The 56656-nt window shown below is 73.6% G+C and carries 51 protein-coding genes and 1 pseudogene (2 of these 52 cut by a window edge); 16 read left to right on the forward strand and 36 right to left on the reverse strand.

The features are described from left to right. Positions 1 to 351, forward strand: partial view of a tryptophan--tRNA ligase gene (gene trpS, locus HA039_RS14420; RefSeq protein WP_167029104.1) — the 3' portion only. Its footprint begins 648 nt before the window's first position; 351 of the gene's 999 nt are visible here — the last part of the coding sequence; the start codon falls outside the window, past its left edge; its stop codon occupies positions 349 to 351. Positions 352 to 572: 221 nt separating this feature from the next. After that, on the forward strand, positions 573 to 1157 hold the full coding sequence (locus tag HA039_RS14425) for an isochorismatase family protein (RefSeq protein ID WP_167029107.1): 585 nt from the start codon (positions 573 to 575) through the stop codon (positions 1155 to 1157). Positions 1158 to 1539: 382 nt separating this feature from the next. Here the strand turns inward: HA039_RS14425 and proC are convergent, their stop codons facing one another. From proC to HA039_RS14445, 4 genes and pseudogenes are all read right to left on the reverse strand, one after another. Further along, positions 1540 to 2349 (reverse strand): pyrroline-5-carboxylate reductase, encoded by an 810-nt coding sequence (gene proC, locus HA039_RS14430; RefSeq protein WP_167029110.1) that lies wholly within the window; start codon positions 2347 to 2349, stop codon positions 1540 to 1542. A gap of 674 nt (positions 2350 to 3023) precedes the next feature. Beyond that, positions 3024 to 3245 (reverse strand): annotated as a pseudogene (locus HA039_RS14435) (pyrroline-5-carboxylate reductase family protein); the annotation flags it as partial. Between the two features lie 683 nt (positions 3246 to 3928). Next, positions 3929 to 4819: an ABC transporter permease gene (locus tag HA039_RS14440; protein WP_243869429.1), complete on the reverse strand. Its 891-nt coding sequence runs from the start codon at positions 4817 to 4819 to the stop codon at positions 3929 to 3931. Beyond that, positions 4816 to 5583, reverse strand: coding sequence for an ABC transporter ATP-binding protein (locus HA039_RS14445; protein WP_167029113.1), 768 nt, complete (start codon positions 5581 to 5583; stop codon positions 4816 to 4818). Before HA039_RS14445 ends, HA039_RS14440 begins: the two co-directional genes overlap by 4 nt. Positions 5584 to 6313: 730 nt before the next feature. Between HA039_RS14445 and HA039_RS14450 the strand changes: the two genes are divergently transcribed. Continuing rightward, the gene (locus HA039_RS14450; protein WP_167029115.1) at positions 6314 to 6577 is read left to right on the forward strand and encodes a hypothetical protein; all 264 of its coding nucleotides are present in this window, start codon (positions 6314 to 6316) and stop codon (positions 6575 to 6577) included. Between the two features lie 580 nt (positions 6578 to 7157). Here the strand turns inward: HA039_RS14450 and HA039_RS14455 are convergent. From HA039_RS14455 to HA039_RS14470, 4 genes are all read right to left on the reverse strand, one after another. Further along, positions 7158 to 8303, reverse strand: coding sequence for an NAD(P)/FAD-dependent oxidoreductase (locus HA039_RS14455; RefSeq protein ID WP_167029118.1), 1146 nt, complete (start codon positions 8301 to 8303; stop codon positions 7158 to 7160). A gap of 232 nt (positions 8304 to 8535) precedes the next feature. Beyond that, positions 8536 to 9300: a class I SAM-dependent methyltransferase gene (locus HA039_RS14460; RefSeq protein ID WP_167029121.1), complete on the reverse strand. Its 765-nt coding sequence runs from the start codon at positions 9298 to 9300 to the stop codon at positions 8536 to 8538. A gap of 72 nt (positions 9301 to 9372) precedes the next feature. Next, the gene (locus HA039_RS14465) at positions 9373 to 10008 is read right to left on the reverse strand and encodes a hypothetical protein (RefSeq protein WP_425086339.1); all 636 of its coding nucleotides are present in this window, start codon (positions 10006 to 10008) and stop codon (positions 9373 to 9375) included. An 87-nt stretch (positions 10009 to 10095) separates the two neighbouring features. Then, the gene (locus tag HA039_RS14470; protein ID WP_167029124.1) at positions 10096 to 10446 is read right to left on the reverse strand and encodes an SH3 domain-containing protein; all 351 of its coding nucleotides are present in this window, start codon (positions 10444 to 10446) and stop codon (positions 10096 to 10098) included. A gap of 126 nt (positions 10447 to 10572) precedes the next feature. On the opposite strand from HA039_RS14470, the gene HA039_RS14475 reads away from it, so the two are divergent. Beyond that, positions 10573 to 12870, forward strand: coding sequence for a protein kinase domain-containing protein (locus HA039_RS14475; protein ID WP_167029127.1), 2298 nt, complete (start codon positions 10573 to 10575; stop codon positions 12868 to 12870). 115 nt (positions 12871 to 12985) lie between these two features. On the opposite strand, the gene ilvD is transcribed toward HA039_RS14475, so the two are convergent. From ilvD to HA039_RS14495, 4 genes are all read right to left on the reverse strand, one after another. Continuing rightward, entirely contained in the window at positions 12986 to 14836 is a 1851-nt protein-coding gene (gene ilvD / locus HA039_RS14480; RefSeq protein ID WP_167029130.1) for a dihydroxy-acid dehydratase, read from the reverse strand. Between the two features lie 135 nt (positions 14837 to 14971). Then, positions 14972 to 15589, reverse strand: a complete 618-nt coding sequence (locus HA039_RS14485; RefSeq protein ID WP_167029133.1) for a TetR/AcrR family transcriptional regulator — start codon at positions 15587 to 15589, stop codon at positions 14972 to 14974. Further along, the gene (locus HA039_RS14490) at positions 15586 to 16461 is read right to left on the reverse strand and encodes a sugar phosphate isomerase/epimerase family protein (protein ID WP_243869431.1); all 876 of its coding nucleotides are present in this window, start codon (positions 16459 to 16461) and stop codon (positions 15586 to 15588) included. Before HA039_RS14490 ends, HA039_RS14485 begins: the two co-directional genes overlap by 4 nt. 19 nt (positions 16462 to 16480) lie before the next feature. After that, the gene (locus tag HA039_RS14495; RefSeq protein ID WP_167029136.1) at positions 16481 to 17416 is read right to left on the reverse strand and encodes a Ppx/GppA family phosphatase; all 936 of its coding nucleotides are present in this window, start codon (positions 17414 to 17416) and stop codon (positions 16481 to 16483) included. Positions 17417 to 17455: 39 nt separating this feature from the next. Between HA039_RS14495 and HA039_RS14500 the strand changes: the two genes are divergently transcribed. Then, entirely contained in the window at positions 17456 to 18412 is a 957-nt protein-coding gene (locus HA039_RS14500; protein WP_167029138.1) for a DUF3109 family protein, read from the forward strand. Between the two features lie 270 nt (positions 18413 to 18682). On the opposite strand, the gene HA039_RS14505 is transcribed toward HA039_RS14500, so the two are convergent. The 8 genes from HA039_RS14505 to HA039_RS14540 form a co-directional block, all read right to left on the reverse strand. Continuing rightward, on the reverse strand, positions 18683 to 20518 hold the full coding sequence (locus HA039_RS14505; RefSeq protein WP_167029140.1) for a hypothetical protein: 1836 nt from the start codon (positions 20516 to 20518) through the stop codon (positions 18683 to 18685). Between the two features lie 77 nt (positions 20519 to 20595). Beyond that, positions 20596 to 21870, reverse strand: a complete 1275-nt coding sequence (locus tag HA039_RS14510; protein ID WP_167029142.1) for a beta-ketoacyl-[acyl-carrier-protein] synthase family protein — start codon at positions 21868 to 21870, stop codon at positions 20596 to 20598. After that, positions 21867 to 22145, reverse strand: a complete 279-nt coding sequence (locus tag HA039_RS14515) for an acyl carrier protein (protein ID WP_167029145.1) — start codon at positions 22143 to 22145, stop codon at positions 21867 to 21869. Before HA039_RS14515 ends, HA039_RS14510 begins: the two co-directional genes overlap by 4 nt. Then, the gene (locus HA039_RS14520) at positions 22118 to 23269 is read right to left on the reverse strand and encodes a beta-ketoacyl-ACP synthase III (protein WP_167029148.1); all 1152 of its coding nucleotides are present in this window, start codon (positions 23267 to 23269) and stop codon (positions 22118 to 22120) included. Before HA039_RS14520 ends, HA039_RS14515 begins: the two co-directional genes overlap by 28 nt. After that, positions 23266 to 24165 carry an SDR family NAD(P)-dependent oxidoreductase gene (locus HA039_RS14525; RefSeq protein WP_167036786.1) on the reverse strand — a complete coding sequence of 300 codons (900 nt, stop codon included), beginning with the start codon at positions 24163 to 24165 and terminating at the stop codon, positions 23266 to 23268. The genes HA039_RS14520 and HA039_RS14525 overlap by 4 nt, the downstream gene beginning before the upstream one ends. Positions 24166 to 24323: 158 nt before the next feature. Continuing rightward, positions 24324 to 25388, reverse strand: a complete 1065-nt coding sequence (locus tag HA039_RS14530; RefSeq protein WP_167029151.1) for a 3-oxoacyl-ACP synthase III family protein — start codon at positions 25386 to 25388, stop codon at positions 24324 to 24326. Next, positions 25385 to 27391, reverse strand: coding sequence for an acyl-CoA dehydrogenase family protein (locus tag HA039_RS14535; RefSeq protein WP_167029154.1), 2007 nt, complete (start codon positions 27389 to 27391; stop codon positions 25385 to 25387). The genes HA039_RS14530 and HA039_RS14535 overlap by 4 nt, the downstream gene beginning before the upstream one ends. After that, positions 27388 to 28404, reverse strand: a complete 1017-nt coding sequence (locus HA039_RS14540; protein WP_167029157.1) for an acyltransferase domain-containing protein — start codon at positions 28402 to 28404, stop codon at positions 27388 to 27390. The genes HA039_RS14535 and HA039_RS14540 overlap by 4 nt, the downstream gene beginning before the upstream one ends. A gap of 450 nt (positions 28405 to 28854) precedes the next feature. Between HA039_RS14540 and HA039_RS14545 the strand changes: the two genes are divergently transcribed. Further along, on the forward strand, positions 28855 to 30171 hold the full coding sequence (locus HA039_RS14545) for an NsdA family TPR-like regulatory protein (RefSeq protein WP_167029160.1): 1317 nt from the start codon (positions 28855 to 28857) through the stop codon (positions 30169 to 30171). On the opposite strand, the gene HA039_RS14550 is transcribed toward HA039_RS14545, so the two are convergent. Then, entirely contained in the window at positions 30154 to 31431 is a 1278-nt protein-coding gene (locus tag HA039_RS14550; RefSeq protein ID WP_167029163.1) for a hypothetical protein, read from the reverse strand. The genes HA039_RS14545 and HA039_RS14550 overlap by 18 nt on opposite strands. Positions 31432 to 31562: 131 nt before the next feature. Between HA039_RS14550 and radA the strand changes: the two genes are divergently transcribed. Together radA and disA are read left to right on the forward strand one after the other, a co-directional pair. Continuing rightward, positions 31563 to 32975 carry a DNA repair protein RadA gene (radA, locus tag HA039_RS14555; RefSeq protein ID WP_167029166.1) on the forward strand — a complete coding sequence of 471 codons (1413 nt, stop codon included), beginning with the start codon at positions 31563 to 31565 and terminating at the stop codon, positions 32973 to 32975. A gap of 44 nt (positions 32976 to 33019) precedes the next feature. Then, positions 33020 to 34144 carry a DNA integrity scanning diadenylate cyclase DisA gene (disA, locus tag HA039_RS14560; RefSeq protein ID WP_161307535.1) on the forward strand — a complete coding sequence of 375 codons (1125 nt, stop codon included), beginning with the start codon at positions 33020 to 33022 and terminating at the stop codon, positions 34142 to 34144. A gap of 75 nt (positions 34145 to 34219) precedes the next feature. Here the strand turns inward: disA and HA039_RS14565 are convergent, their stop codons facing one another. Next, positions 34220 to 35149 carry a hypothetical protein gene (locus HA039_RS14565; RefSeq protein ID WP_167029169.1) on the reverse strand — a complete coding sequence of 310 codons (930 nt, stop codon included), beginning with the start codon at positions 35147 to 35149 and terminating at the stop codon, positions 34220 to 34222. A 193-nt stretch (positions 35150 to 35342) separates the two neighbouring features. Between HA039_RS14565 and HA039_RS14570 the strand changes: the two genes are divergently transcribed. The 5 genes from HA039_RS14570 (at position 35343) to cseC (ending at position 40093) form a co-directional block, all read left to right on the forward strand. Next, a complete protein-coding gene (locus tag HA039_RS14570; RefSeq protein WP_167029172.1) occupies positions 35343 to 36278 on the forward strand; it encodes an HhH-GPD family protein in 936 nt (311 codons plus the stop codon). A gap of 299 nt (positions 36279 to 36577) precedes the next feature. Continuing rightward, a complete protein-coding gene (locus HA039_RS14575; protein WP_167029175.1) occupies positions 36578 to 37174 on the forward strand; it encodes a SigE family RNA polymerase sigma factor in 597 nt (198 codons plus the stop codon). Beyond that, complete coding sequence (locus tag HA039_RS14580) at positions 37162 to 37905, forward strand: hypothetical protein (RefSeq protein ID WP_425086340.1); 744 nt, start codon at positions 37162 to 37164, stop codon at positions 37903 to 37905. The genes HA039_RS14575 and HA039_RS14580 overlap by 13 nt, the downstream gene beginning before the upstream one ends. Positions 37906 to 37993: 88 nt before the next feature. Further along, positions 37994 to 38698 (forward strand): two-component system response regulator CseB, encoded by a 705-nt coding sequence (gene cseB / locus HA039_RS14585; RefSeq protein ID WP_167029181.1) that lies wholly within the window; start codon positions 37994 to 37996, stop codon positions 38696 to 38698. Between the two features lie 75 nt (positions 38699 to 38773). Then, positions 38774 to 40093, forward strand: a complete 1320-nt coding sequence (cseC, locus tag HA039_RS14590; RefSeq protein WP_167029184.1) for a two-component system sensor histidine kinase CseC — start codon at positions 38774 to 38776, stop codon at positions 40091 to 40093. A 10-nt stretch (positions 40094 to 40103) separates the two neighbouring features. On the opposite strand, the gene HA039_RS14595 is transcribed toward cseC, so the two are convergent. After that, on the reverse strand, positions 40104 to 40757 hold the full coding sequence (locus tag HA039_RS14595) for a hypothetical protein (RefSeq protein ID WP_243869433.1): 654 nt from the start codon (positions 40755 to 40757) through the stop codon (positions 40104 to 40106). An 84-nt stretch (positions 40758 to 40841) separates the two neighbouring features. Then, on the reverse strand, positions 40842 to 42458 hold the full coding sequence (locus HA039_RS14600) for an MDR family MFS transporter (RefSeq protein ID WP_167029187.1): 1617 nt from the start codon (positions 42456 to 42458) through the stop codon (positions 40842 to 40844). A 111-nt stretch (positions 42459 to 42569) separates the two neighbouring features. Between HA039_RS14600 and HA039_RS14605 the strand changes: the two genes are divergently transcribed. Then, entirely contained in the window at positions 42570 to 43148 is a 579-nt protein-coding gene (locus tag HA039_RS14605) for a TetR/AcrR family transcriptional regulator (RefSeq protein ID WP_243869435.1), read from the forward strand. Positions 43149 to 43169: 21 nt separating this feature from the next. On the opposite strand, the gene HA039_RS14610 is transcribed toward HA039_RS14605, so the two are convergent. Both HA039_RS14610 and HA039_RS14615 read right to left on the reverse strand, forming a co-directional pair. Then, positions 43170 to 43964, reverse strand: coding sequence for a M23 family metallopeptidase (locus tag HA039_RS14610; protein WP_167029190.1), 795 nt, complete (start codon positions 43962 to 43964; stop codon positions 43170 to 43172). Positions 43965 to 44362: 398 nt separating this feature from the next. Continuing rightward, positions 44363 to 46885, reverse strand: coding sequence for an ATP-dependent Clp protease ATP-binding subunit (locus HA039_RS14615; protein WP_167029193.1), 2523 nt, complete (start codon positions 46883 to 46885; stop codon positions 44363 to 44365). Positions 46886 to 47318: 433 nt separating this feature from the next. Between HA039_RS14615 and HA039_RS14620 the strand changes: the two genes are divergently transcribed. Continuing rightward, a complete protein-coding gene (locus HA039_RS14620; protein WP_167029196.1) occupies positions 47319 to 47993 on the forward strand; it encodes an SCO3374 family protein in 675 nt (224 codons plus the stop codon). Here HA039_RS14620 and HA039_RS14625 read toward each other — a convergent pair. The 10 genes from HA039_RS14625 to HA039_RS14670 all read right to left on the reverse strand — a co-directional run bounded on the left by HA039_RS14625 (position 47972) and on the right by HA039_RS14670 (position 56534). Next, positions 47972 to 48307 carry a histone-like nucleoid-structuring protein Lsr2 gene (locus HA039_RS14625; protein ID WP_167029200.1) on the reverse strand — a complete coding sequence of 112 codons (336 nt, stop codon included), beginning with the start codon at positions 48305 to 48307 and terminating at the stop codon, positions 47972 to 47974. The genes HA039_RS14620 and HA039_RS14625 overlap by 22 nt on opposite strands. Before the next feature lie 157 nt (positions 48308 to 48464). Continuing rightward, a complete protein-coding gene (locus tag HA039_RS14630) occupies positions 48465 to 49004 on the reverse strand; it encodes an amino-acid N-acetyltransferase (RefSeq protein ID WP_167029203.1) in 540 nt (179 codons plus the stop codon). Between the two features lie 9 nt (positions 49005 to 49013). Then, the gene (locus HA039_RS14635; RefSeq protein WP_425086341.1) at positions 49014 to 49517 is read right to left on the reverse strand and encodes a BlaI/MecI/CopY family transcriptional regulator; all 504 of its coding nucleotides are present in this window, start codon (positions 49515 to 49517) and stop codon (positions 49014 to 49016) included. 174 nt (positions 49518 to 49691) lie between these two features. After that, positions 49692 to 49877, reverse strand: coding sequence for a hypothetical protein (locus HA039_RS14640; RefSeq protein ID WP_167029209.1), 186 nt, complete (start codon positions 49875 to 49877; stop codon positions 49692 to 49694). Positions 49878 to 49891: 14 nt separating this feature from the next. Next, positions 49892 to 50545, reverse strand: coding sequence for a hypothetical protein (locus HA039_RS14645; RefSeq protein ID WP_208298799.1), 654 nt, complete (start codon positions 50543 to 50545; stop codon positions 49892 to 49894). Between the two features lie 140 nt (positions 50546 to 50685). Continuing rightward, positions 50686 to 51483 carry a type III pantothenate kinase gene (locus HA039_RS14650; protein ID WP_161308517.1) on the reverse strand — a complete coding sequence of 266 codons (798 nt, stop codon included), beginning with the start codon at positions 51481 to 51483 and terminating at the stop codon, positions 50686 to 50688. After that, positions 51483 to 52604, reverse strand: coding sequence for a carboxylating nicotinate-nucleotide diphosphorylase (gene nadC, locus HA039_RS14655; RefSeq protein WP_167029215.1), 1122 nt, complete (start codon positions 52602 to 52604; stop codon positions 51483 to 51485). The genes HA039_RS14650 and nadC overlap by 1 nt, the downstream gene beginning before the upstream one ends. A gap of 2 nt (positions 52605 to 52606) precedes the next feature. Continuing rightward, the gene (locus tag HA039_RS14660; protein WP_167036797.1) at positions 52607 to 54439 is read right to left on the reverse strand and encodes an L-aspartate oxidase; all 1833 of its coding nucleotides are present in this window, start codon (positions 54437 to 54439) and stop codon (positions 52607 to 52609) included. A 59-nt stretch (positions 54440 to 54498) separates the two neighbouring features. After that, the gene (gene panC, locus HA039_RS14665; RefSeq protein ID WP_167029217.1) at positions 54499 to 55530 is read right to left on the reverse strand and encodes a pantoate--beta-alanine ligase; all 1032 of its coding nucleotides are present in this window, start codon (positions 55528 to 55530) and stop codon (positions 54499 to 54501) included. After that, positions 55527 to 56534 (reverse strand): Rossmann-like and DUF2520 domain-containing protein, encoded by a 1008-nt coding sequence (locus tag HA039_RS14670; RefSeq protein ID WP_425086342.1) that lies wholly within the window; start codon positions 56532 to 56534, stop codon positions 55527 to 55529. Before HA039_RS14670 ends, panC begins: the two co-directional genes overlap by 4 nt. Before the next feature lie 102 nt (positions 56535 to 56636). Here HA039_RS14670 and HA039_RS14675 point away from each other — a divergent pair, with 102 nt between their 5' ends. Continuing rightward, positions 56637 to 56656 carry the beginning of a threonine aldolase family protein gene (locus HA039_RS14675; protein ID WP_167029223.1) on the forward strand. Its footprint extends 1162 nt past the window's final position, so the window shows 20 of its 1182 coding nt (coding positions 1-20); it begins with the start codon at positions 56637 to 56639; its stop codon lies beyond the right edge, outside the window.

Raw genomic sequence — 56656 nt, forward strand, 5'->3', positions numbered from 1 at the left:
GTGGTGCGGAAGAAGGTCATGCGGGCGGTGACCGACAGCGGCTCGGAGGTGGCGTACGACCGCGAGAACAGCCCGGGTGTGGCGAATCTGTTGGAGATTCTCGCGGCGTGCGGGAACGCGGATCCGGGCGAACTGGCCGGTGCGTACGCGTCGTACGGGGCGCTGAAGAAGGACACGGCGGACGCCGTGGTCGAGGTGCTGCGGCCGTTGCGCGAGCGGCACGCGGTGCTGGCGGCGGATCCGGGCCAGGTGGACGCGGTGCTGAAGGAGGGGGCCGAGCGGGCGCGGGAGAGGGCGCGGCCGGTGGTCGACGCGGCGTATCGGGCGATCGGTCTGCTGCCGGCGGGCTGAGGGGGTTGGGGGGATGGCGGGGGCCGGCCGGTCCGGGGTGGGGTGCGGCGGGGATGGCGGGGGCCGGCCGGTCCGGGAGGGGATGGTGTGGAGCCCGGCCGGTCCGGGGTGGGGTGGGGCCGGCCGGTCCGGGGTGGGGTGGGGTGGGGTGGCAGGAAGTTGTCGGTGAGCGGCATCGCTTCCACTGTCGGCGGGCGGGGGGACGTCGGAGGATCGGGGGCATGGAGATCCGGGAGAACGCAGCGCTGGTGGTCGTGGACGTGCAGAAGGGATTCGACGAGGAGGTCTGGGGGCGGCGGAACAATCCTGACGCGGAGGGGAACATCGCCGCGCTGATCGACGTGTGGCAGTCGAGCGGGCGGCCGGTGGTGTTCGTACGGCACGACTCGGCGCAGGGGGAGGCGTCGCCGTTGCGTCCGGGGTACGTGGGGAACGACTTCAAGGACTTCGTGGAGCAGCGGCGGGGGAAGGGGAGCGGGCCCGAGCTGTTGGTGACGAAGAACGTGAACTCTGCGTTCTACGGGGAGCCGGATCTGGACGCGTGGCTCAGGGGCGCGGGGGTGGGGCAGGTCGTGGTGGTGGGGATCCAGACGAACATGTGCAACGAGACGACCGCGCGGATGGGCGGGAATCTCGGGTACGAGGTGTTCTTCGCGCTGGACGCGATGCACACGTTCGATCTGGAGGGGCCGTTCGGCTGGACGCTGACGGCGGACGAGCTGTCGCGGGCCACGGCTGTATCGCTGCACGGGGGTGGGTTCGCGAGGGTGGTGACTACGGAGGAGTTGGTGGGGGTGGCGGGGTGAGGGGGAGGCCGGGCGGGGCCGGTTGGGGCCGGAGGGGGTACGCCCGGGGGTGGTTGGGCCCGGGGGCCGGTTGGGCCCGGGGGCGGTTGCGCCCGGGGCCGGTTGCGCTGGCCGGGGGGTGCGTCCGGGGGGTGGTTGGGCCCCGGGGGTGCGCCCGGGAGGGGGTGCCCCCGGGGGCGGTTGCGCAGGGCGGGGCAGGCCCCGGGGGCAGGGGCCGAGAGGTCCGCAGGGGCCGAGAGCCTGGGGCCCGGGCCCCGGAGGGCCCGGAGGCCCCGGAGCCCGGAGGGCCGGGGTCGGGGCCGGGGCCCGGGATCCGGGGCCGAGGGTCGGGCCCGAGGGCCCTGGAGCCCGAAGGGCCGGGGCCCGGGGTCGGGCCCCGGGGTTAGCCGTTGCCTGAGGCGAGTTCGCGGCTGCGGTCTCGGGCTGCTTCGAGGGCGGCGATGAGGGCCGCCCGTACCCCGTGGTTCTCCAGTTCGCGGATGGCGCTGATGGTGGTGCCGGCCGGGGAGGTCACGGCTTCGCGGAGCTTCACCGGGTGTTCGCCGCTGTCACGGAGCATCACGGCGGCGCCGATGGCGGCCTGGACGATGAGGTCATGAGCCTGGGCACGCGGCAGGCCGAGGAGGATGCCGGCGTCGGTCATCGCCTCGACGAGGAAGTAGAAGTAGGCGGGGCCGGAGCCGGAGAGGGCGGTGGCCGCGTCCTGCTGGGACTCGGGGACGCGGAGGGTCTTGCCGACTCCGCCGAAGATCTCCTCGGTGTGGGTGAGGTGTTCGGCGAGGGCGTGGCTGCCGGCGGAGATGACGGACATGCCTTCGTCCACGAGGACGGGGGTGTTGGGCATGACCCGTACGACGGGGGTGCCGGTCGCGAGGCGTTCCTCGATGAAGGCGGTGGTGATGCCCGCGGCGGCGCTGATGACGAGTCGTTCGGGGGTGAGGTGGGGGCCCAGCTCGTCGAGGAGCTTGCCCATGTCCTGGGGTTTGACGGCGAGGATGAGGGTGTCGGCGCGTTTGGCGGCGTCGGCGTTGGTGACGGCTTCGACGCCGTAGCGGTCGTGGAGTTCCTTGGCCCGTTCGGGGCGGCGGGTGGTGACCAGGAGGTGCGCGGGGCGCCAGCCGGCCCGGATCATGCCGCTGAGCAGGGCCTCGCCGATCTTGCCGGTGCCGAGCACTGCCACTGTCTTGCTCATTACGGGGGTCACCTCGCCGGTGGGTGCGTGGGTGGGGCGGTCGTACGTGACCATCCTCGCACCGGGGGTGGGGGGTAGGGGGGTGGTGTCCGAGGGGCGGGCGGGGGGCGGGGGTGGGCCTCGGGGGCGAGTCCGGGGGCGGGGGCTTGTCCGGGGCCTGGGAGCATCCGCCGGGGGCCGGGGGGCGGGGTCCCGGGGGTAGAGGCCCGCCCGGGCCGGGGCAGGGCTCAGGCCGGGGGCGGGGTCCCAGGGGCAGAGGCCCGCCCGGGCGGGGGCAGGGCTCCCGGAGGGACGGTTGGGCCCGGGGCCGGAGGGCCGGTTGGGCCCGGAATCTCCGGGGGCAAGGGCCCGAGAGGCCTGCGGGAGTCCGGGAAGCCCGGGGCCTGGGGCATGGGGCCAAGGGCCTGGGGCCGGGCTGGGTCGGTTGGGCCGGGAGGCCCGGAAGACCGGGAGCCCGAGGCCGGTTGGGCCCGGGGGCCCGTGGGGGCAGGGATCCTGAAGGCCCGGGCCCCCCCGGGGGGGCCCGGGGGGGGCCCGGGGGGGGCCCGGGGGGGGCCCGGGGGGGGGCCCGGGGGGGGCCCGGGGGGGGGCCGGGGGGGGGCCGGGGGGGGGCCCGGGGGGGCCCGGGGGGCCCGGGGGGGCCGGGGGGCCCGGGGGGCCGGGGGGCCGGGGGTTCAGCCGTTGCCGGAGGCTAGTTCGCGGCTGCGGTCTCGGGCCGTTTCGAGGGCGGCGCGTACGCCGTGGTTCTCCAGTTCGCGGATGGCGCTGATGGTGGTGCCGGCCGGGGACGTCACGGCTTCGCGGAGCTTCACCGGGTGTTCGCCCCTGTCGCGGAGCATCACGGCGGCGCCGATGGCGGCCTGGACGATGAGGCCGTGGGCCTGGGCGCGGGGCAGGCGGTGTCCGCGGGCGGGCGGCAGCCCCGGGAGGGGCGCTGGGGGTGTCCGGGGGCGGGTGGTGTCCGGAGACGGGTGGTGTCCCGGGGCGGTTGCGGACGGTGGACGGTCGACGGTCTGCGACGGCAGATGGACGGCGGTCCGTAGTCGGTGGGGGGGTGGTCTGCGACAGCGGACGGTCGGTGGTCCGTAGTCGGTGGGGAGGTCTGCGACAGCGGACGGTCGGTGGTTGGGCGCCAGGTCGTGGCGGATGGACGCCGTCAGGCGGACGGTGGCGGACGCCGGGTCGTGGTCGGTGGAAGGTGGAGGGTCGGCAGGCAGCGACGGCGGACGGACAGCGGTCCGTGGTCGGTGGGCGGTGGTCTGCCACAGCGGACGGTCGGTGGTCGGTGGTTGGGCGCCGGGGCGGTGGCGGACGCCAGGTCGGCGGACGGGTGGCGGGTCGATGGCGGGCGGTAGGTGGCGGCGGGTGGGGTCAGTGGACGACGGCGGGCCTTGGCTCGCAGGCGCGGTGGACGGTTGGCGTCGGCGGACGACGGGCGGTCGGTGGAGGGCGGTGGGTCGGTAGCGGGTGGTGGGTCGGTAGGCGCTGGCGGGTGGGAGGCGGGGGAAGGGGGACGGACGGCGGGGCGTGGCGGGTGGCCGGCGGGGGGCTGGGGGTTGTTGGTGGGAGTGGGGTGGGGTTAGGGGGTGCGGCGGGGGAGGGTTGCGGCGCCTAGGGCCAGGACTACTAGGGCGCAGCCTGCGACGATCAGGGTGTCGCGGACGAAGTCGCCGGTGATGTCGGTGTGGCGGAGGACCTGGTTCATGCCGTCGACGGCGTACGACATGGGCAGGACGTCGGAGATCGCCTCCAGGACGGGTTGCATGGCGGAGCGCGGGGTGAACAGTCCGCACAGCAGCAGCTGGGGGAAGATCACTGCGGGCATGAACTGGACGGCCTGGAACTCGGACGCGGCGAACGCGGAGACGAAGAGGCCGAGCGCGGTGCCGAGCAGGGCGTCGAGGAGCGCGACGAGCAGGAGGAGCCAGGGCGAGCCGACGACGTCGAGGCCCAGGGCCCAGACGGCGAGGCCGGTGGCGAGGGTGGACTGGATGACGGCGAGCAGGCCGAAGGCGAGGGCGTAGCCGGCGATCAGGTCGCCCTTGCCGAGGGGCAGGGCGAGCAGGCGTTCCAGGGTGCCCGAGGTGCGTTCGCGCAGGGTGGCGATCGAGGTCACCAGGAACATGGTGATGAGCGGGAAGATGCCCAGCAGTGAGGCGCCGATGGAGTCGAAGGTGCGCGGGCTGCCGTCGAAGACGTACCGGAGCAGGACGAGCATCACGCACGGGACGAGGACCATCAGCGCGATCGAGCGCGGGTCGTGGCGGAGTTGGCGCAGGACGCGGGCCGCGGTGGCGAGGGTCCTGGCGGTGGAGATCGTGCCGGTGAGGCGGGAGGGTCGGGTGGGGGTGCTTCCGGGGGTTGGGGGGCTTCCGGGGGTGGTGGTGCTGCCGGTGGCGGCGTTGCCCGAGGTGGTGTTGCCGGTGGGGCTGCTGTCGGAGGTGCCGGGCTGGGGGGTCGTGGTGCTCATCGGGCGCTCTCCTGGAGTGCGTTGGCCTCGTCGACCAGGTGGAGGAAGGCTTGTTCGACGTTCTCGGAGTCCGTACGGGTCCGGAGGGCGTCGGGGGTGTCGTCGGCGAGGATCTCGCCATCCCGCATGAGGAGCAGGCGGTGGCAGCGCTCGGCTTCGTCCATGACGTGCGAGGAGACGAGGATCGTGGCGGCGCGCTGGGTGGCGATCCAGTGGAAGAGCTCCCAGAGGTCGCGGCGCAGGACGGGGTCGAGGCCGACGGTCGGTTCGTCGAGGACGAGCAGTTCGGGTGCGCCGAGGAGGGCGACCGCGAGGGAGACGCGGTTCAGCTGGCCGCCGGAGAGCCGTCCCGCGAGGGAGTCGGCGTGGGAGACGAGGGCGACGTCGTTGAGGGCGCGGGCGACGGTCTCCTCGCGGGCGGCGCGTCGGGCGCGTCCGGGGTCGAGGACGGCGGCGAAGTAGTCGAGGTTCTGGCGGACCGTGAGGTCCTCGTAGACGGACGGGGATTGGGTCACGTAGCCGACGCGGGAGCGCAGGGTGGCGTGGCCGGCGGGGTGGCCGAGGACGTCGAGGGTGCCGGTGACCTGGGCCTGGGTGCCGACGACGGAGCGCATCAGGGTGGATTTGCCGCAGCCGGAGGGGCCGAGGAGGCCGGTGATCTGGCCTCGCGGGACGGCGAAGTCGAGTCCGCGCAGGACGGTGCGGTCGCCTCGGCGGACGGTGAGGTCGCGGGCCAGGATGGCGGCTCCCGAAGAATTCATCATGTGATGAATAATGGGAGGGTGGGGGTGGCGTCGTCAAGGGGGTTGGCCTGGAACGGCCGTGGGGGCGGCCTTCGCGGCGAGGGAGAACTCGGCTGCGGGGGGCCGTGGTTACGTCATGCGGGGGGGCGTGGGTCCCCGCCCCCTGACACCCGGTCGGCCGAGCAGGCGGCCGCGCCCGGGGCGCCGAGGGCGCGCCGGTACCGCCGGCCTGGGTGGGCGGGCCCGGGGCGCCGGTACCGCCGGGCGCGCACAGGACGCCGGGGTTGAGGCCGTCGCACACGGCGCCGCCGAGGTTGAGGCCGTGGCACCCGGCTCCGCCGACGTCTGCCGCGCCACCGGCGGCCCCGCCGGGCGGCCGATACCGCCACCATCCCGGGCGCACCCGGGTCGCCGGGGTCGAGGCCGTCACACCCGGCTCCGCTGTCACCGCCCGCAGGACCGGCGGCCCCCTCGCCTGCGCCGCAGTCACGACCACCACCGGGGCCGTTGTGACCAAGGCAGAACCGCCACGGTCGCCGCCGCTGCGGACGCGGCCGGCGCCGTCGCGGCTCTCAAGACCCTCACCGCGGCCCTGGCCGCCGTCACCGCCTCGGCTGTGATCGCCGCCTGCGAGGTCTAGGCGCGGGCGGGGCGGTTACGGCGAACGGCATCGCGCACCCGGCGGCTTCACCCGGGCCGGTCCGCGCCTAGGAGTCGTTCGGCCGATCTTGCTGCTCGTTAAGGTGCTTGTGTGGCGAAGACGAGCGTGAGTAACGAGACCGACAGCATGCTCTGTCTGTGGGTGGAGCCGTGGGGAACCGATCACTGGATGCGTCCGGGTGAGGAGTTCACCGTCGTGACGCGGACAGCGCCCGAGGAGTCCCCGTTCAATGTCGTCGTTCACAGCCAGGGCATCACGGTGTGGGTGAATTCGGCCAACGATTCCGAGGTCTTCGACAAGAACGGCAACCCGGCTCCATGTGGGCACCAGCGGCCTGCCGGCGAGGGCTTCTGAGGTCACTCGGGGTCACTACGGCTCAGGCGCGGAGCCAGATGACGAGAGCTGCCGCCGTGGCCGTACCGAGGTCGGCATGCCCGCGCTTGTCCAGTGGTCGCCGCACGGCCTGTTGCTGTCAGCCTTGTCGGCCGTCAGGCTGTGCGGCTCCCTGCGGGGCCTTGCCAGCCCGACGCGGGGGATGTGGCTCTTCTCCAGGACGGGCATGAACCGCCCGATGTCAGGTGGAGCTTGCTGGTGAACCCGCACCGTGAGCGGCCCAGGTCCACCCCCACCAGGCGGACAACCGGGCTCTGGTGTTCCACCCCCGAGGCTCCCTTTGATCCAGGGGCCGGGGGTGCGGCGGTGTGGGCGCCGATCGGGTGCTGATGCGCGGGCGATGGTCTTCCATGGCCCGAAACGTTCGGGTCGCTTGCGCCGCTGCACCCCGGTCCGCCGTCGGTCGCCTGACGGTGCTTCCGCTACCTGCCGCAACGGCCTGTTGCTGATGGGCGGGAACGGCCGCAGCCGTTCCCACTCGACATCACCCAAACGGGAACTATTCGGGCATGGGGCGGTCCCATGGTCGGCTGGACAAGTCCTAGCCGATGCCGGGGACGTAGCGGAGGGCGGAGGGGTGGCGGGAGGCCAGGTGGAGCATGCGGACGGTCGAGAGCACGATCTGTTCCTTGACGTATGCGGCGGGGCGGCCGGTGAGGATCCGCGCGCGGGGTGAGTCGTCGGCGCGGACCGGCTGGATTACCCCGTCCTGGCGGCCGAGGCTCACGCACTGGAGCAGATAGCCGAAGCGCAGCGGTGGCGGTTCCTCGCCGCGCAGGTCGGCGGTGATGGCGACGGCGGCGTGCGCGCCGGTGGGTAGCGCGGTGGCGCACGCCATCCGCAGCGGGCCCGCGGCCTCGGTGTGGGCGGCAGCCGAGTCGCCCACGGCGTAGACCTCCGGGTGCGACACCGAGCGCAGTGCCGTGTCGACCGTGATCCGGCCGGCTCGGTCGACCGCGATGCCGGCGGCCGTGGCCAACCCTGTGGCCGGGACCATCGAGGCGGCCCAGAGCACTACGTCGGCGTCGACCGCGTCCGGGCTGGCGACGCGGTGGCCCTCCTCGGTCCGTACGCCCCGGGCGGCCAGCGCCGTACGGACATGGGCCCGGCCGCGGTTCGACAGGCTCGCGCCGACGATGCCTTCGGTGTGCAGTCCGATCCGCCAGCCGGGGTGGGACTCGGCGAGCTCGGTGGCCAGTTCGACGCCGGTGAGGCCGCCGCCTACGACGGCGAGGGTGCCGGGGCCTTCGAGGAGGCGCTTGTGGAGTTCGGCGGCGGACTCGGTGGTGTAGGCGCGGCCGCCGTTGGAGGGGGTGCCCTCGACCGGGGTGGGGGCGGGGGCGGTGCGGCTGCCGAGGGCGTGGACGAGGCGGTCGTAATGGAGGACCTGACCGTTGTCGGTGTGGACCTCGCGGGCGGCGAGATCGAGCCGGGTCGCGCGGGCGGCGACGTGGATGATGCCCGTACCGTGGAGGAATCCGTCGAGCGGGTGTGTGACGTCGGGGCGTCCGGAGGCCCGTTCGTGGAGGCGGACGCGTTCGGTGAAGTGGCCGGCCGGGTCGACCAGCGTGACCCGAGTGTGCGGCGCGAGGCGGAGGGCGGTCATCAGGCCGCCGTATCCCGCGCCGAGGACAACGACGTGGTGGGTGGAGGGGAGGTTCTTGTCCGGGGTCCGTGGAGGTGTCATGCAGGGTGGACGAGGTAGCCCCTGCGTTTTGTGACACCCCGTGTCACGTGGGGGGAGGAGGGGGGACGGGTGTGGAGGTGGGCGCGGGAACGCGGGGCGGCGCGGGGTGGGCGGTCGGGCTGGCTCGAAGGCGGGCGCGGGGCAGGCGCGGGCGGGTGTGGGCGGGTGTGGGCGGGGGCGAGCGGGTGTGGGGGGATCGTTTTGTGGGGTGGGCTCTTGTTGGGGGGTGGGTCTATGGGGTGGACGGGCCGGTGGGGCGGTATGTGAGGGTCAGTTCGACGACGTATGACTCCTCTACCGTTCCGTCGGGGAAGAGTCGGAGTAGTTCGGCGCGCTCTCGGGTGAGGAAGGCGGTTGTGGCGCGGTCGCCCAGTACGCGGAAGACCGAGTGGCTGCCCAGGTTGTCCAGGTGGGTGTCGAGCGGAACGCGGCGCGACCAGGGGATGCGGCGTTCCACGGTCCGGGGGTCCGTCGGCAGGTGGCGGTCGCGTGTCCCCGTGCCGTGGGCGCCGTGGGCCGGGCCGCCCGCGTCCTCGCGCAGCCGGGCCTCCTGCTCGGCGATCCAGGGCACGGCGCGGTCCGAGACGTTCCACCAGAGGGCGAGCGCGCCGCCGGGGCGCAGGACCCGCATCGCCTCGGGGAGGGAGCGGGCCGGGTCGGTCCAGTGCCAGGCCTGGGCGTACGTGACGAGGTCGGCGGCGGCGTCGGCGAGGGGCAGGGCGTCGCCGAAGCCCCGTACGAGCGGTACGTCCGGGGCGGAGAGGCGCAGCCGGGCCGCCATGCCCGGACCCGGTTCCACGGCGACGACATCGGCCCCGCGCTCACGCAGCAGCCGGGTGGCGATCCCCGTACCGGCGCCGACGTCCACGACGCGGGAGCCGCGCAGCGGGCGGCCGGTCAGGGTCTCGATCGTGTCGAACAGGGCGGGCGGGTAGCCGGGGCGGGCGGTGTCGTACTGCTCGGCGACGGCGTCGAAGGAAAGTGCGCGCTCGGTCATCTGGCAGACACATCCTGTCCGGGGTGTGGGGGGTGTGGGGGTGTGGGGGTGGGGGGATGCGCGAGGAGGTGCTCAGCGGCGTTTGGGGCGGCGGGTCTTGGGGGTGGCGCGGGAAGCGGGGTTTCCGGTACGGGCTGCCCTGCGGCGTTCGTACTCGGTGACCGCCGTCTCGTACTCACGGCGCCGCAGGCCCTCCCCCGGCGCCTCGGTCAGCGAGCGGACGAAGTACGCGAGCAGCGAGCCGACGAAGCCGATCATCTTGAGGCTGCGCAGGGACGCGTCGCCCTCCGGGTCGGCCGGGCGGCGGGAGAAGCCCTCCCAGGTCCGGCGGAACGCGATCGCGCCGCACACCGCGAACATCACCACGACCACGGCGTCCAGGAAGCCGCCCACCCCGGCGATCTCCAGGCCCTGGTACGCGAAGCGCAGTACGAAGCACGCGGCGACGGCGGCGGACAGCGAGCCGACGGACGCCCCGGCGCGGCGCAGGCCGTAGCCGCCGTCGTGGCGGAGCCAGGTCGTGCCGAAGAGGGGCAGCGCCTCCGGCTCGGGGCCGGGGACGGACGCGGCGGGGGTGGGGGTGCCGGGGGCCGTCCCGTTCCCGGTGGCCGCCGCGCCGTTCGCCGCGGTGGTGTCGGGCGCCGTCGCGGAGTCGGTCGCCGTCGTCGCGTTCGTGGTGCGCTCGGGTCGTTCGGTGTGCTCGCTCACGGGATCGAGTATCCCTGGCCGGATCCCGCCGTGCGCACGGTGACCGCCGTGTCACCGTGCGCACGCGCCGGAATCACGCGGCCGGGATCAGGAGCAGTGCGGCGCCACGTACCCGTCGGAGCCCGTGTGGACGTACGCGTCGGACACGAACTGGCCGTTGGCGATGCAGTCCCAGAGGTTGCTGGTCCCGTACGGTCCCGAGATCCACTCCCCCGGCTTCTGGCAGTTGATCGGCACACTCGTCCCGTACGCCAGCACCCGGACGATCTGGTAGTTCGTCCCCGGCCCGCTGCGCACGTTCACCTGGTAACCGGGCGCGATCGGGTAGCGCTTGGCCGCCGCGAGTGTGGTGACAGCGAGATCCGCCGCCACTTCCGCGGACGCTTTCGCGGACGGTTCCGCCGCCACCGGAGTGTTCTCCGCCTCTTCGACCGACATGTGTCCTCCCCCATTGAAGGTGCGCACCCTGCGCGCCGCGCAGGCTAGCAACCCGTGGCTGGATCGCACGCATCATCGACTAGGCTCCGTGCGTCGCGCTTGCGCACGAACACACGGGGGTGGGCTGTGCCACCACTGCGCAACACCGGGCAGGCCCCGGAAGCGGAGCGTCCGGAATACGCCGGTCGCTACCTGCTCGAATCCGACCTGGGTTCGGGTGGCATGGGTGCGGTCCATCTGGCCACATCCGCTTCGGGGTTGCGCCTGGCCGTCAAGATCATTCACTCCAACCACGCCTCGGATCCCGAGTTCAGGGCCCGTTTCCGGCAGGAGATCGCGGCCGCCCGCCGGGTCAGCGGCGCGTTCACCGCGCCCGTCGTGGACGCCGACCCGGAGGCCGAACGGCCCTGGATGGCCACGCTGTTCATCGACGGCCCCACCCTGTCCGAGCGGGTGAAGCGGAGCGGGCCGCTGGGTACGGACGAGCTGATCCAGCTCGGGGCGGGCCTCGCGGAGGGGCTGCGGGACATCCACCGGGCCGGGGTGGTGCACCGCGACCTCAAGCCCAGCAACGTCCTGCTCGCGGCGGACGGCCCGAAGGTCATCGACTTCGGCATCTCGCGCCCCTCGGACAGCGATCTGCACACGGAGACCGGCCGGTTGATCGGCACGCCGCCGTTCATGGCGCCGGAACAGTTCCAGCGGCCGCGTGAAGTCGGCCCGGCGGCCGACGTGTTCGCGATGGGCGCGGTCCTCGTCCACGCGGCGACCGGCCGGGGGCCCTTCGACTCCGACAGCCCGTACATCGTCGCGTACCAGGTCGTGCACGACGAACCGGACCTGTCGGGCGTCCCCGAGGGCCTCCTGCCGCTGATCGCCCGCTGTCTGGCGAAGGAGCCCGCCGACCGGCCGACGCCCGACGAGCTGATGGCCGCGCTGCGTACGGACGCGAGGGGAGTGGACCGCCGGGGCGCGGACGCGACGAGGGGTACGGTGACCGCGCTCGTCCCGCCGAGCCGGGCGCACCGCACCGGCGGCGGTGACCCGACCCCCACCACCCATCCCAAGGCGGGCCGGTCCCGGGCCGGGCGGCCGTGGACCGTGCTGTCGCTCACCCGCCGTCGCCCGCGCGCCCGTTGGGCCGCGATCGGCGTCGTCCTGGCCGTGGTGACCGGTGCGGGTCTGGTGGGGATGCACGCCGCCGGTGACGGGACCGGGGCCGCGCCCGCGAAGGCGCGCGCCGACCGAGTGGGCGCCGCCGGACGGGAGTTCCGCCCCTGGGACCTCCAACTGCGCGGCGGTACGGGCGAGAACCGCATGTCGGTGTGTACGGCGGACGGTACGGGCGTCTACTGCGCGGCCCCCGGCATCAAGGCGGCCCGGCTCGACCCGGTGAACGGCCGCCTCGCCTGGTCGTCCGGGGACACCGCCACGGCGAAGACCGGCGTGGGCGGCGCGGCGCCCTTCCTGTCGGGCGGCCTGCTGCACGTCATCACCGCGAACGGCGGCCGCCTGGAGGCGCTCGACCCCGCCTCGGGGAAGAAGCGCTGGGGCGCCGACCTGTCCGCGTACCCGGTGGTGCGCCATGCCGGCGACTCGGTGCTGCTGGTGTCCCCCGGCGGTGTGGTCCGCTCGCTCGACAGCGCGACGGGCAGGGAACGCTGGAAGGCGTCGAGGGGCGGACCCGGCTCGCTCTGGGTGGCTACACCGGCTACACCGGCGACACCGGCGACAGCCGCGGCAGCCGCCAGGGCCACGACAGCCGCGACACCGGCAGACGGTGACAAGAACCGGGCCGGCGCGGGCGGCGAGCTGTTCGCCGTGAGCGGGTCCTCCGACGGTACGTCCACCCAGGTCACCTCGGTCGACCCCGCGACCGGCGCCACGCGCTGGGAGCAGCGGATCACCGGCACGCTGACCCCGGTGTCCGCGTCGGACGGCGCGCTCTACCTGCTCGCCGGCGATCTCGACAGCATGACCGTCGGAGTCGTACGGCTGGACACGGCGACCCGTGACGTACGCCGCGTCCCGCTGTCGTCCCCGCTCGACCAGGCCCAGGCCACCGTCGACGGGGGCACCGTCTACCTCATCGGCTACTCGGGGTCGCTCGTCGCCGTCGACACGGGCGGGAAGGGCGGGAGCGGGGCCGCCGAGCGCTGGCGGCTGGAGACCTCGGTCGCGTGGACGTCGGCCCCGGTGGTCCTGGACGGGCGGCTCTATCTCAGCGCGGGGGACGGCCGGCTGCTCGCGGTGGACGCGCGGCGCGGGGTGCTGGTGGGCGAGACGAAGCCCCGGATGGACGACGGGCGGCACACGTTCACCGCGACGCTGGCCGCGCCGGTCGCCGTACCGGGCCGGGTGTACGCGAGCGCGCCCGACGGTTCCGTCTTCGCCGTGGACAGCCGCGACCCGTCGCGCTGGTGACGTACGGCGGCTGATCTTCCCGGGACATCCGGCGCGACGACCGTGGGCCCCGTACCCCCGGATCCAGGGGTACGGGGCCCACGGCCGCCTGCTGCGAAAGTCAGCCCGGTCGAGGTCAGCCCAGTCGCGAGACGTCGCGCACCGCGCCCTTGTCCGCGCTTGTTGCCATCGCCGCGTACGCGCGCAAGGCCGCCGAGACCTTGCGTTCGCGGCCGACCGGCGCGTACACCCCGCCCAGGGTCTCCCGGCGCGTCTCCAACTCCTCGTCGGGGACGAGCAGTTCGATCGAGCGGTTCGGGATGTCGATGCGGATCCGGTCGCCGTCGTGGACCAGCGCGATCGTGCCGCCCGAGGCGGCCTCCGGCGACGCGTGGCCGATGGACAGGCCCGAAGTCCCGCCGGAGAAGCGGCCGTCGGTGACCAGCGCGCAGGCCTTGCCCAGGCCGCGGCCCTTCAAGTACGAGGTGGGGTAGAGCATTTCCTGCATACCGGGGCCGCCGCGGGGACCCTCGTACCGGATGACGATCACGTCACCCTCGGCGATCTCCTTGCGGAGGATCTTCTCGACGGCCTGGTCCTGCGACTCGCAGACGACGGCCGGGCCCTCGAAGGTCCAGATCGACTCGTCCACGCCGGCCGTCTTCACGACGCAGCCGTCGACCGCCAGGTTGCCCTTGAGGACCGCCAGGCCGCCGTCCGCGCTGTACGCGTGCGCCACGTCGCGGATGCAGCCGCCCGCCGCGTCCGTGTCCAGGGTGTCCCAGCGCTCGGACTGCGAGAAGGCCTCGGCGGAGCGGACGCAGCCGGGCGCCGCGTGCCACAGCTCGACGGCCTCCTCGGAGGGGGAGCCGCCGCGCACGTCCCAGGTCTCCAGCCACTCCTTGATGCTCGGCGCGTGGACGGTGTGCACGTCCTCGTGGAGCAGGCCGCCGCGGTACAGCTCGCCGAGGATGGCGGGGATGCCGCCGGCGCGGTGGACGTCCTCCATGTAGTACGTGCCGCCGGGGGCGACGTTCGGCGCGACCTTCGCCAGGCACGGGACGCGGCGCGAGACGGCGTCGATGTCGGCGAGGTCGTAGTCGAGCTCGGCCTCCTGCGCGGCGGCGAGCAGGTGCAGGATCGTGTTGGTCGAGCCGCCCATGGCGATGTCGAGGGCCATGGCGTTGTCGAAGGCCGCGCGGGTGGCGACGGCGCGGGGCAGGACGGACGCGTCGTCCTGCTCGTAGTAGCGCTTGGTGATCTCGACGACCGTACGGCCCGCGTTCTCGTACAGGGCCTTGCGGGCGGTGTGGGTGGCGAGCACAGAACCGTTGCCGGGCAGCGACAGGCCCATGGCCTCGGTCAGGCAGTTCATCGAGTTGGCGGTGAACATGCCGGAACAGGAGCCGCAGGTCGGGCAGGCGTTCTCCTCGATACGGAGGATGTCCTCGTCCGAGACCGACTCGTTGACGGCGTCCGAGATCGCGTTGATCAGGTCGAGCTTGCGGACCGTGCCGTCGACCAGGGTCGCCCGGCCGGCCTCCATCGGGCCGCCGGAGACGAAGACGGTGGGGATGTTGAGGCGCAGCGCCGCGTTGAGCATGCCCGGCGTGATCTTGTCGCAGTTGGAGATGCAGATCAGCGCGTCCGCGCAGTGCGCCTCGACCATGTACTCGACGGAGTCGGCGATCAGGTCGCGGGAGGGCAGGCTGTAGAGCATGCCGCCGTGGCCCATGGCGATGCCGTCGTCGACCGCGATCGTGTTGAACTCACGGGGCACGGCGCCCGCGGCCTTGATCGCCTCGGAGACGATCCGGCCGACCGGGGCGAGGTGGGTGTGCCCGGGGACGAACTCGGTGAAGGAGTTGGCCACGGCGATGATCGGCTTGCCGATGTCCGCGCTCGCCACCCCGGACGCCCGCATCAGGGCACGTGCGCCCGCCATGTTCCGTCCGTGGGTGACAGTGCGGGACCTCAGCTCGGGCATCGTCGCTCGCTCCTTCGGTGAATCCTCGGATCCGGGGTCGAAAATGACTGTCTACGAGCGTACGCCCCGGCTCCAGGATCTGGACGGGTTGTCCGCAATACGGAACGACTGCCCACTTTCCGGGCGCGCCCCCGGTCAGGCTTCCGCGTCCGTCAGGTACCGCTGGAGCGTGGGCGCCACCATCGCGACGATCTCCTCGGTGGGCACGGACGCGAGGGGCTCCGCCTGGATCACGTACCGCAGGACCATGATCCCGACCATCTGCGAGGCGGCCAGCTCCGCGCGGAACGTCGGGTCCGGTACGTCCAGCTCCTCCGCGATCCGCTCCAGGAGGCGTTGCAGGACGAACGTGCGCAGGATCTTCGCGGCGGCCTCGTGCGTCAGCGCGGACCGGACGATCGCGAGGAGCGGGGCCCGGCTGACCGGGTTCTCCCACACGCCGAGGAAGAAGCGGGCGAGGCGCTCGCCGAGCCCTTCCGCGCCGCCGGCCAGCAACTGGGGCAGCAGGAGGGCGGGCTCGAAGGAGACCTCGACGGCGGCGGCGAAGACCTCGTCCTTCGTACCGAAGTAGTGGTGCACGAGGGCCGGGTCGACGCCCGCGGCCTTGGCGATGCCGCGTACGGACGTCTTGTCGTAACCGCTCTCGGCGAATTCGGTACGGGCCACCGCGAGGATCTTCTCGCGCGTGCCGGGGCCGGTCTCGGACGCGTCGCGCGCGGGGCGGCCGCGGCGGCGCGGAACGGTGTCCGTCATGGCCGGCGCGCTCCCGCCGAGGAGGACGGGGTGCCGGGGGCCGCCGAGGGCGACCCGGTCCCGGTGGCCGACGACGCCAGGTGCAGGCGCGTGAACGCCAGCGCCTCCGCCAGATCCGCCTCCCGCTCGGCCGCCGACATCGCGCGCCGGGTGTTGACCTCGATCACCACGTGCCCGTCGAACGCGCTGCCCGCGAGGCCCTCAAGCAGCGCGGCGCACGGCTGCGATCCGCGCCCCGGCACCAGGTGCTCGTCCTTCGCCGAACCGTTGCCGTCGGCGAGGTGGACGTGCCCCAGCCGGTCGCCCATCCGCCCGGCCATCTCCAGGGCGTCGTTGCGGGCGGTCGCGGTGTGCGAGAGGTCGAGGGTGAAGTGCCGGTAGTCGTCCTTGGTGACGTCCCAGTCGGGGGCGTACGCGAGCATCTCGCGGTCCCGGTAGCGCCACGGGTACATGTTCTCGACCGCGAACCGTACGTCCGTCTCGTCCGCCATCCGCCAGATGCCCTCGACGAAGTCGCGCGCGTACTGGCGCTGCCAGCGGAACGGCGGGTGGACCACCACGGTGGACGCGCCGAGCTTCTCGGCCGCCGCCCTGGCCCGCTGGAGCTTGACCCACGGGTCGGTCGACCAGACCCGCTGGGTGATGAGCAGGCAGGGGGCGTGCACCGCGAGTATCGGGACGCCGTGGTGGTCCGAGAGGCGGCGCAGCGCCTCGATGTCCTGGCTGACGGGATCGGTCCAGACCATGACCTCGACGCCGTCGTAGCCCAGGCGCGCGGCGATCTCGAAAGCCGTCGCCGTGGACTCGGGGTAGACCGAGGCCGTCGACAGGGCGACCTTCGCATCCGGGATGCGCACCACTGGTTCTGCCACGGAGACAGCCTACGGGCCGTTACCGGGTGGTCGGGAGATGATCCAGCCGGTTCAGGATCACGCCCTCGCGCAGCGCCCAGGGGCAGATCTCCAGCACCTCGACCCCCAGGAGATCCATCGCGCCCTCCGCGACCAGCGCCCCGGCCAGCAGTTGCGCGGATCTGCCGTCGGAGACGCCGGGCAGGGCGGCGCGGCGGAGGGTGGTCATGCCGGCGAGTTTCGGCACCCACTCCTCCAGTGACGAACGACTCAGTTCGCGCTGGACGTAGAGCCCGTCGGCGGAGCGCGCCGCGCCGGCGATCCTGGCCAGCTGGCGGAAGGTCTTGGAGGTCGCCACGACGTGGTCGGGCTTGCCGAACCGCGCGAACTCGCCGACGGTACGGGCGATCTCGGCGCGTACGTGGCGGCGCAGCGCCCGTACGTCCTGGGGGTCGGGGGGATCGCCGGGCAGCCAGCCCGCGGTGAGGCGGCCGGCGCCGAGCGGCAGCGAGACCGTGGCGTCCGGCTCCTCGTCCAGGCCGAACGCGATCTCCAGCGAGCCGCCGCCGATGTCCAGGACCAGCAGCTTCCCGGCGGACCAGCCGAACCAGCGGCGGGCGGCGAGGAAGGTCAGCCGGGCCTCCTCGCGGCCGGTGAGCACGTCGAGGTCGACGCCGGTCTCGGCCTTGACGCGGCCGAGCACCAGGTCCGCGTTGCTGGCCTCGCGTACGGCGGAGGTCGCGAACGCCAGGACGTCCTCGCAGCCCTTGTCCTCGGCGGCCTGGAGCGCCCCGGCGACGGTCGTCACGAGGCGGTCGAGGCCGACGGGCCCGATGGCGCCGTCGGCGTCGAGGAGTTCGGCGAGGCGCAGCTCGGCCTTGTGCGAGTACGCGGGCAGGGGCCGGGCGCCGCGGTGGGCGTCGACCGCGAGCAGATGAACGGTGTTCGAACCGACGTCGAGGACTCCGAGTCTCATGGACCGAACGCTACTGCCGCCGCGGCATACGCTGGACCCGTGCCAAAGACGAAAAAGGCGAAGCCGGGCAAAGCCACGGTCAAGGTCCGGGACACCGTTTCCGCTGAGAACGCGCGGACGGCCTCCGAGACGCACCCCGACACGAAGTACCAGCAACTGGAGGCGCACACGGACCCGGCGGGCGAGCGGGGCGCCGACGGGGGTGTCCGTCGGGGCGTTCCCGACGACGACGAGAAGGGCATCGACTTCGCCCGGGCGTGGGTGGAGTTCCCCGACCCGGCGGACGAGGACCAGGTCTTCCGGTGCGATCTGACGTGGCTCACCTCACGGTGGTCGTGCGTCTTCGGCAGCGGCTGCCAGGGGATCCAGGCGGGCCGCGCCGACGACGGGTGCTGCACGCTGGGCGCGCACTTCTCCGACAAGGACGACGAGAAGCGGGTCGCGAAGCATGTGGCGCGGCTGACGCCGGAGCAGTGGCAGTTCCACGAGGAGGGCACGGCGGGGGGTGGCTGGACGCAGACCGACGAGGACGGCGAGCGTCAGACGCGCCGCTGGAACGGGTCGTGCATCTTCCAGAACCGGCCCGGTTTCGCGGGTGGCGCGGGGTGCTCGCTGCACATCCTGGCGCTGTCCGAGGGGCGGGAGCCGCTGGAGACCAAGCCGGACGTGTGCTGGCAGCTGCCGGTGCGGCGTACGTACGACTGGATCGAGCGGCCCGACGACACGAAGGTGCTCCAGGTGTCGATCGGGGAGTACGACCGGCGGGGGTGGGGGTCGGGGGGGCATGACCTGCACTGGTGGTGTACGTCTGCGACGTCCGCGCACGGGGCGGGGGAGCCGGTTTTCCGTACGTACGGGCCTGAGTTGACGGAGATGATGGGGGCGGAGGGGTACGCGGAGCTGGTGGCGTTGTGCGAGCGCCGGCTTGCGAGCGAGTTGCCGCTGGTCGCGCCGCACCCGGCGGACCCTTCGCCTGCCGGCGGGCCTCGCGTCTGACGGCGCCTGCCCGGTGCTCGGGCGCGGCTCACTGTGTCCTCAATCGCCGGACGGGCTTGATGTGGCTCGCCCCCGGTGCCGGGTGCGGGTCAAAGATGTCCTCAAACGCCGGACGGGCTTGATTTGTCTGGACGTGCGCCTGGAAGGGGGGCGGGCAGTGCAGGACGCGGCCCCTGCCCGACCCCCGGCGACGAGCCGCAGGTCAGATCCGGGCCGCAGCGGGCACACCCAAGCCCGTCCGGCGATTGAGGACAGCCGCGACTCGGGTGCTCAGGTCGGGGTGGGGGACGGGTCTGGGGGTGTGGGGTTCTCGGAGGTCGGTGGGGGGTTCGACGGGGGTGGGTCCGTCGGGGGGTCCGGGGACGGTGGGGGTGTCGGGGGGTCGGAGGACGGGGGCGGGGTCGTCGGCGGCGGCGTTGACGGGGGTGGGTCCGTCGGGTGGGTCGGGGACGGGTGGGTCGGGCGCGGGGGCGTGCGGCCGTAGCCGTCGAGTTTCACGACCGCCCCGGACGGGTGCAGCAGGACACGCGCCGACCACGCCCCGGCGGGCTCGTACCGCTCGACGATCAGCACCCGGAGCGTGATCGAATCGCCCGGAGCCAACGTCCCCGAGCTGCTGCTCAGCCGCAGCCACCGCGCACTCGTCCCCGCCGACCACGTCACCGGCGTGCCCCCGTACGCCCGCAGCGTCAGGGTGGTCGCGCCGCCGTACGACCGGGCCTCGACCGCGAGCCGGCCGGGAGCCGGCTGTCCCGGGCGGGCCGGGGGCGGGGGCGGGCCGTCGCTGATCACCTCGACCGAGACGTCCGGCGTACGGCCCCCGGGTCCACCCCGGCCGCCCGCCCCGCCGGGCCCGGCCGGGCCGAAGCCCTCCTCCGCCCGCACCTGGGCGTTGCCCGCGTTCTCGTACCGCTCGTACGCGCCGCCCTCGTCGTCCGGCCGCCCCTCGCCGTCCCTGGCGCTGATCGACGGGCCGTCCTGCCCCTCCCCCGCCTGCGGGCCGCCCCGGTACGCCGCCCACAGGGCGAGCACCGGCGCGGCCACGACCGTCGCCACGACGGTGGTGGTCACGGCGCGGGCGCGCAGCCGGTCGCGGCGGGCCGCGCGGTCCTTGGGGTCCATCGGGAAGCCGTTGCGCCCGAAGCGCGGGGCGCTCGCGCGGCCGCGCGGGGCGCGGATCATCGCGGTGTACGCGGCGGCCCTCGGCGCCTCGACGAGGGGCAGGACCGCCGGTGAGGTACGCGTACGGGCCGAGGGTGTCGTACGGGAACCGGGCCACGGGGCAGACGCCTCGGCGCGCTCGGCGACCCGGCGGCACAGGGGGCAGTCGTCCACGTGCCGGACCAGTTCGCGGCGGAGCGTGGCGGAGAGCAGGACCTGGTGGTCACCGGTGAGGCGGGCGACCGAGGGGCAGCTCCCGGTCTCGACGACCGCGAGGGCGGCGCGGGTGCGTTCCACCTCGCACGCGGCGGAGGCGAGCAGCTCGCGGGCCGCCGTCAGCTCCATCGACAGGACGGCGGCCACCTCGTGCGGGCCGAGCTGGTGCCGTACGGCCAGCTCCAGGATCTCGCGCTGCTCGGGGGTGGTGCCGGCGGCCTCGGGCCAGGCCAGCTGGGCCAGTTCGTGCCGCCGGCGCTCCTCGGCGGCGGCGGCCGGGACCGGGTCGGCGGCGGAGTACGCGGCGGGGGCGGAGTACGCGGCGGAGGCGCCCGCGCCACTCCCCCGGACCGGCGCACCCGCGTTACCCGGCGCGCCCCGCGTGGGCTCCGGCTCGCGGTGGGGCGAATGCGCCCCCTGGCGCTTGCGGCGCTGCGCGGTGAGCTTGCGCAGGCACGCCCAGCGGGCGAGCGCGTACAGCCACGCCTTGCGCTCCCCCGCGTCGGACGGCGAGCGCCCGAACTGCCGCTCGGAGAGGGCGAGGACGTCACCGAGCACCTCGGTCGCCGCGTCGTGGTCGCAGAGCACGGAGAGGCAGTAGGTGAACAGGCCGTCCAGATAGGGCTCGTACCGTACGGGGGGCCGCCGCTCCGGGGAGCGGGGCGCGCGACGGGGCGCGCGATGTGCGCCGGTGGTGTGCGGGGAGGTTTCCGGACTGCTGCTGGTCACCCGGTGACGTTAGACAGAGCGGCCCGCGCCCATCTCACTCCTTGAGCCCATTTAATCCTAACGAGTGAAGGTATCCCTCAAAAGGGGACAGGAATGCTTGATTCCGGCGGCCGGAAGGCGAGCACGGTGTTGTGGCCGCCGAATCCGGCCGACGCGCTGAGCGCGAGCCGTACCGGATGCTTGTGCACCCCGCCGGTGACCAGGTCCAGGCCGCCCGTCCCGCTGTCCGGGCGCCTGAAGTTGGCGGTGGGGGGCGCCAGTTGGTGGGAGACCGTCAACGCGGTGAGCGCGGCCTCGATCGATCCCGCCGCGCCCATGGGGTGCCCGATGACCCCTTTCGTGGAGGTGACCGTCGGCGGGCGCGCGCCGAAGAGACGGCGCAACACCCCCGCTTCCCGGGCGTCGTTGAGCGGGGTGCTGGTGCCGTGGGCGTTGATGTGGTCCACGTCGGCGGGCCCGGCTCCCGCCGTGGCGAGGGCTCTCAGGAACGCCTCGCGCAGTCCCCGGCCCTCGGGATGGGGGGCGACCGGGTCATGGGCGTCGGTGGTGGAACCGTGCCCCACGAACAGGGCGTGCACCGGCGCACGCCGGGCGGCGGCCTGCCCCGCACGCTCCAGCACCAGGACCCCGGCGCCCTCCGCGATGACGAATCCGTCCCGGTCGGCGTCGAACGGCCGCGACGCGGCGGCCGGTTCGGCGGCGCGTCCGGACAGCGCGCCCATCTGGGAGAACGCCGTCACGCACAGCGGGGTGACCATGGCGTCGGTGCCGCCCGCGACCGCGATGTCGCAGGCCCCCTCCCGCAGCAGCATCGCGGCGACGATCAGGGCGGTGGCCCCCGACGCGCAGGCCGTGGAGGTGTGCAGGGCCGGGCCCCGCGCGTCGAGGGCGATCGCGGTCTGCCCGGCGGCCATGTTCGGCAGGAACGCCGGGAGGGTCAGCGGCGAGACCGAACGCGGCCCGGTCCTGAGCAGCCGGGAGTGCTGGCTCTCGTACGTCGTGACTCCGCCGGCCGCCGACCCCATGACCACCGCGACCCGGCGGCCGTCCCAGGACAGGGGGTCGAGCCCGGCGTCGGCGACCGCCTCCCTGGCCGCCGTGATCGCGAACTGCGTGGCGCGGTCGAGGCGCCACGCCTGCCGCACGCCGACGTGGACCCGGGGGTCGAAGCCCGGGACGCGGCAGGAGAACGGGACGGGCAGGCCCGCCAGTTCGGGGTCGGCGGCGGCGGTGGGGACGCCGGCGCAGACCCGGTCCCAGGTCGCGCGGGTGCCGAGGCCGGCGGGGGTGACGAGGCCGATGCCGGTGACGGCGAGGGGTTCCGTACGGCGGGTGGCCGCGTGACCGGTCATCGCGGGGTTCCGGGGTCGGTGGCCTCGACGGGCCCGCTGTCGTCGGGCAGTTGGTCCGCGACCAGGCGCGCCACGTCCTCGACCGTCAGGTCGGCGGCCGAGTCGCTGTCGTCGAGCTCGACGCCCCACTGCTCCCGGACGGTGACGAACAGCTCGACCACCGCCAGGGAGTCCAGCTCCAGTTCGGCGAGGGTGGATCCGGGCTTGACGGCGTCGGGGTCGACGTCGAACTTGTCGGCGAGCAGGGTCACGAGGTACTGGCTGACAGCTTCCATGGCTGAGGACTCCGGTTCGTGAGGGCATCTGTGAGGGCGTCCGGGGGGACGTCGGTGAGGGTGTGGGAAGGGGGGCGGGGTGCCGGCGCGGCGGTGTGCGGCAGGACGGCGGGCCAGGTGAGCGCGATCGCCCCCCAGGTCAGCCCGCCGCCGAAGGCGGTGAGCAGCGCCCGGGCGCCGGGCCTGACGAGCCGCCGGGCCGCCGTGTCGGCGAGGGCCAGCGGGATGGAGGCGGCGGCGGTGTTGCCGACGTCCGCGATGTTGCCGAAGCGGTGGTGGGCGGGGACGCCGAGCCGTTCGGCCACGGAGTCGAGGATGCGTTGGTTGGCCTGGTGGCCGATGAACGCCTCGATGCTCGGGGCGGGCCATCCGGCCCGGTCGAGGGCGCTGTGCGCGGAGCGCGTCATGTGGGTGACGGCCCGCGCGTACACCTGGCGTCCCCGCATCCGGAAGTACCGCTCGTCCCGGTCGAGTCCGGCCGTGTCGGGCAGCCGGGAGCCGCCCCCGGCGACGGCGATCAGGTCGCTGCCCGCGCCGTCCGCGCCGAGGTCGGCGGCGACGAGGGCGCCGGGTTCGTCGCGGTCCCCCGGGCGCAGCAGGAACGCGCCCGCGCCGTCGCCGAAGATCGGGGCGGTGTCGCGGTCCCGGGGGTCGACGATGGCGGAGTACTTCTCGGCGCCGATGACCAGGGGGTTACGGCATGTCCCTTGCGTGATCAGGGCGTTGGCCGTGGTCAGGGCGTACAGGAATCCGGAGCAGACGGCCGCGAGGTCGAAGGCCGGCACGGTCCCGAGGCCGAGCCGGTGGGCGACGTCGGGCGCGGTCGCGGGGCAGGGCCGGTCGGGGGTGGTGGTGGCGATCAGCACCAGGTCGGGCCGGACGCCGGGGGCGGACCGCATGGCGGCCTCCCCGGCGGCGAGGGCGAGGTCGCCGGTGCTGACGTCGGGGGCGGCGTGGCGGCGGCGGGCGATGCCGGTACGGGACCGGATCCACGCGTCGGTGGTCGCCAACTCGCCGCGGGCCACGATCTCTTCGTTGGTGAGGGAGCGCGGGGGCAGGCAGGAGCCGATGCCGCAGACGACGGCGGTGGCGGTGGCGGCCCGGCCGGGGGTGCGGGTGTTCATCGGGCGGCATCCGCGGCCGCCAGCGGCCCGGCGTGCGGTGAGGGCGCCGGTACGGGGGCCGGGGCGGGCGCCACGAACGGGGACGGCGGCTTGGGGGTGCCCGCCAGGCCGCCGTCCGGTACGGACATCCCGCCGTCCAGCACCAGCGCGTGGCCGGTCAGGTACGCGGACGCCGGCGAGGCCAGGTAGAGCGTGGCCGCCGCCACGTCCGTCACCTCGGCCCAACGCCCCAGCGGCACATGCCCCATCAGCCAGTCGGAGAGCGGCCCGCTGCCGTACGCGAACGCCGTCATGTCCGTGCGGGTCCAGCCGGGGCACAGCGCGTTGACCCGGATCCCCTGGCGCGCCCAGCCCGTGGCGAGACTCCGTACGAGCGAGATCTGCGCCGCCTTCGAGGCGGCGTACGCCTCCATGCGGGGCGCGCCGACCACGCCCGCGACGGACGACATCAGTACGAGGCTGGCCCGGGGGGAGGCGGCGAGGTGCGGGTGCGCGGCCCGGCACACGGCGGCGGTGGCGCCGAGGTTGACGTGCAGGACGCTGTCCCAGTCCCGCTGGAAGGATTCCTGGAGGGGCAGGACGACCGGGGACCCGTCCTCCTCCATGGGCAGCACGCCCGCGTTGTGGACGACGATGTCGAGGCCGCCGAGCGCGTGGGCCGCCTGGTCCACGACGTGCGCGGCCCGGGCGGTGTCGGCGAGGTCGCCGGGCACCAGCACGGCCGTGCGCCCCTGGTCCTGGACGAGCGAGGCGGTCTCCTTGAGCGCGTCGCCGGTACGGGCGGAGAGGGCGACGTCGGCGCCCGCCTCGGCGAGGGCCCGGGCGACGGCGCGGCCGATGCCCCGGGAGGCGCCGGTGACCAGCGCGCGGGCGCCGTCGACGCGGAAGGTGGACAGGACGGTGGTGCCGACGCGGGAGGGGCGCGCGGCCGGGTCGGTGGTCCCAGGGCCGGGGGTCGCGGGGCCGGCGGTCGCGGCGCCGGGGGTTCCGGTGCCTGGGGTTCCGGTGCCATGGCTTCCGGTGCCATGGCTTCCGGTGCTGGTCGGGCTGGTGGTCACTGGTGGCTCCTTCGCCGGTCCGTGGGAAGCGGTGCGGTGGGGATCCCGGCGCCGGGGGCGCCGGTCCAGTCCAGGAGGGCGCTGCCCCAGGTGAGGCCCGCGCCGAAGACGGTGATGAGGACCCGGCCGCCGTCCGGCACGAGTCCGCGCGCGGCGGCGGTCGCCAGGGCGTACGGGGCCGAGGCGGCGCCGATGTTGCCGACCTGGTCCCCGACGACGACCAGGCGGCCGGGCGGGATGCCCATCTCGGCGCCGAGGCGGCGCAGGAGGACGGGGTTGGGCTGGTGGACGACAAACGCGTCGATGTCGTCCAGCACGAGGTCGTTCCGCTTGAGCGTCTCCTCGACCAGGCGGGGGAAGACGTCCACGATGAAGTCGCGGACGGCCCGGCCGTCCATGTGGATGAAGTGGGCGCCGCTGTCGAGCGTCGCGGCGGTGGCGGGCCGGCGGCTGCCGCCGGCCGGGATGAGGACGTGGTGGGCGCCGCGCCCGTCGGATCCGAGGCGGAACTCGCGGAATCCGCGCCCCTGTCGGACCGGCCCCAGGATGGCCGCGGCGGCGCCGTCGGCGAAGAGCACCGCCGTACCGCGGTCGGTGAGGTCGAGGAACTTGGAGTACGCCTCGACGCCGACGACCGCCGCGTACCGGACGCGGGGGTCGCCGCGCAGCCAGTCGTGGGCGACCTTGGCGGCGAAGAGCCAGCCGGAGCAGGCGGCGCTGACGTCGAGGGCGACGGCGTGGTGCGCGCCGGTGAGGGCCTGGACCCGGCAGGCGGTGGAGGGGCCCAGCTCGTCGGGGGTGGAGGTGGCGGAGACGAGGACGCCGATCTCGTCGGTCCGGATGCCGGCCGCGTCGGCGGCGGCGCGGACGGCCGCCGCCGCGAGGTCGGAGGCCGCCTCGTCGGGGGCGGCGACGTGGCGGACGCGGACGCCGGTGCGTTCGGCGATCCACTGCGGGGTGACCCCGGTGGAGCGGGCGACCTCCTCGTTGTCCCGCCGCCGGGCGGGGAGGTGGGCGCCCATGCCGAGGATGCCGATGGCGGGTTCCGTACGGGCGCTCATGTGGTCCTGCCTCGGTCGGTGGCGGGGTCCGGGGTGCCGTTCGTACGGACGGCCGTCTCCTCGACGAGCGCCGCCGCGTAGGCGTCGGCGCCCAGCGGCGCGGGGGCCAGTCGGTCGGGCAGGGCCATGGCCCGCGCCAACAGCGGGAGGTGGGGGGTCAGCTCGTCGCACCGGTCGTCCGTGAGCGCGGGGAGCGCGGTGACGGTGGAGGCGTCCAGGACTCCCGCCGACTGGAGGACGCCGGACAGGCGCTCGGCCTGGAGGAGTCCGTACAGCGCGGCCAGCGGGGGCAGCGCCTGTTTCACCTCGGGCTCCTCGGCGGCGTCCACGACGGCGGTGAGGTTCTCGGCCGCGAGGCGGTGCGCGTACACCTCGCCCAGCCGTTGCGCCCGCCCCAGCAGCGGGTTCCACAACTCCAGCCCCTCCAGGCCCTGTTCGGTACGGGCCCGCAGCGCGCCGCGCAGGTCGGCGGTGAGCCGGCGTTGCAGGGCGCGGGTGACGGCCGGCCACCAGGCGGGGTCGGCCGGGGAGAGGGCGTGGTGCGGGGTGCCGGGTCCGGGTTCGGGGTCGGCCGGTGCGTCGTCGGTGGCGAGGGCGCGGCCGGTGTCGAGCATGATGAGCGTGCTGTCGCCGCCCGCGCTGTCGAAGGCGTGGGCGAATCCCTGCCAGGACTGGAGCCGGTTGACGTCCAGGAACCCGGCGAGGCCGCTGCGGTGCTGGCAGGAGGCGGCGAGCCGGGCGGTCTCCCGCACGGTGAAGGCCTTGTAGGCGGCCAGCGGCCGGTCGACGGCGGACCAGGGCGCGAACGTCATCCTCGCGCCGGCGCGGGCCCGGGCCGGGAGCGCCCCCGTCCCTTCCGGGGGCCGGTGGGCCGCGCGCCAGGTGTCGCGGGCCGTGGCCGCCGTACAGCTCAGCGCGAAGGCCTCGGCGACGGCGCCGAGCACGGCGTGCTGCTGGGTGCGGTACGTGAGCACCGGCGCGCCGGGCGCGAGCCTGCCGTGGGAGCGGCGGTGGGCGGAGTGGCGCAGGGTGGTGACGGCGGCGCCGCGCGCCATCGCGGCCATCGCGGTGGGCAGGGTCGCCCAGAGCGCCTGGCCGACGGACAGCGTCCGCCGGAGCCTCGCGTCGGGGGTGCCGAGCGGGTCGTGGGGGATCCCGTCCGCGTCGAGATCGGCGCTGTCCCGCAGCCAGTCGGCGTACGGGACTCGGACCTGGTCGAAGCGGACGACGGCGTACGCGAGGGGCAGCGCGTGCGCGGAGAGCGGGGCGGAGATGTGCACGCCGGGCACCAGAACGCCGTCGTCGTCGCTCAGTTCGACGGCGAAGGAGAAGACTCCCGCGTCCCGGCCCCCGGTGAGGACCCGCGCGCAGACGACCGCCGTCTGCGGGAGGCCGAGCACGGCGACGGCGGAGAACTTGGCGGCCCGGGCGTCGGGGGTGTGCAGGACGAACTCGCGGCGCTCCGGGTCGAAGGTCGCGGTGGTGCGGATCGCGAGGTGGCTGCTGGCGTCACCGATCTCGGTGACCATGAACACGCCCCGGGCGCGGGCCCCTTCGAGCCGAGCGAGGGCGGGGGCGGGCCGGTCGCCGCCGGAGAGGGTGAGGACGGAGCCGGCGCACAGGATGTAGTGCGAGAGCGCCGCCATGTAGAGGCTGGGGTCGGCGGCGCCGACACACGCGCCGACCTCGGCGAGCAACTCGGTGTCGGAGAAGACCTCCTGGAGGCCGGGCAGGGACTCGGCGAGGCGGCGCAGCCTCAGGTGGACGGCGTGGTCGTCGGAGAGGCCGGCCTCGGCGGGGAGCGGGGCGGGGCCGCCGGCGAGCGCGGTCACGATCCGCTCGCGCAGGTCGGGCGGGCAGGCGGTGCCGGTGAGGCGGGTGAGTTCGGCGAGGGCCGCCTCGGGGATCTCGCGGGCCTCGGGGGCCTCGGCGGCTCCGGAGGCGTCGGAGGCTTCGGGGGTGGTGGCGTGGGCCGGGGTGGGCGCGGTGACGGGCGGGTTCATCCGACGGCTCCGGGGTGGGATACGGGTACGGGGGGCGCCGACCAGCGGAAATCGGGGTCGACGAGGGGCGCCCGGGCGAGCGCGCCGGGCAGGATGTGCCGGGCGTTACGGGTCAGCGCGCCGCCCGTCCCGGCCTCCAGCAGCAGTACGGGGCCGGGGGCCGCGCGCCGCAGGGTGCCGGGCAGCCGGGCGGGCCGGGTCAGGCAGTGCGCGAGCGCGGCCGGCAGGTCCGTACCGGGGCCGTGGACACCCTGGGCGACGGCCGAGTGGACGGGCAGCCGGGGCGGCCGGGCCGGCAGGGTCCGGACGAAGGCGGCGAAGGCGGTCGCGGTGCGGCCCAGCGACGGGTGGTGGGAGAGGAACGGCAGGCGCAGCCGGGTGGCCGGGAGCGCGCGGGCGCGGGCGAGCCGCTCCACCCGTTCCAGGGCGGGCAGCGGGCCCGCGAGCACGGTCTCGCGGGAGTCGTTGACACAGCCGACGACCACCCGCGCCCGGGCGGGGCCGAGGGCCACCCCGGCCGTGCGCAGGAGCGCGTGGGCCGCTTCCTCGCCGGCCCCGAGCAGGGTCAGCCCGCCGGGGCAGTGGTGCAGCAACTGCCCCAGTCTCAGGGCGATCCGGGCGCCGTCGGCGACCGTGAAGCAGCAGGCCGCGACCAGCGCGGGGATCTCGCCGAAGCTCACGGCGAGCAGCCGTTCGGGCGCCTGTCCGGCCGCGCACAGCGCCCGGTGCACGGACAGAGAGGCCCCGAACAGCGCCAACTGGGCGGTCCCCGGGGGCCCTTCGGCCAGTTCGCGCCCGCTGGGCGGGGCGTCGGAGACCAGGCGCGGGCCCAGCGGGGCGAGTCCGTGCTCGACGGCGACCCGGTCGATGTCCTCGAACACCCCGGTGACCGCGTCGCGCAGCGGCCGATGGGCCCGCAGTCCTTTCACCAAGGGGGTGAGAGCGAAGTCGCCCTGTCCGGGAAAGAGGTGGAGCGTGGCACGCGGAACGGTATCGCGGGATGAGGCGGGCATTGCCCTGTGCCTCCTGTCGAAAGGAAAGGGAAACATGCGGTCGGCGCGCCGGTGAACGGGCCGGCCGACCGGCGATCTTTTCCAGAGTGGACCAGGCACCCGACCCTCAAGACATTTCCTGGAGCGTGACCTGTTAAATGTTCGCGGCTGTCAAAAGGCAGCGGAAGTCGCGGCTCCGCCCGGGCCTCACATGTGATCCACAGGCGGTTCAAGAGGCGTGTGGGGCAGATCGACACTCGGTCCCGCCGCAGACCACAGGGGTCGGGAAGCGCGAATCGGACACCGGTGGGCGGATGTCCGAAAACACGGTTGTGAATATCGGACGGGAGGCGGTTCCCTGTCGAATGTGAGGATCACGGGGAACGAGGGACACACGCTCCGGGCGCATTCCGCAATACGGCCGGCGTTCGGCGCAATACGTCGGCGAATGAGTCCGAAAGGTTTCCCCTGATGGCACGGCGTCCGCCGAACGGGATGTTCCGGGATCTCCTGGCCGAGACGGGCTGGACCGGTGAGGAATTGGCGCGGGCCGTCAATCGCCTCGGCGCCGAGTCCGGCCTGACCCTCCGCTACCAGCGCGCCTCGGTGTCCCAGTGGGCGGCCGGGATCCGCCCCAGACCCCCGGCCCCGGAACTGCTCGCCGAGGCGTTCTCCCGCCGCCTCGGCCGGCGCGTCACGGTGGCCGACGTGCTGCCCCCGGCGGCCGCCGGGGGCGGTTCGGCGGCCGAATCGCCCACCCCCGCCCGGCAGTTGGTCGACCTGGGCCGGCGGGTCGCCCAGCGTTACCGAGCGGCGGCCGCGCTCGTGTACGAACACGATCCGCGCCCCTCCCCGCCCGCCCCGCACCCGTTGCCGCAGGCCGTCCCGCAGCGCCTCACCCCGGCCGCCACCGCGGCCGTCGCCGCCATGATCGACGTCTTCTCGACGGCCGACCGGACGCACGGCGGAGGCTTCGCCAGGGTCGCGCTGGCCGCGTACCTGAGCCAGAGCGTGGCGCCGCTGCTCCGCGCTCCAGGACCCTCCCCCCTGCGGCGCCAACTCCTGCTCTCGGGCGCCACGTTGAGCTACCTGTGCGCCTTCATGCACTTCGACGACGAGCTGCACGGACCGGCCCAGCGGTACTACCGCACCAGCCTGGAGCTGGCCGAGGCCGCCGGGGATCCCACGGCCCAGGCCCTCGCCCTGCGCGCGCTGAGCATCCAGGCGCACGCGCTCAAGCACCACCGCCGCGCCCTCGACCTCGCCGAGGAGGCGCACCGCCGCGTGACGGCCCGTACCCCTCCGCAGGTCCGCGCGGGGATACTCGGGCAACTGGCCGTGGCCGAGGCGGCGACCGGCTCGGGCCCCGCCTCGACCCGCCGACTGGACCAGGCGGCAAGGGAGTTGGAGAGCGCCGACCGGAACGAACCGGCCGTCGGCGCCTATCACGGCGCGTCCCTCGCCCATCAGCACGCGACGGTCGCGGCCCACCTCGGCGACGGGTCCCGGGCCGTCTCCGCGCTCCAGGCCTCCCTGGACCGGCGCCCCGACAGCGAGCCGCGCTCGCGCGTCATCACCTGCGCGGCCCTGGCCGAACTGCACTTCGCCCGCGGCCACCTGGAGGCCGCGTGCGCGACCTGGCACGCCTTCCTCGACGGCTACCCGGCGGTGTCGTCCGCCCGCGCCGACACGGCGCTCGCCACGATGAGGTCGCTGACCCGGGTCCACCGGCGCCAGCCCACCGCGCTGGCCCTCATCCACCGGGCGGCGTCACTGCAACGCCGCTGACCGCCCGGCCTGGTGGGGCAGGTGCCCGGTCCCACCGGGGCGGACCACGACCCGGCGGCGGGACTCCTGGCGCACCACGCTGTAGGGCCCGAGGCCCGACAGCGCCTCGGTGACCCCGGCCAGCAGACCGGCGGGGGTCTCCGGTCCTGCGGCCACGCCGACGGTCGCGCTGCCCGCGAGCCACGCGCGGCGGACGTCCCGTACCGCCGCCACCGGACGGACGGCCGCCGGGCCCGGCGGGCCCGCCAGGAGGTCCGGGTCCGGCCGGCCGAGCAGCAGGACGACGTCACTGGCCGCGGCGAGGGCCCGGACGGCGTCCCGGCGGTCGGCGGACCGGTAGCACCACTGGTCGGGATGCTGTCCGCGCAACCTGGGGAAGGCCTCGCGCAGCGCCGCGACCACCGGCACGACGTCGTCGACCGGGGTGCAGGGCCGTACCGCGAAGGAGACGCGGTCGGGGTCGGCGACCGCCCGCAGCCGGGCCAGCTGCCGTTCCACCGGCCGCCCGGCGTCGAACGCGACAAGCCGCCCAGGCCCGTCCCCCGCACCGTCTCCCGGGCCGTCACCCGCGCCGTCTCCCCCGCCTTCACCCGCGCCGCCACCCGCACCGGGCCCCACGCCTTCACCCGCGCCAGGCTCCGCGCCGGGCCCGGCGCCCTCACCCGCGCCGTCTCCCGCTCCGTCTCCCGCGCCGAGCTCCGCCGCACCGCCCCCGCCCCCGCCCCCGCCTCCACCCGGGCCCCCCGAACCGATCCGCACCACCGTGTCGCCCCGCCGCAGGAACTCCGCCACCGTCTCCCGGGCGCGCGCCGCCGCCGCGCAGGACGCCGCCGCCCCCTCCGTACCGGCACACGTGCCGGCCGTCTCGGCGACCAGCACCCGGCGGGTACGGAAGAGGGCCGCCCACTCCCGTACGGACCGCTCGGCGGCCTCCAGGACGTCCGCGCCCAGGTCCGGGCCGCCCGCCACCGCCACCCCGGCCACCGTGCCGTCGACGTCCACGTACGTCGCGGCGAACACGACAGCGGACCCGCTCCCCGCCGCCCCGCCCCGCCGCGGCGGACGCACGACCGGCGGCCCGAGGAGCAGCGCCCCCAAGCCCGTGGGATGCCCCAGCCGCTCCAGCTCGGCCGCGACGAGCGGCGCGGCCGGACAGCGCACCGGCCCCCGCACCGGATGCACGGCGGAGACGGCCACCGTCAGACGGCCCGGACGGACGGCCTCCGCGGCCCACCGCTCGTACACCAGGGTCCTGTTCACCCTCACAGCCTGGCCGGTCGGGACGGCATATCGGCGCTCATCCGGCGCTCGTCCGGCAGAAGTCGCCGGACCGGACCGGGGCCCGCCCCCGTGCCGGACGGATTGTCAGTGGGGCCCTATACGGTGGCGCCATGGCAACCGCCCGTACGAAATCCACCAAGGACAGGCCGTCCTACCGCTGTACCGAGTGCGGCTGGACGACCGTCAAATGGCTGGGGCGCTGCCCCGAATGCCAGGCGTGGGGGACGGTCGAGGAGTACGGCGCCCCGGCGGTACGGACCACCGCGGCCGGCCGGGTGTCGACCGCAGCCCTCCCCATCGGCCAGGTCGACGGGCGTACGGCGACGGCGCGCTCGACCGGGGTGGACGAGTTCGACCGGGTCCTCGGCGGCGGGCTCGTGCCCGGGGCCGTGGTGCTGATCGCGGGCGAGCCCGGCGTCGGCAAGTCCACGCTGCTGCTGGACGTGGCGGCGAAGGCGGCCGACGCGGACCACCGCACGCTCTACGTGACGGGCGAGGAGTCCGCGAGCCAGGTGCGGCTGCGCGCGGACCGCATCAAGGCCATCGACGACCACCTCTACCTCGCCGCCGAGACCGACCTCTCGGCGGTCCTCGGCCATCTCGACGCGGTCAAGCCGTCCCTGCTCATCCTGGACTCCGTGCAGACGGTCGCCTCGCCGGAGATCGACGGGGCGCCGGGCGGGATGGCGCAGGTCCGCGAGGTCGCGGGCGCGCTGATCCGCGCCTCCAAGGACCGCGGCATGTCCACGATGCTGGTGGGCCACGTCACCAAGGACGGCGCGATCGCCGGGCCCCGGCTGCTGGAGCACCTCGTGGACGTGGTGCTGTCCTTCGAGGGCGACCGGCACGCGCGGCTGCGCCTGGTGCGCGGGATCAAGAACCGGTACGGCACGACCGACGAGGTCGGCTGCTTCGAGCTGCACGACGAAGGGATCACCGGCCTCGCCGACCCGTCGGGGCTCTTCCTGACCCGCCGCGCCGAGCCCGTCCCCGGCACCTGCCTGACGGTCACCCTCGAAGGCCGGCGCCCGCTGGTCGCCGAGGTGCAGGCCCTCACGGTCGACTCGCAGATCCCCTCCCCCCGCCGCACCACGTCGGGGCTGGAGACGTCCCGGGTGTCGATGATGCTGGCCGTGCTGGAGCAGCGCGGCCGGATCACCGCCCTCGGCAAGCGGGACATCTACTGCGCCACCGTCGGCGGGGTGAAGCTCACCGAGCCCGCCGCCGACCTGGCCGTCGCGCTCGCCCTGGCGTCCGCCGCCAGTGACACCCCGCTGCCGAAGAACCTGGTCGCGATCGGCGAGGTGGGCCTCGCGGGCGAGGTCAGAAGGGTCACCGGGGTCCAGCGCCGGCTGGCCGAGGCGCACCGCCTGGGCTTCACCGAAGCCCTCGTACCGACCGACCCCGGACGGATTCCCCCCGGTATGAAGGTCACAGAAGTCGCCGACATGGGGGATGCTCTGAGGGTGCTGCCGCGCCGAGGTCGTGCGGACGCCCCACGGGACAACAACGCTCGCCGGTAGACTTTGCCCTGGTCTCGCCCATCCGTACGAGCCGGAGGAGTGCAGTGGCAGCCAACGACCGGGCATCAGCACCCGGAAAGTCCGGCGCGGGCTCCGGCAACGAGGCGCTCATGCGCGCCTCCCTGAGCGCCGTGGCGCCCGGGATGCCGCTGCGTGACGGCCTGGAGCGGATCCTGCGCGGCAACACCGGCGGTCTGATCGTCCTCGGCATGGACAAGACCGTCGAGTCGATGTGCACGGGCGGCTTCGTGCTGGACGTGGAGTTCACCGCGACCCGCCTGCGCGAGCTGTGCAAGCTCGACGGCGCGCTCATCCTCGACAAGGACATCACCAAGATCCTGCGGGCCGGCGTGCAGCTGGTCCCGGAGTCCTCCATCCCCACCGAGGAGACGGGCACCCGGCACCGGACCGCCGACCGCGTCTCCAAGCAGTGCGGGTTCCCGGTGGTCTCGGTGTCCCAGTCGATGCGGCTGATCGCGCTGTACGTGGACGGGGAGCGCCGGGTCCTGGAGGAGTCGGCGGCGATCCTGTCGCGGGCGAACCAGGCACTGGCCACCCTGGAGCGCTACAAGCTGCGCCTGGACGAGGTGGCGGGCACGCTCTCCGCGCTGGAGATCGAGGACCTGGTCACGGTCCGGGACGTGACGGCGGTCGCGCAGCGCCTGGAGATGGTGCGCAGGATCGCCACCGAGATCGCGGAGTACGTGGTCGAGCTGGGCACCGACGGGCGTCTCCTCTCGCTCCAGCTGGACGAGTTGATCGCGGGCGTCGAGCCGGAACGCGAGCTGGTGGTGCGGGACTACGTGCCCGAGCCGACGGCGAAGCGGTCCCGTACGGTCGACGAGGCGCTCGCGGAGCTGGGCTCGCCGAGCCACGCGGAGCTGCTGGAACTGGCCGTGGTGGCGCGGGCGTTGGGGTACAGCGGTTCGCCCGAGACGCTCGACTCGGCGGTCTCGCCGCGGGGTTACCGGCTGCTGGCGAAGGTGCCGCGGCTGCCGGGCACGATCATCGAGCGGCTCGTGGAGCACTTCGGCGGACTCCAGAAGCTGCTCGCGGCGAGCGTGGACGACCTCCAGACGGTGGACGGCGTCGGCGAGGCGCGGGCCCGCAGCGTCCGCGAGGGCCTGTCCCGGCTGGCGGAGTCGTCGATCCTGGAGCGGTACGTGTAACTCGGCCCGTCCGGCGCCCGTCCGGCGTTGGAGGGCACCCGGCGGAAGGCCGGGCCGTACCGCCCCCGGGGTCGGTCAGTCCTTCTCCAGCCGGATCGACTTCTGCCCCTGCTGCACCGACGCGCCCGTCGTGGTGATCTCCACCAGGTACGTCCCCGGCGCCACCGCCCCCGCCGGCGCCTTCGCGCACTTCGGGGCGCTCTTCGCGCGGTCCCACTGCACGGTGCGGGTGATCGTCGCGCCCGCCGGGACCTCGAACAGCGCCCGGCCCGTCCTGGGGCAGTCCTTGGAGGACCACAGCTGGTCGTCCTCGGCGTCGGTGACCGTCAGCACCATGGCCTTCGGCCCGAAGTCCGCCTTGCAGGCGGTGGTGGAGGTGTTGGTGGCGATGAGCCGGAACGCGGGCTTCTCGCCGGGCTCGTAGGCGTTCTTGCTGACGTCGAGGCGCAGGATCAGCGAGCCCCTCACGCAGGTGGGGAGGGAGGAGTTCGCCGGCACCTGCCGCCCCGAACTGGCGCTCCCGGCGCCACCGGTGCCCGCCGTTCCCGTACCGCCGCCGCTCGTCCCGCCGCCGCCCGTACCGCCGTTCGCGGCTCCGGTCGTGCCACCGGTACCGGCACCGCCGGAACCGGCGCCACCCGTACCCGCGCCGCCCGCGCCCGCTCCGGCACCGCCGCTGCCCGCGGGGTCGCCGTTCTTGCCGCTGTCGCCCGCGCCGCCGTCCGTACCGCCGTCGCCGCCGCTGCCGCCCGTACCGCCCGACTCGTCGCGCCCGCCCGGCTGTTCACTGATGGCGGGCCCGGACCCGGAGGGCCCCGGGGTGATCGACGTGGCCGGGTTGGCCCCGTCGGACCGGTCGTCGCTCTTCTTTCCGCCGCCGTCGCCCGAGGTGACGACCCACACGACCAACAGAGCCAGCAGCGCGGTCAGCGTCGCCGCTACTGCCCTCCGTCGCCAGTAGATGGTGGAGGGGAGCGGACCGACCGGATTACGCAAAGATCCCACGTCGCAAACTGTACGAGAGATCTCCGCCAACTCCCGCCCCCATGCCGTCCGTCTTCCCAAGTTTTACGGATCATCAGCTTGCGACGCTCCCGACGGCCGCCGGACCGTGATCGGTCACCCGCGGAAGGCACCCCGCCGCACACGCGTCCGATGCGCCGTCCGCGCGCCGGGACATGCCAGGATCGGAGGTGCCATGACTGCTACCTCTCCGACTCCCGAGACCTCCGCGACGCCGCCGGCCCCGGCCCCGGCGTCCGCCGCCGCCCTCCACGCCCCTGTCATCGAGTGGTTCGACACCCACGCCCGCGACCTGCCCTGGCGCCGCCCGGAAGCCGGTGCCTGGGGGGTGATGGTCAGCGAGTTCATGCTCCAGCAGACCCCGGTGAGCCGCGTCCTCCCGGTCTACGAGGCGTGGCTCGCGCGCTGGCCGCGCCCCGCCGACCTGGCGAAGGAGCCGCCCGGCGAGGCGGTCCGGGCGTGGGGGCGGCTCGGCTACCCGCGCCGGGCGCTGCGCCTGCACGGGGCGGCGCAGGCGATAACGGAGCGGTACGGCGGGGATGTGCCCAGCGAGCACGCCCAGTTGATCTCGCTGCCCGGGATCGGCGAGTACACGGCGGCGGCCGTCGCGTCGTTCGCGTACGGACAGCGCCACGCCGTCCTGGACACGAACGTGCGCCGGGTCTTCGCGCGGGCGGTGACCGGTGTGCAGTTCCCGCCGAACGCGACCACCGCCGCCGAACGCAAGCTGGCCCGCTCCCTCCTCCCCCCGGACGAGCCGACCGCCGCCCGCTGGGCCGCCGCCTCCATGGAGTTGGGCGCGCTGGTCTGCACGGCCAAGGGCGAGGAGTGCGTGCGCTGCCCGATCGCCGACCGGTGCGCGTGGCGGCTGGCGGGCAAGCCGGCGCACGACGGCCCGGCCCGGCGCGGCCAGACGTACGCGGGCACCGACCGCCAGGTGCGCGGCAAGCTGCTCGCCGTCCTGCGCGAGGCGCTCACGCCCGTACCGCAGGAGGCGCTCGACGCGGTGTGGGACGAGCCGGTGCAGCGGGCCCGGGCGCTGGACGGCCTGGTGGCCGACGGCCTGGTGGAGCCGATGGAGAACGGCGTGTACCGGCTGCCGCTGAGCTGACGGGCGGGACTCCGGACCGGCGCGGGCCCGTGGGGTGCGGAACTCCACGGGCCCGTTCCGCTTTCCGCCGCACCCCTCCACCCCGTACCCCTCCACCCCGTACCCCTCCAACCCGTACCCCTCCCACCCGTACCCCTCCTCCCCGTGCCCCTCCGCCGCCGTGCGGATCTCCGTTACACAACCGATGGGCAGCCGTGCGTTTGCCGACGGCTGCCCCGCACAACCCCGTGACAACCGCTCCGTAATTTCGGTGGCGCAAGGGGAACACAAGGACGGTCACGGGGTCGGAGGCGGTTGTCATGACGCAGGGCGAGGTGCTCGGAGAGGTGCTGGGGTTCGAGGAGTACGTACGGACCCGGCAGGACGCCCTGCTGCGCAGCGCCCGGCGGCTCGTGCCCGACCCGGTGGACGCGCAGGACCTGCTCCAGACCGCGCTGGCCCGGACGTTCGGCCGGTGGGACGGCATCGCGGACAAGTCCCTCGCCGACGCGTACCTGCGCCGCGTCATGATCAACACCCGTACGGAGTGGTGGCGCGCGCGCCGCCTCGAAGAGGTGCCCACGGAGCAACTGCCCGACGCGTGCGTCGAGGACGGCACCGAGCAGCGTGCCGACCGGGCCCTGCTGATGGACATCCTCTCCGTCCTGGCTCCCAAGCAGCGCAGCGTGGTGGTGCTGCGACACTGGGAGCAGATGAGCACGGAGGAGACGGCGGCGGCGCTCGGGATGTCGGCCGGTACGGTCAAGAGCACGCTGCACCGGGCGCTGGCCCGGCTGCGCGAGGAGCTGGCGAGCCGGTCCGCCGACGAGGGGTACGGGCGCATGCTGGAACGGGCGGAGCACGGCGGCGGCCTCATCGGCCGCCAGGATCGGGGGCGGGAGCGGTGCGTGGCCTGAGGGGCCCGGCCCGGCCGGTGACGGCGGGACAGAGCGCGGCGGGTAGGGGACGGCTCACGGTGCGTGCGGCCCGTACGGCCCGTACGGCCGGACCGTGCGCGGCGGGTACGGCGGCCCTGGCCGGCGTGGCCGTGCTGTGCCTGCTGGCCGCCGGGTGTTCGACCGGCGGTACGGGCACGCGGGACGAGGGCGCGGCCGTCACCGCGCCCCTGGAGCGGGGGGTGCCGACACCGGCGACCTCGGCGGCCCCGCCGGTGAGGACGGTGGACCCGGCGTGGCTGCTGCGCCGCGACCCCAAGGTCAGCGCGCGGATCAAGGCCGCCCTGAAACCGTGCCCCGAGGGCGCCTACCCGGTGGACACCTCGTACGGGAACCTGACCGGCGGATCCGTACCGGACGTCGTCGTGAACGTGATGACCTGCGGGGACGCGGTGGGCATCGGCACGTTTGTGTACCGCGAGACGGACAGGACGTACCGATGCGTCTTCGCCGTCGAGGAACCGGCCGTCTATGCCACCATCGACCGGGGCGAGCTGGTCCTCACCCAGCAGGTGTACGCGAAGGGTGATCCGGTGGCGTACCCCTCCGGGGAGGACGTGGTCACCTACAGCTGGAGCGGCAACCGGTTCACCGAGCGCTACCGCGTGCGCAACAACTACAGCAGCGCCGTCGGCGACGGCGCGGTCCAGGCGCCCGACGGCGTGGACCCGACGGTGCCGCGGCAGAACTGAGTCCGCGGCCCGGCCCCTGTCCCGTCCTCTGTCCCCCGTCCCCACTCCCCCCCACTCCTCATTGATCGAGAGCAGAGAGAGCCGCGCGATGGCCGAGACCCATGTGCTGTTCGTCGAGGACGACGACGTCATCCGCGAGGCCACCCAGCTCGCGCTGGAGCGGGACGGCTTCGTGGTGACCGCGATGCCCGACGGGCTCTCCGGTCTTGAGGCGTTCCGCGCCGACCGCCCCGACATCGCCCTGCTCGACGTGATGGTCCCCGGCCTGGACGGGGTCAGCCTGTGCCGCCGTATCCGCGACGAGTCGACCGTGCCCGTGATCATGCTCTCGGCGCGCGCCGACGCGATCGACGTGGTGCTCGGCCTGGAGGCCGGCGCGGACGACTACGTCACCAAGCCGTTCGACGGGGCGGTGCTGGTGGCCCGGATCAGGGCCGTCCTGCGCCGCTTCGGCCACGCGGGCCGGGCGGCCGGGGACCCGGCGGGGCGGCAGGGCCCGGACGAGCGGGGGGTGCTGACCTTCGGCGAGCTGGAGATCGACACGGAGGGCATGGAGGTGCGCAGGGGCGGGGTGCCGGTCGCGCTGACGCCCACCGAGATGCGGCTGCTGCTGGAGTTCTCGACCGCGCCCGGCACGGTCCTGTCCCGCGACCGGCTGCTGGAACGGGTCTGGGACTACGGCTGGGGCGGGGACACCCGGGTGGTGGACGTCCACGTCCAGCGGCTGCGTACCAAGATCGGGCAGGACCGGATCGACACGGTCCGCGGCTTCGGCTACAAGCTCAAGGCATGAGGCTCCGCGCATGAACGGCATGAGGCTCCGTGTGAACGGCATGAGGCTCCGCGGGTACGGCACAGGGCTCCGCGCATGAGGCGCCTGGCGTTGCGGACCGGGGTCCGCTGGAAGATCAGCATCGCGATCGCGGCGGTCGGCGCGCTGGTCGCGGTGGCGCTGAGCCTGGTGGTGCACAACGCGGCGCGGGTCTCGATGCTCGACAACGCGCGCGAGGTGCAGTTGGAGCGGCTGCTGTTCGCGCAGCGGATGTACGACACGACCAAGGAGCCCAAGTTCGGCACGAAGGTCAACGACCCGGCGCTGCCGCACGACCTGCGGCGGAAGATGGCGGAGGGCCGGCGCGCGACGTACGTGCAGGACGTCAGCGAGGGCGTGCCGGACGTCTGGGCGGCGGTACCGCTCGGGAACGGCACGGTGCTGTCGTTGCACAACAAGTTCGCCGACCGCAGTACGACGATCATGAAGGACCTGGACCGGGCCCTGATCATCGGCTCGGCGTCGGTGGTCTTCGGCGGGTGCGCGCTGGGCGTGCTGATCGGCGGCCAGTTGTCGCGCAGGCTGCGCCGGGCGGCGGCCGCGGCGGGGCGGGTCGCGCAAGGCAACACGGACGTGCGGGTGGGGGACGCGGTCGGCGGGGTCGTACGGGACGAGACCGACGAGCTGGCGCGGGCGGTGGACGCGCTGACCGACGCGCTGAACGAACGGATCGAGGCGGAGCGCCGGGTGACGGCGGACATCGCCCACGAGCTGCGCACGCCGGTGACGGGCCTGCTCACGGCGGCGGAACTGCTGCCGCCGGGCCGCCCCACCGAGCTGGTACGGGACCGGGCGCAGGCCCTGCGCACCCTGGTCGAGGACGTGCTCGAAGTGGCCCGGCTGGACAGCGCGTCGGAGCGGGCGGAGCTCCAGGAGATCGAGCTGGGCGAGTTCGTACGGCGGCGGGTGACCGCGCTCGACCCGGCCATCGAGGTGCACGTGACGCACACCTCCTGGGTGAACACCGATCCCCGCCGCCTGGAACGCATCCTGGGCAATCTGCTGGCCAACGCGGCGAAGCACGGCGGGACGCCGGTGGAGGTGACGGTCGAGGGCCGGATCGTACGGGTACGGGACCACGGGCCCGGCTTCCCCGAGGCGCTCCTGCGCGAGGGCCCGAGCCGGTTCCGTACGGGCGCGAGCGACCGCGCGGGCCACGGCCACGGCCTGGGCCTGACGATCGCGGCGGGCCAGGCCCGCGTCCTGGGCGCCCGCCTGACCTTCCGCAACGCCGAACCGGACGCCGCAAAGGCCCCGGAGCCGGCGTCCGGCGCGGTGGCGGTCCTCTGGCTCCCGGAACACGCCCCGACCACCACGGGCAGCTTCCCGATCCTGCGCCTGCCCGACCCGGAGTGAGCGGGCGGACTCAGCCGGCATCGCGGTCGGCCGAAGCGCCCCAGCCACGGACGTAGGGGTCAGGATCGTCCCGGGCGGACGCGCGCGTACGGTCCAGCAACGCACGCAGGCGCGGCGGATAGGCCTCGCGGGAGGTGGGCAGCCACCGCACGACACGTCGCCGCGTACCCGGATCGGCGACCTCGGCGAACACCCGCATCGAGGCCTCCAGCCAGTCGTCCTGGACGTCCCGCGACGCGTCGAGGGCGGGATCCCGTACCCCGCCGGGCCCGTAGGCCGGCGACCGGTCCGGGCGCACGGGCACATGGGCGCAGTACCAGGCCCGTTCCGCACCGGCCCGCTCGGCGTCCGTCCCGGTCCGCAGGTACGCGACCAGCGCGGCCATCACCCGGCGGCGTCCGTATCCGTAGACGGCCGGCTCGACGAACCAGCGGCAGAAGCTGGGATCCGGGTCGTGCACCGCCGCCGCCATCAACGGGGCGAACAACTCCTCGCCCAGAGCCGCCCGTCCGAGCAGCGGCCCGCGCAACGCGTGCGCGAGGTGCCGGACCTGCCGGTCCCCCGGCCTGACGGCGACCTCCTCGTACCCCAGAAGCCGAGCCACCTCCGTCACGGCCTCCAGAAAGTCACCCGCCCCGCCACCACTCCGCACCTCGTCACCCATCCCCGCATTCTCCCCGGCACATACGAACGCCCCCGGCGCGGTGAGTGCGCCGGGGGCGTTGCGTACTAACAAGGGAGCGGAGGGTCAGGCCGACTGCGGGATCCTGCCGTCCGTCGGGGCCGGGGCGTCCGACGGCTTCGGGCCCGCGCCGCGCAGCGGGACCTCCTTGACGAAGAACGCCGCGACGAAGCCGATCACGGCGATCGCCGCGCCCAGGGTGAAGGCGCCGTGGATGCCGGTGGACACCGCGTGCTGGTACGCCTCGCGCACCGCCTCCGGCAGCTTCGCCAGGCTGGCCGCGTCGAGCTGCGCGGACTGGAGGCCGCCGGCCGTGCTGCCGCCCCGGGCCGCCATCTCGTCCTGGACGCGGGAGTTGAACAGCGCGCCCATGATGGCGACACCGAACGAGCTGCCCAGCGTGCGGAAGAGGGTCGTCGAGGAGGACGCGACGCCCATGTCCTTGGGCTCGACGCTGTTCTGCGCGACCAGCATCGTGATCTGCATCAGGAAGCCCATGCCCGCGCCGAGCACGGCCATGTAGACGCCGGACGTCAGCCGCGAGGTCTCGGTGTCCATCTGCGCGAGCAGGAACAGGCCGACCGTCATCAGGGCGCCGCCGATGATGGGGAAGATCCGGTACTTGCCGCTGTTGGTGGTGACGCGGCCCGCGATCAGCGAGACGACCATCATCGCGAGCAGCATCGGCAGGAGCAGCAGACCGGAGTTGGTGGCCGAGGCGCCCTGCACGGCCTGCTGGTACAGCGGCAGGAAGAGCGTGGCGCCGAACATCACGAAGCCGGTGAGGAACCCGATCACCGACATCAGGGTGAAGTTGCGGTTGCGGAAGATGTGCAGCGGCAGCAGCGGCTCGACCGTCTTCTTCTGGACGACGACGAAGCCGATGAGCGCGACCACACCGAGCGCGATGAGCTCCATGATGATCGCGGAGCTCCAGTCGTACTCCGTCCCGCCCCAGGTCGTGACCAGCACGATCGAGGTGATGCCGACGGTGAGCAGCCCGGCGCCGAGGAAGTCGATCCTGACCTTCGACCGGTCCTTCCTGGGCAGGTGCAGGACGGCCGTGACCATCGCCAGCGCCACCGCGCCCAGCGGGAGGTTGATGTAGAAGCTCCAGCGCCAGCCGAGGTGGTCGGTGATGGCGCCGCCGACCAGCGGTCCGCCGATCATGGCGAGGGCCATCACGCCGGCCATCATGCCCTGGTACTTGCCCCGCTCACGGGGCGGGATCAGGTCACCGATGATCGCCATCACGCCGACCATCAGACCGCCCGCGCCGAGGCCCTGTATCGCGCGGAAGCCGATCAGCTGGCTCATGTCCTGGGCCATCCCGCTCAGCGCGGAACCGATCAGGAAGATCACGATGGAGGTGAGGAAGACGCCCTTGCGGCCGTACAGGTCGCCGAGCTTGCCCCAGATCGGGGTCGAGGCGGCGGTGGCGAGGGTGTACGCGGTGACCACCCACGACAAGTGCTCCAGGCCGCCCAGCTCCCCGACGATCGTCGGCATCGCCGTACCGACGATCATGTTGTCCAGCATGGCCAGCAGCATCGCGATCATGAGCGCGAGGAGCACGATCCTCACGCTGCGCGGCTGCGGCTCCGGCTTGCCGGGCGTCGGCGTCCCGGCCGACAGGTCCCCGGGTCCCGCGGCCTCTCCGGCCTTCCCCGTCTTCTGACTCATCTTCCCCTACTCCCCTGACTTACTTGCCGCCCGGCAAGCTAGCATTACACTGAGGAAGGTAGACGGCTAACTTGCCGGGCGTCAAGTAAGTTTTTCCCCAAGGAGAGCACCGTGGGCAGCACTCAGCACCCCCGACGGGGCAACACCCGTCAGCGCATCCAGGATGTCGCGATGGAGCTCTTCGCCGAACACGGGTACGAGAAGACCTCCCTGCGGGAGATCGCCGAGCAGCTGGACGTGACCAAGGCGGCGCTGTACTACCACTTCAAGACCAAGGAGGACATCCTGATCAGCGTCTTCCAGGACGTGACCCGGCCGATCGACACGCTGATCGAGTGGGGCAAGACCCAGCCCGCCACCCTGGAGACGAAGCGCGAGATCCTGCGCCGCTACAGCATGGCCCTGCGCGGCGCGTCCCCGATCTTCCGCTTCATGCAGGAGAACCAGGCGACGATCCGGGACCTCAGCATCGGCGAGACCTTCAAGGACCGCATGTTGGCGCTGATGGAACTGCTCCTGGACCCCGACGCCACCATGGCCAACCGGGTCCGCTGCTCCAGCGCGCTCTTCACCATGCACGCGGGACAGTTCGCCCTCAAGGACATCGCCGGGGACGACGAGGAGAAGCGCCTGGCCATCCTGGAGGTCTCGACGGACCTGATCACCCAGGCCCATCACGTCGACCTCTGAGGACCGGACAGGCCCTACGGCTCAGACCGTGACGCCCATGTGCCGCAGGAAGGTGAGCGGGTTGACCGCCGACCCGTAGTTCGGGGTCGTACGGATCTCGAAGTGCAGGTGGGGGCCGCTGGAGTTGCCGGTGTTCCCGGAGTACGCGATCCGCTGGTCGGCCTTCACGTGCTGGCCGACCCACACCTTGACCTGGGACAGGTGCGCGTACTGCGAGTACGTCCCGTCGCCGTGCCGGATCACGATGGCGTTGCCGTACGCGGGTCCGTCACCGGCGCCGTTCGGTCCCGCCTTGACGACCGTGCCGCTGTGGGCCGCCTTGACCGGGGTGCCGGTCGGTACGGCGAAGTCCTGGCCGGAGTGCTGGTGCGCCCACATGCTGCCGCCCCGGCCGAACGTCGCGCTCAGGGTGTAGCGGTCGACCGGGCCCGTCCAGCCGTGCGCCTTCCTGATCCGGTCGGCCTTCGCCTTGGCCCTGGCCTGGTCCGCCTTGGCCTTCGCGGCCCGCTTCTTCGCCTCGGCCTCGGCCCTCTTCGCCTCCGCCGCCGCCCGCTCGGCCTCGGCCTTCTTGGCGTCGGCCGCGGCGCCGGCCTGCGCGGCCGCCTGCTCGGCGATCGCGCCGGACGCCGCGGAGGCGGTCACGGCGGTCGCGCCCCGGGCCGGCCCAGCGTCGGCGCCCCCGTCGCCCCCGGTCGCGGCGAGCGCGGCGCCCGCCCCGCAAGCCATCGACACCCCGAGCCCGGCGGCCACCAGGCCGGCCCGGGTGCGCAGGGCGGACGGGAGGCGGGAGAGACGGAACTGCTCGCGCTGGAACATGCGGGGAAAACCTCCGGGCATGAGGAGACCCGGCAGGGCTGCCGGGCGGTCCTCACCTTGGTAACCCGAACGCCCATCCCGCCCCAAAGCACCCATCTACGACATCGCGTCGTAGAAGTCGGAACGGCATAAAGCCCCTTGACCCACCCCCCACCCGCCCCGCCCGGGCCCTCCCGCCCCACCCCACGCGCGCACCCGGCACTACGCCCCCTAGTAGCCCCGAAACCCCCTGTGCGGCTTGTCACCCCCACCGAACACCCCCCGGACCAAAGCCCTGTCCGTTTCAGGACCAACGGCGGGCGCCGCACGACGCATCCGCGCGCACACGCCAAAAGGGGCTGCCCCGCACCGTCGGAACGGTCCGGGGCAGCCCCTTCGTGCGTGTGTGCTTCCGAGGACTAGACGTCCTTCGTCAGGTTCGGGCCGCCGCCCGCCGCCTGCTCGATCGGCGGGGCGTCCGGCAGGGCCGACTTCTCCTCGCCGCGGAAGGTGAACTTCTTCGCCTCACCCTCGCCCTCGGTGTCCACGACCACGATGTGACCCGAGCGCAGCTCGCCGAAGAGGATCTTCTCCGACAGCATGTCCTCGATCTCACGCTGGATGGTCCGGCGCAGCGGCCGGGCGCCCAGCACGGGGTCGTAGCCCTTCTTGGCGAGGAGCGACTTCGCGGCCGGGCTGAGCTCGAGGCCCATGTCCCGGTCCTTCAGACGCTCGTCCACCTTGTCGACCATGAGGTCGACGATCTGGATGATGTCTTCCTCGGTGAGCTGGTGGAAGACCACCGTGTCGTCGACACGGTTGAGGAACTCGGGCCGGAAGTGCTGCTTGAGTTCTTCGTTGACCTTCGTCTTCATCCGGTCGTACGTGCTCTTGGTGTCGCCCTGCGCCGCGAAGCCCAGGTTGAACCCCTTGGAGATGTCCCTGGTCCCGAGGTTGGTCGTCATGATGATGACCGTGTTCTTGAAGTCGACGACCCTGCCCTGGGAGTCGGTCAGACGACCGTCCTCCAGGATCTGGAGAAGCGAATTGAAGATATCGGGGTGGGCCTTCTCGACCTCGTCGAAGAGGACGACGGAGAACGGCTTCCTGCGCACCTTCTCGGTGAGCTGGCCGCCCTCTTCGTACCCCACGTAACCGGGGGGCGAACCGAAGAGACGCGAGACCGTGTGCTTCTCGCTGAACTCCGACATGTCGAGCGCGATCAGCGCGTCCTCGTCGCCGAAGAGGAATTCGGCGAGCGTCTTCGACAGCTCGGTCTTACCGACACCGGACGGGCCGGCGAAGATGAACGAGCCACCGGGACGCTTCGGGTCCTTCAGACCCGCTCGCGTACGACGGATCGCCTGCGAGAGCGCCTTGATGGCGTCCTTCTGGCCGATGACGCGCTTGTGGAGCTCGTCCTCCATGCGCAGCAGCCGCGAGGACTCCTCCTCGGTGAGCTTGAAGACCGGGATGCCGGTGGCCGTCGCCAGGACCTCGGCGATCAGCTCCTCGTCCACCTCGGCGACGACGTCCATGTCGCCGGCCTTCCACTCCTTCTCCCGCTTGGTCTTCGCCGCCAGCAGCTGCTTCTCCTTGTCACGGAGAGACGCCGCCTTCTCGAAGTCCTGGGAGTCGATCGCCGACTCCTTGTCGCGGCGGACACCCGCGATCTTCTCGTCGAACTCGCGGAGGTCCGGCGGGGCCGTCATCCGGCGGATGCGCATCCGGGAACCGGCCTCGTCGATCAGGTCGATCGCCTTGTCCGGCAGGAAGCGGTCCGAGATGTAGCGGTCGGCGAGCGTCGCGGCGGCGACCAGCGCGGAGTCCGTGATGGACACGCGGTGGTGCGCCTCGTAACGGTCGCGCAGCCCCTTGAGGATCTCGATCGTGTGCGGCAGCGACGGCTCCGCGACCTGGATGGGCTGGAAACGGCGCTCCAGCGCCGCGTCCTTCTCCAGGTGCTTGCGGTACTCGTCCAGCGTGGTCGCACCGATGGTCTGGAGCTCGCCGCGGGCCAGCATCGGCTTCAGGATCGAAGCCGCGTCGATCGCGCCCTCGGCGGCACCCGCGCCCACGAGGGTGTGGAGCTCGTCGATGAACAGGATGATGTCGCCGCGGGTGCGGATCTCCTTGAGCACCTTCTTGAGGCGCTCCTCGAAGTCACCGCGGTACCGGGAACCGGCGACGAGCGCGCCCAGGTCGAGGGTGTAGAGGTGCTTGTCCTTGAGGGTCTCGGGCACCTCGCCCTTGACGATGGCCTGCGCCAGTCCCTCGACGACCGCCGTCTTGCCGACGCCGGGCTCGCCGATGAGCACAGGGTTGTTCTTCGTACGGCGGGACAGCACCTGCATGACCCGCTCGATCTCCTTCTCGCGCCCGATGACCGGGTCGAGCTTGGACTCGCGGGCGGCCTGGGTGAGATTCCGGCCGAACTGGTCGAGGACCAGGGACGTGGAGGGCGTGCCCTCGGCAGGACCGCCGGCGGTGGCGGCCTCCTTGCCCTGGTAGCCGGAGAGCAGCTGGATGACCTGCTGCCGCACCCGGTTGAGATCGGCGCCCAGCTTCACGAGGACCTGGGCGGCGACGCCCTCGCCCTCGCGGATCAGGCCGAGCAGGATGTGCTCCGTGCCGATGTAGTTGTGGCCCAGCTGAAGGGCCTCGCGGAGCGACAGCTCCAGGACCTTCTTGGCACGGGGAGTGAAGGGGATGTGGCCGGACGGGGCCTGCTGCCCCTGCCCGATGATCTCCTCCACCTGCTGGCGGACCGCCTCGAGCGAAATCCCGAGGCTCTCCAGGGCCTTAGCGGCGACACCCTCACCCTCGTGGATAAGGCCCAGGAGGATGTGCTCGGTGCCGATGTAGTTGTGGTTGAGCATCCGGGCTTCTTCCTGAGCCAGGACGACAACCCGCCGCGCGCGGTCGGTGAACCTCTCGAACATCGTTAATCGCTCCTCAGAGCGGTCAGGCAGTAAAGGGGTCGGTCCCCTCCCTGTCCTTCCGCAGCTTAGTCCCGCAAGCGGGGACCGCTCATTCCAACTGCCGGGTCCCGCGTCCTCGGCCGTGAGCCCCGGACGCCGTCAACAGCTCCAACCTGATGGTGCGAGACGATGTTCCCGCAGGCCAGGCAGATACCCTCATCGGCAGTACGCCGATGGCGAACGTGAGACGCCCGAAACCGCGTGTCGCCCCTCCCCACTAGGAATGTCTTACCCGCAAAGACTGACAGTCCATGCGGCGCACGCCGATTCCCTCCGCTACGGGCGAACAACCTTGCGCTCCGCAATGCGCCCGTACGCCCACAACTCGGACACGCAGCGCGACCACCCGTACACATTCCGTAACTCCGGGTCGCTCCCGGGAGTTCCCCCGGGTATGACACCGACCGTCCCCCTCCCCCGCGCACCCCTGGAGGGCGCTCGCGTCCGGTGGGGCCGCCGGGAGGCGTGGGACCGGTACGCACCATCATCCCACCGGGCGTCCTCATGGGCGCACTGGTACGGGGACGGTCCTGGCGGACTCGGCTGGCCCACGGACGAGGGACTCCCGCTCCACGTGCTGACGGGGGTGCGCTTCGACGTGCTGGAGATGCCCGCGGGCGCCGGTGCGGCCCTGCTGCGGCGGATCGGCCGGACGGGCCCCGTGGCTCTCGGCGACGGGCGCGTACGGCTGCTGGTGGCCGCGGGGAGCGCGGAGGAGCTGCCGGGGCTGCTCGACTGGCTGGAGTGGGGCGCGATCGGCTCCGCGGCGCTCGGCCTGACCGCACTCGGCGAGGGGGGCCGTACCCCCGCGCCCGTACCGCCGTGGTGGCCGGCGGAGGGCGTCGCGCGGGGGGCCGCCGTATGGCTGCGGCCCCCCGAGCAGGGACGCGAGGTGGAGACGACACTGCCGGCGCTCGCCCCGTTCGGGCGGGCGACGGGCAACGGGGGCAGTGGGGATGCCCCCGATCTCGTACGCCTCGTGGACGCGGCGGCCACGGAGTGCCACCGGGCCCGGCTGCTGCACAGAATTACGCTCCGTACGAATGCTCAGCCGTTGGCGTTCTCGTAAGCCTCGCGGATGTCGGCCGGAACGCGGCCGCGATCGTTGACGCTGTAGCCGTTCTCCTTCGCCCACTTGCGGATTTCCGCGGTGTCCTTGTTACCGCCCGCCGCGACACGGCCCTTGCCACGGCTGCCCGCGGCACGGCCGCCGGTACGCCGACCGCCCTTGGTGTACGGATCGAGGAGACCCCGCAGCTTGTCCGCATTGGCGGTGGTGAGGTCGATCTCGTAGGTCTTGCCGTCGAGAGCGAACGTCACCGTCTCGTCTGCCTCGCCACCGTCGAGGTCATCGACAAGAAGGACCTGAACCTTCTGTGCCACCGGATTTCCTTTCATCGAAAATTGCAGTACGCGGAAAGGAAACCGCTTTTCTCAGGAAAACACAAACCCTCGGCAGAGGTTCAGCGGCACGGGAAGACGGGAAACGTGCGCGATTCGGACATAGGGCTCTGCCGCATCGGACGCTCTCATGGGACGCTCACAGGTGCAGAAGCATCCGGCTGTTGCCCAAGGTGTTCGGCTTCACCCGTTCGAGACCGAGGAACTCCGCAACACCCTCGTCATAGGAACGCAGCAGCTCCCTGTACACATCTCGGTCGACCGGTGTCCCCCCGATCTCCACGAAGCCGCGCTTCGCGAAGAACTCGACTTCGAAGGTGAGGCAGAATACGCGCCGCACTCCCAGCCACCGGGCGGTCTCCAGGAGCTTGTCCAGCAGGAGATGGCCCGCCCCCAGGCCTCTGACCGCCGGATCCACGGCCAGGGTGCGCACTTCGGCGAGGTCTTCCCACATCACGTGCAAGGCGCCGCAGCCGATGACCCGCGCGTCCTCGTCGCGTTCCACGACCCAGAACTCCTGGATGTCCTCGTAAAGCGTCACCGGCGCTTTGTCGAGGAGGATGCCTTGACGTACGTAAGGGTCCACCAGCCGGCGGACCGCGGGCACATCACCGGGCCTGGCCCGGCGGACCGTGAGGGCATTCGCGGGCGCATTGGGAAGCGGTACGGCTGAGGACATGCCCGGACGCTATCGCCCCGCCTCCGCGGTCCCGTCGGCGCCCTCGTCCCGCCGTTCCCCGGGACGGCCGTTCCCCGGGGAGCCTTCCGGGGGCGCCGCTTCCGTACCGCCGCCTTCCGCACCGCCCTCTTCCGGGCCGTCGCCTTCCGGACGATCCCCTTCGGGTTCGGGGCGATCGCCTTCCGGGCGGTCGACGCGGACGATACGGACGGCGTCTTCGAGAGATCCGCGCTGCTCGGGCGACATCATGCCGAAGAACGCGACAAGGGCGGCGGCCGGGTTGTCACTCTTCGACCACGCCTCGTTCATCAAGGCGGCGGCGTAGGCGGGGCGGGTGGAGACCGCCGTATATCGATAGGCGCGGCCGTCGACTTCCCTGCGTACCCAGCCCTTCTGATGGAGATTGTCCATTACGGTCATGACGGTGGTGTAGGCGATGGACCGTTCCTGCTGAAGGTCTTCGAGGACTTCCCGGACGGTGACCGGGCGGTTCCATTGCCAGACGCGTGTCATGACGGCGTCCTCAAGGTCTCCCAATTGGCGGGGCACAGCGCCACCATAGTAGGAGATGTCCGAATGGCCGGTTATTGACGTAACAAAAAGGACGTACGACGAGGAATCAGCCGTACGTCCTGGTCACGGGCGGTGAGGTCGGGGCGGTGCGCCGGCCGGGCGCCCGCCGGGACCTCAGACGCCGTGGGTGTCCGGCGTACGCCCCTGCTGGGCGGCCTCGGCCCGGGCGAGCGCGGCGTCGACGGCCGCGTCCTCCTTGGCCTTGTTCGCACCGCCCTGGCTCTTGACGATGGTCCGGACCAGCGCGATGAAGAAGGCTGCCATCACCACAGGGGGCACAAGCGCGGATACGTAGTCCATGGCGACCAGACTAGCTACCCGGCCGCCCGCTCCTCGGGCGGGGGCTTCGGGCGGCGGCGCGGCGGGAAGACCTCGGACGGCTTGGGCATGGGACGGGCGGGCTCGCCGGGCTTCCGCGGCTCGCGGGGGTCGCGGGACGGCTGCGGCTGGGCGGGCTGCGCGGGCCGCGGCTCGCGGGGCTGCTTCGGCTCGTCGGCGGCGCGGCCGCCGGGGAGCGAGAAGAGCCGGGTGCGCGGGGCGGGGGTCTGGTGGGTGACCTCGCCTCCGGGGTACGAGCCCTGGGCGTACGCGCTCCCCGTACCGCCCCACCTCGCCCGTACCGCGCGCTCCGCGAGGTCCTGGCAGCGGTCGAGCAGGGCGGCGGCGACGGCGTTGCCGCGCAGGGCGCGCAGGGCGGCGAGGTCGTCGGGCCCCGGCGCGTAACCGGTGGCGAGGGCGTCCTGGAGCAGCTCCAGGTAACCCCCGACGGAGCCGGGCAGGGCGGCGCGGTACCGGGCGAGGTCCGCGAGCAGGAACGCCCGCAGACGGCCGGCCTCGGCCTCCGCCTCGTCCACGGACTCGGCGAGCCGCAGGCAGGCCCGGACGTCCTCGTCGGCGAGCGGGGCGGGACGAAGGGCGACGGCGAGGGCGCGTCGGAGCACACGCAGCTCGTCAGCGCCGAACACCATGCCGCCGCGGGATCCGTATGGCGTGGGCATGCGGCGACCCTACGCGCTGGGGGGACAAAATCCGCTTAACACCCCTTCCCGGGCGCGGCCCGGGCGGCCGGGCGGGGACCCGGGCCGCGGTGGGGGTGGGGGTGGGGGTGTCACATGCGGGAGACGTTGCGTTCGTAGACCAGGCGGAGGCCGATCAGGGTCAGCCACGGTTCGTGTTCGTCGATCACCGAGGCCTCGCCCAGCACCATCGGCGCCAGGCCGCCCGTGGCGATCACCGTGACCTCGTCGGGGTCGTCGGCCAGCTCGCGCTTCATGCGGGTCACCACGCCGTCGACCTGGCCCGCGAAGCCGTACACGATGCCGGACTGCATCGCCTCCACGGTGTTCTTGCCGATCACGCTCCGGGGGCGGGCCAGCTCGATCTTGCGGAGCTGGGCGCCCTTCACGCCGAGCGCCTCGACCGAGATCTCGATGCCGGGCGCGATCACCCCGCCCGCGTACTCCCCGCGCGCGCTGACCGCGTCGAACGTCGTCGCCGTGCCGAAGTCGACCACGATGGCGGGACCGCCGTAGAGGTCGACCGCCGCGACCGCGTTGATGATGCGGTCCGCGCCGACCTCCTTGGGGTTGTCCATGAGGATCGGCACGCCCGTCTTGATGCCCGGCTCGACCAGGACCGAGGGGACGTCCCCGTAGTAGCGGCGGGTCACCTCGCGCAGCTCGTGCAGGACGGACGGGACGGTCGAGCAGATGGCGATCCCCTCGACGCCCTCGCCCAGTTCGTCCCCGAGCAGCGGGTGCATGCCCATCAAGCCCTGGAGCAGCACGGCGAGTTCGTCGGCGGTCCGGCGGGCGTCCGTGGACACCCGCCAGTGCTCGACGATGTCCTCGCCGTCGAACAGGCCGAGCACCGTATGGGTGTTGCCGACGTCGATGGTGAGCAGCATCAGGCGCCCACCCCGTCAGGACCGTCGTCCGACCCGGCGTCCGCGCCGAGGTCGTCCGTGTCGAAGTCGTCGGCGTCGTCGGCGTCGAACGGCTCGGCCTCGCGCAGGTCCAGGCCGATGTCCAGGATCGGCGACGAGTGCGTGAGCGCCCCCACCGCGAGGAAGTCGACGCCCGTCTCCGCGTACGCGCGCGCCGTGTCGAGGGTGAGGCGTCCGGAGGACTCCAGGATCGCGCGTCCCGCGACGATGCCCACCGCCTCCGCCGTCTCGCCCGGCGTGAAGTTGTCCAGCAGGATCAGGTCCGCGCCCGCGTCCAGCACCTCGCGCACCTGGTGGAGGGTGTCGACCTCCACCTCGACGGCCACGCCGGGGAAGCTGTCCCGTACCGCCTTGAAGGCCTCCGCGACACCCCCCGCCGCGACCACGTGGTTGTCCTTCACGAGCGCCGCGTCCGACAGCGACATGCGGTGGTTGACGCCGCCGCCGCACCGGACCGCGTACTTCTCCAGGGCCCGCAGCCCCGGCGTGGTCTTGCGGGTGTCGCGCACCTTCGCCGACGTCCCCTCCAGGACGTCCGCCCACGCGCGCGTGGCCGTCGCGATGCCGGACAGCCGGCACAGGAGGTTGAGCGCGCTGCGCTCGGCGGTGAGCAGGTCGCGGGTACGGGCGGTGACGCTGAGCAGCTTCTGCCCCGCCTCCACGCGGTCGCCGTCCGCGACGTGCCGTTCCACCGCGAACTCGTCGGTGGCCACGACGGACAGGACGGCCTCGGCGACGTGTATCCCGGCGACCGTGCCGCCCTCGCGGGCCGTGAAGTCACCGGTGGCGACGGCGTCCTCGGGGACGGTCGCGACGGTCGTCACGTCCACCCCGTGGTCGAGGTCCTCCTCCACGGCGACGTGCGCGACGTCCTCGACCTGGACGGGGTCCAGGCCGGACTCGGCGAGCAACTGGGCGAGTTCGGGGTCGAGCCCGCACTCCAGGTCGTCGGGGCCGAAGCCGTCGGAGCAGCCGCAGCCGTCGCCGCAGCCACCCCCGGCGGACGCCGCGGCCGGGGCGCCGATCTGGATCAGGGGTACGTCCACGGCCTCGGGGCGCGGACTGTCTTCGGGCGTGCTCACGGTTACGGCTCCCTGGGGACGTCGGGTTCTGCATGTACGTATACGGGGTCGACGGGCGGGAACGCAGCCGTTCCCGTACGACGGACCGTCAAACTGCGGTCGCGCGACAACCGCGCGACCAGGTGCCGGCGCCAGTCGGCGTCGTCGCGCTCGGGCCGGTCCTCGCGCCAGTGGCAGCCGCGGGTCTCCTCGCGCTCCAGAGCGGCGGCGACGAGGACGCGGGCGACACAGAGGAGGTTCGAGGTCTCCCAGGAGTCCACGCCGGGGACGGCGGCCTTGACCTCTCCCTCCCCCTGCTGCTCCTCGGCGCGCAGGGCGTCCAGGTGAACGGCTTCGAGGGCCTGGGCGGCGGCGCCGAGACTGCGGGCCGAGCGGAGGACCCCGGCGCCCTCGGACATGATCCGCTGGATCCGGATGCGGGCCTCGGGGTCGATGAGGGGGAGGGGACGGGAGGCGGGCGGGGCGAGGTCGGAGGGGCGGACGGCGGCGTCGGGAATGGCGCCCTCGGATGAGACGCCTTCTTCCGAGGGAACGACACCCGCTTTAGGAGAGCGGTGCTCCCCGCTTGCGCTGTGCAGCCGCTCCGCCACGTCCGCCGCGATCCGCTCCGCGAACACCAGCCCCTCCAGGAGCGAGTTCGACGCCAGCCGGTTCGCGCCGTGGACGCCCGTGCAGGCCACCTCGCCGCACGCGTACAACCCCGGGACCGTGGTGCGCCCGCGCAGGTCCGTCCGGACACCGCCCGACGCGTAGTGGGCCGCCGGGGCGACCGGGACCGGCTCCGTCACCGGGTCGATGCCGTGGGAGCGGCAGGCCGCCAGGATCGTGGGGAAGCGGGTCTCCCACATCTCCGCGCCGAAGTGCCGCGCGTCCAGGTACATGTGGTCGGCGCCCTGCTCCCGCATGCGCCGCGTGATCGCCTTGGCGACGATGTCGCGGGGCGCCAGCTCGGCCAGTTCGTGCTGGTCGAGCATGAAGCGGACCCCGCCGGCGTCCACGAGATGGGCGCCCTCGCCCCGTACCGCCTCGGACACCAGCGGCTGCTGGCCCTCCGCGCCCACGCCCAGGAACAGCACGGTGGGGTGGAACTGCACGAACTCCAGGTCCGACACCTCGGCGCCCGCCCGCAGCGCCAGCGCCACGCCGTCGCCGGTGGACACCGCGGGGTTGGTCGTGGCGGAGAAGACCTGGCCCATGCCGCCGGTGGCGAGGACCACCGCGGGCGCGTGGACCGCGCCGACGCCGTCGTGCTGGCCCTCGCCCATCACGTGGAGGGTGACGCCCGACGTACGGCCGTGCTCGTCGGTCAGCAGGTCGAGGACGAGCGCGTTCTCGACGGTCGTGAGCGCGGCGGCGCGGACCGCCTCGACGAGCGCGCGGGAGATCTCCAGGCCGGTCGCGTCACCGCCCGCGTGGGCGATACGGCGGCGGTGGTGGCCGCCCTCGCGGGTGAGCTGGAGCTCGCCGCCCGCGCCGGTGTCGAAGTGGGCGCCGGTCCCGATCAGGCGGCGTACGGCGTCCGGGCCCTCGGTGACCAGCGTGCGGACGGCGTCCTCGTCGCACAGGCCGACGCCCGCGACGAGGGTGTCGGCCAGGTGCTGATCCGGGGTGTCGCCCTCGCCGAGCGCGGCGGCGACGCCGCCCTGGGCCCAGCGGGTGGAACCGTCGTCCAGGTGGGCCTTGGTGACGACGACCGTACGCAGTCCGGCGGCGGTGCAGCGCAGGGCCGTGGTGAGCCCGGCGACGCCCGAGCCGACCACGACGACGTCCGCGTCCAGGGCCCAGCCGGGGGCGGGGGCGGCCAGCCGTATCCCGGTCGCGACGGCGCCGGGTATCTCCTGGGAGGGCGCGGATCCCGGCGATCCGGGGAGCGTCCCCCGGGAGGACTCTGCGGTCACTGGGGAGCTCCGAAGGTCAGGGGGATGTTGTCGATGAGGCGGGTGCCGCCGACCCGCGCCGCGACGGCGAGGATCGCCTCGCCGGTGTGGCCGTCGGGGACTTCCGTGAAGTCGGCGGGGTCGACCAGCGCGAGGTAGTCCAGCGTCAGGGGCGGTACGGCGCGCGCGGCGGGCACGAGGACCGTGCGGGCCGCGGCCCGCACGGCGTCGGCGCCGCAGGGGCGGGCCTGCCCGCCAGCGCGGGCCACCGCGTGCGCGTCCGCCGCGAGCCGGGGCTCGCCGAGGGCGGAGAGTCCGGCGGCGCGCGCGTCCGGCGCGGGCGCCGACTCCGCGCGGGCGCGCAGCGCGTGCTGGGCGCCGAGCCGGTCGCGGGCCGCGAACAGCGCGCGGGAGAGGGCGAGGGCGGTACGGCGCTCCGCCGCGGACAGGAAGCGGTTACGGCTGGACAGGGCCAGGCCGTCGTCCTCGCGGACGGTCGGGACGCCGACGATCTCGACGGGGAAGTTCAGGTCGCGTGCCATGCGGCGGATCAGGGCGAGCTGCTGGGCGTCCTTCTGTCCGAAGAACGCGAGGTCGGGGCGGGTGAGGTGGAGCAGCTTGGCGACGACGGTGAGCATGCCGTCGAAGTGGCCGGGGCGCGAGGCGCCTTCGAGCAGCTCGCCCATGGGGCCCGCGGTGATCCTGACCTGGGGCGCGCCGCCCGGGTAGACCTCGTCCACGGACGGGGCGAAGACGGCGTCGGCGCCCGCGTGTTCGGCGGTCTTGAGGTCGGCGTCGAGGGTGCGGGGGTAGCGGTCGAGATCCTCGCCGGCGCCGAACTGGAGGGGGTTGACGAAGACGGTGACCACGACGAACCCGGCGGGGCCGACGTGCGCGCGGGCCGTGCGTATCAGGGTGGCGTGCCCGTCGTGGAGCGCGCCCATGGTCATGACGACCGCGACGCCGTCGCGGCGGGCGGGGTGTTCGGCGCGCCAGGTGTCCAGGAGCCGGTCCAGGTCCGCGCGGGTGGGGACGGGGGCGAGGCTCATCGGGCGCCCCCGCCGGCTCCGCCGCGGGTGTCCCCGAGGCTGTCGCCGTCCGCGAGGACGTCCAGGAGGTCTTCGGCCATCTCCGGCTTGAGCATGCCGTGGGCGAGCGCGCGGTCCGCGGTGGTGCGGGCCATCGCCAGGTACCCGGCGACGGCGGCCGGCGCGTGCTCGCGCAACACCTCCACGTGCGCGGCGACCGTGCCCGCGTCCCCGCGGGCGACGGGGCCGGTCAGGGCCGCGTCGCCGGAGCGCAACGCGTTGTCGAGGGCCGCGCCGAGGAGCGGGCCCAGCATCCGGTCCGGGGCCTCGACCCCGGCCGCGCGCAGCAGCTCCATCGACTGGGCGACCAGCGTGACCAGGTGGTTCGCGCCGAGCGCCAGCGCCGCGTGGTAGAGCGGACGGGACTCCTCCGCGATCCACTCGGCCTCGCCGCCCATCTCGATGACCAGCGCCTCGGCGGCCAGGCGCAGCTCCTCGGGGGCCGTGACGCCGAAGGAGCAGCCGGCCAGCCGCTGCACGTCCACGGAGGTGCCGGTGAACGTCATGGCCGGGTGCAGGGCCAGCGGGAGGGCGCCCGCGCGCAGGGCGGGGTCGAGCACCTTCGTGCCGTACCGCCCCGAGGTGTGGAGGAGGAGCTGTCCCGGCCGGACGGCACCGGTCTCGGCGAGCCCCTGGACGAGCGCGGCCAGCGCGTCGTCGGGAACCGTCAGGAGGACCAGCTCGGCGCGGGCGAGGACCTCGGCGGGGGTGACGACGGGGACGTCGGGGAGCAGGGTGGCGGCGCGCCGCACGGACGCGTCCGAGACACCGGAGACGGCGACCGGCCGGTGTCCGGCGAGGCGCAGGGCGGCGGCGAGGGCGGGGCCCACCCGGCCCGCGCCGACCACGCCGACCGTGAGCCGGGCGGGGCGGTCCCGTGGATCGAGTGGTTCCTGTGCTGCTGGGTTCACGCGTCGGGGCCTTCCGTTCCAGTCCGCGGCGGGTACCGGACGATTTCTGGCCATGCTACGCCAGCGCCGGGGCCGCCTCGCGGTTGTCCACAGGCACTTCGCACAGTTGTCCACAGGCCTGTGCGTGCCGGACGGCGGCTGGGCGATGATCGGTGCATGAGCGACACGAACGAAGA

Source organism: Streptomyces liangshanensis, assembly GCF_011694815.1.
Classification (GTDB): domain Bacteria; phylum Actinomycetota; class Actinomycetes; order Streptomycetales; family Streptomycetaceae; genus Streptomyces; species Streptomyces liangshanensis.

Bases quoted from the DNA above. Each gene is read 5' to 3' on its own strand.
- HA039_RS14510 (WP_167029142.1), bottom strand. From the start codon at position 21,870: ATGACCGGTCACGCGGCCACCCGCCGTACGGAACCCCTCGCCGTCACC.
- HA039_RS14650 (WP_161308517.1), bottom strand. From the start codon at position 51,483: ATGCTGCTCACCATCGACGTCGGCAACACCCATACGGTGCTCGGCCTG.
- HA039_RS14445 (WP_167029113.1), bottom strand. From the start codon at position 5,583: ATGATGAATTCTTCGGGAGCCGCCATCCTGGCCCGCGACCTCACCGTC.
- HA039_RS14615 (WP_167029193.1), bottom strand. From the start codon at position 46,885: ATGTTCGAGAGGTTCACCGACCGCGCGCGGCGGGTTGTCGTCCTGGCT.
- HA039_RS14535 (WP_167029154.1), bottom strand. From the start codon at position 27,391: ATGAACCCGCCCGTCACCGCGCCCACCCCGGCCCACGCCACCACCCCC.
- HA039_RS14570 (WP_167029172.1), top strand. From the start codon at position 35,343: ATGACTGCTACCTCTCCGACTCCCGAGACCTCCGCGACGCCGCCGGCC.
- HA039_RS14610 (WP_167029190.1), bottom strand. From the start codon at position 43,964: ATGTTCCAGCGCGAGCAGTTCCGTCTCTCCCGCCTCCCGTCCGCCCTG.
- proC (WP_167029110.1), bottom strand. From the start codon at position 2,349: ATGAGCAAGACAGTGGCAGTGCTCGGCACCGGCAAGATCGGCGAGGCC.
- HA039_RS14470 (WP_167029124.1), bottom strand. From the start codon at position 10,446: ATGTCGGTCGAAGAGGCGGAGAACACTCCGGTGGCGGCGGAACCGTCC.
- HA039_RS14485 (WP_167029133.1), bottom strand. From the start codon at position 15,589: ATGACGGACACCGTTCCGCGCCGCCGCGGCCGCCCCGCGCGCGACGCG.
- HA039_RS14515 (WP_167029145.1), bottom strand. From the start codon at position 22,145: ATGGAAGCTGTCAGCCAGTACCTCGTGACCCTGCTCGCCGACAAGTTC.
- HA039_RS14620 (WP_167029196.1), top strand. From the start codon at position 47,319: ATGACACCGACCGTCCCCCTCCCCCGCGCACCCCTGGAGGGCGCTCGC.
- panC (WP_167029217.1), bottom strand. From the start codon at position 55,530: ATGAGCCTCGCCCCCGTCCCCACCCGCGCGGACCTGGACCGGCTCCTG.
- HA039_RS14645 (WP_208298799.1), bottom strand. From the start codon at position 50,545: ATGGTGTTCGGCGCTGACGAGCTGCGTGTGCTCCGACGCGCCCTCGCC.
- HA039_RS14545 (WP_167029160.1), top strand. From the start codon at position 28,855: ATGGCACGGCGTCCGCCGAACGGGATGTTCCGGGATCTCCTGGCCGAG.
- HA039_RS14460 (WP_167029121.1), bottom strand. From the start codon at position 9,300: ATGACCGAGCGCGCACTTTCCTTCGACGCCGTCGCCGAGCAGTACGAC.
- HA039_RS14635 (WP_425086341.1), bottom strand. From the start codon at position 49,517: ATGACACGCGTCTGGCAATGGAACCGCCCGGTCACCGTCCGGGAAGTC.
- cseB (WP_167029181.1), top strand. From the start codon at position 37,994: ATGGCCGAGACCCATGTGCTGTTCGTCGAGGACGACGACGTCATCCGC.
- HA039_RS14425 (WP_167029107.1), top strand. From the start codon at position 573: ATGGAGATCCGGGAGAACGCAGCGCTGGTGGTCGTGGACGTGCAGAAG.
- HA039_RS14670 (WP_425086342.1), bottom strand. From the start codon at position 56,534: ATGGCCAGAAATCGTCCGGTACCCGCCGCGGACTGGAACGGAAGGCCC.
- HA039_RS14455 (WP_167029118.1), bottom strand. From the start codon at position 8,303: ATGACACCTCCACGGACCCCGGACAAGAACCTCCCCTCCACCCACCAC.
- HA039_RS14575 (WP_167029175.1), top strand. From the start codon at position 36,578: ATGACGCAGGGCGAGGTGCTCGGAGAGGTGCTGGGGTTCGAGGAGTAC.
- HA039_RS14520 (WP_167029148.1), bottom strand. From the start codon at position 23,269: ATGAACACCCGCACCCCCGGCCGGGCCGCCACCGCCACCGCCGTCGTC.
- HA039_RS14440 (WP_243869429.1), bottom strand. From the start codon at position 4,819: ATGAGCACCACGACCCCCCAGCCCGGCACCTCCGACAGCAGCCCCACC.
- HA039_RS14495 (WP_167029136.1), bottom strand. From the start codon at position 17,416: ATGAGACTCGGAGTCCTCGACGTCGGTTCGAACACCGTTCATCTGCTC.
- HA039_RS14540 (WP_167029157.1), bottom strand. From the start codon at position 28,404: ATGCCCGCCTCATCCCGCGATACCGTTCCGCGTGCCACGCTCCACCTC.
- HA039_RS14600 (WP_167029187.1), bottom strand. From the start codon at position 42,458: ATGAGTCAGAAGACGGGGAAGGCCGGAGAGGCCGCGGGACCCGGGGAC.
- HA039_RS14595 (WP_243869433.1), bottom strand. From the start codon at position 40,757: ATGGGTGACGAGGTGCGGAGTGGTGGCGGGGCGGGTGACTTTCTGGAG.
- cseC (WP_167029184.1), top strand. From the start codon at position 38,774: ATGAGGCGCCTGGCGTTGCGGACCGGGGTCCGCTGGAAGATCAGCATC.
- ilvD (WP_167029130.1), bottom strand. From the start codon at position 14,836: ATGCCCGAGCTGAGGTCCCGCACTGTCACCCACGGACGGAACATGGCG.
- HA039_RS14640 (WP_167029209.1), bottom strand. From the start codon at position 49,877: ATGGACTACGTATCCGCGCTTGTGCCCCCTGTGGTGATGGCAGCCTTC.
- HA039_RS14530 (WP_167029151.1), bottom strand. From the start codon at position 25,388: ATGAGCGCCCGTACGGAACCCGCCATCGGCATCCTCGGCATGGGCGCC.
- HA039_RS14630 (WP_167029203.1), bottom strand. From the start codon at position 49,004: ATGTCCTCAGCCGTACCGCTTCCCAATGCGCCCGCGAATGCCCTCACG.
- radA (WP_167029166.1), top strand. From the start codon at position 31,563: ATGGCAACCGCCCGTACGAAATCCACCAAGGACAGGCCGTCCTACCGC.